This is a genomic window from Flavobacterium frigidum (assembly GCF_048286795.2).
Genome location: NZ_JBLVPT020000010.1, coordinates 57,672 through 115,342, shown reverse-complemented (window position 1 = coordinate 115,342; position 57,671 = coordinate 57,672). Strand labels below are relative to the sequence as shown.

General features: G+C 33.2%; 54 protein-coding genes and 1 riboswitch (2 of these 55 cut by a window edge). Of the genes, 16 read left to right on the top strand and 38 right to left on the bottom strand.

Features of this window, described 5'->3' with window-relative positions:
- Positions 1–838 carry the 3' portion of a mechanosensitive ion channel family protein gene (locus ACNQGB_RS11290; protein ID WP_417943838.1) on the top strand. Its footprint begins 419 nt before the window's first position, so the window shows 838 of its 1,257 coding nt (coding positions 420–1,257); the start codon falls outside the window, past its left edge; it ends in the stop codon at positions 836–838.
- A gap of 202 nt (positions 839–1,040) precedes the next feature.
- The gene (locus ACNQGB_RS11285; protein WP_417943839.1) at positions 1,041–1,442 is read left to right on the top strand and encodes a glyoxalase; all 402 of its coding nucleotides are present in this window, start codon (positions 1,041–1,043) and stop codon (positions 1,440–1,442) included.
- A 58-nt stretch (positions 1,443–1,500) separates the two neighbouring features.
- Here the strand turns inward: ACNQGB_RS11285 and ACNQGB_RS11280 are convergent, their stop codons facing one another.
- The 16 genes from ACNQGB_RS11280 to ACNQGB_RS11205 all read right to left on the bottom strand — a co-directional run bounded on the left by ACNQGB_RS11280 (position 1,501) and on the right by ACNQGB_RS11205 (position 21,496).
- On the bottom strand, positions 1,501–3,156 hold the full coding sequence (locus ACNQGB_RS11280) for a M1 family metallopeptidase (RefSeq protein ID WP_417943840.1): 1,656 nt from the start codon (positions 3,154–3,156) through the stop codon (positions 1,501–1,503).
- A gap of 251 nt (positions 3,157–3,407) precedes the next feature.
- Entirely contained in the window at positions 3,408–4,007 is a 600-nt protein-coding gene (hisIE, locus tag ACNQGB_RS11275; protein ID WP_417943841.1) for a bifunctional phosphoribosyl-AMP cyclohydrolase/phosphoribosyl-ATP diphosphatase HisIE, read from the bottom strand.
- Positions 4,008–4,149: 142 nt separating this feature from the next.
- Positions 4,150–4,905 carry an imidazole glycerol phosphate synthase subunit HisF gene (gene hisF, locus ACNQGB_RS11270; RefSeq protein WP_086453301.1) on the bottom strand — a complete coding sequence of 252 codons (756 nt, stop codon included), beginning with the start codon at positions 4,903–4,905 and terminating at the stop codon, positions 4,150–4,152.
- A gap of 86 nt (positions 4,906–4,991) precedes the next feature.
- Complete coding sequence (locus ACNQGB_RS11265; protein ID WP_417943842.1) at positions 4,992–5,297, bottom strand: four helix bundle protein; 306 nt, start codon at positions 5,295–5,297, stop codon at positions 4,992–4,994.
- Between the two features lie 9 nt (positions 5,298–5,306).
- Positions 5,307–6,038 (bottom strand): 1-(5-phosphoribosyl)-5-[(5-phosphoribosylamino)methylideneamino]imidazole-4-carboxamide isomerase, encoded by a 732-nt coding sequence (gene hisA, locus ACNQGB_RS11260; protein WP_417943843.1) that lies wholly within the window; start codon positions 6,036–6,038, stop codon positions 5,307–5,309.
- A 47-nt stretch (positions 6,039–6,085) separates the two neighbouring features.
- A complete protein-coding gene (gene hisH / locus ACNQGB_RS11255; RefSeq protein ID WP_417943844.1) occupies positions 6,086–6,667 on the bottom strand; it encodes an imidazole glycerol phosphate synthase subunit HisH in 582 nt (193 codons plus the stop codon).
- Between the two features lie 97 nt (positions 6,668–6,764).
- Positions 6,765–7,901: a bifunctional histidinol-phosphatase/imidazoleglycerol-phosphate dehydratase HisB gene (gene hisB, locus ACNQGB_RS11250; RefSeq protein WP_417943845.1), complete on the bottom strand. Its 1,137-nt coding sequence runs from the start codon at positions 7,899–7,901 to the stop codon at positions 6,765–6,767.
- A gap of 24 nt (positions 7,902–7,925) precedes the next feature.
- The gene (hisC, locus tag ACNQGB_RS11245; RefSeq protein ID WP_417943846.1) at positions 7,926–8,975 is read right to left on the bottom strand and encodes a histidinol-phosphate transaminase; all 1,050 of its coding nucleotides are present in this window, start codon (positions 8,973–8,975) and stop codon (positions 7,926–7,928) included.
- On the bottom strand, positions 8,965–10,257 hold the full coding sequence (hisD, locus tag ACNQGB_RS11240) for a histidinol dehydrogenase (protein ID WP_417943847.1): 1,293 nt from the start codon (positions 10,255–10,257) through the stop codon (positions 8,965–8,967). The genes hisC and hisD overlap by 11 nt, the downstream gene beginning before the upstream one ends.
- A gap of 86 nt (positions 10,258–10,343) precedes the next feature.
- The gene (hisG, locus tag ACNQGB_RS11235) at positions 10,344–11,201 is read right to left on the bottom strand and encodes an ATP phosphoribosyltransferase (protein WP_417943848.1); all 858 of its coding nucleotides are present in this window, start codon (positions 11,199–11,201) and stop codon (positions 10,344–10,346) included.
- A gap of 259 nt (positions 11,202–11,460) precedes the next feature.
- Positions 11,461–11,973, bottom strand: coding sequence for a hypothetical protein (locus tag ACNQGB_RS11230; RefSeq protein ID WP_417943850.1), 513 nt, complete (start codon positions 11,971–11,973; stop codon positions 11,461–11,463).
- A gap of 50 nt (positions 11,974–12,023) precedes the next feature.
- Complete coding sequence (locus ACNQGB_RS11225; RefSeq protein ID WP_417943851.1) at positions 12,024–13,142, bottom strand: VIT1/CCC1 transporter family protein; 1,119 nt, start codon at positions 13,140–13,142, stop codon at positions 12,024–12,026.
- Between the two features lie 119 nt (positions 13,143–13,261).
- On the bottom strand, positions 13,262–14,401 hold the full coding sequence (locus tag ACNQGB_RS11220) for an efflux RND transporter periplasmic adaptor subunit (RefSeq protein ID WP_417943852.1): 1,140 nt from the start codon (positions 14,399–14,401) through the stop codon (positions 13,262–13,264).
- Positions 14,402–18,745, bottom strand: a complete 4,344-nt coding sequence (locus tag ACNQGB_RS11215) for a CusA/CzcA family heavy metal efflux RND transporter (RefSeq protein ID WP_417943853.1) — start codon at positions 18,743–18,745, stop codon at positions 14,402–14,404.
- 687 nt (positions 18,746–19,432) lie between these two features.
- Positions 19,433–20,827: a sensor histidine kinase gene (locus ACNQGB_RS11210; protein WP_417943854.1), complete on the bottom strand. Its 1,395-nt coding sequence runs from the start codon at positions 20,825–20,827 to the stop codon at positions 19,433–19,435.
- A gap of 6 nt (positions 20,828–20,833) precedes the next feature.
- A complete protein-coding gene (locus tag ACNQGB_RS11205) occupies positions 20,834–21,496 on the bottom strand; it encodes a response regulator transcription factor (protein ID WP_417943855.1) in 663 nt (220 codons plus the stop codon).
- 362 nt (positions 21,497–21,858) lie between these two features.
- Here ACNQGB_RS11205 and ACNQGB_RS11200 point away from each other — a divergent pair, with 362 nt between their 5' ends.
- Positions 21,859–23,958, top strand: a complete 2,100-nt coding sequence (locus tag ACNQGB_RS11200) for an LTA synthase family protein (RefSeq protein WP_417943856.1) — start codon at positions 21,859–21,861, stop codon at positions 23,956–23,958.
- Positions 23,959–24,017: 59 nt separating this feature from the next.
- On the opposite strand, the gene ACNQGB_RS11195 is transcribed toward ACNQGB_RS11200, so the two are convergent.
- Complete coding sequence (locus tag ACNQGB_RS11195) at positions 24,018–25,016, bottom strand: zinc dependent phospholipase C family protein (protein ID WP_417943857.1); 999 nt, start codon at positions 25,014–25,016, stop codon at positions 24,018–24,020.
- 98 nt (positions 25,017–25,114) lie between these two features.
- Here ACNQGB_RS11195 and ACNQGB_RS11190 point away from each other — a divergent pair, with 98 nt between their 5' ends.
- Entirely contained in the window at positions 25,115–25,861 is a 747-nt protein-coding gene (locus ACNQGB_RS11190) for a YoaK family protein (protein ID WP_417943858.1), read from the top strand.
- On the opposite strand, the gene ACNQGB_RS11185 is transcribed toward ACNQGB_RS11190, so the two are convergent.
- From ACNQGB_RS11185 to chrA, 15 genes are all read right to left on the bottom strand, one after another.
- Positions 25,849–26,787 (bottom strand): YeiH family protein, encoded by a 939-nt coding sequence (locus ACNQGB_RS11185; protein WP_417943923.1) that lies wholly within the window; start codon positions 26,785–26,787, stop codon positions 25,849–25,851. The two genes, ACNQGB_RS11190 and ACNQGB_RS11185, sit on opposite strands and share 13 nt — an antisense overlap.
- A gap of 114 nt (positions 26,788–26,901) precedes the next feature.
- A complete protein-coding gene (locus tag ACNQGB_RS11180) occupies positions 26,902–27,798 on the bottom strand; it encodes a LysR substrate-binding domain-containing protein (protein ID WP_417943859.1) in 897 nt (298 codons plus the stop codon).
- A gap of 11 nt (positions 27,799–27,809) precedes the next feature.
- Positions 27,810–29,837: a hypothetical protein gene (locus ACNQGB_RS11175; protein WP_417943860.1), complete on the bottom strand. Its 2,028-nt coding sequence runs from the start codon at positions 29,835–29,837 to the stop codon at positions 27,810–27,812.
- Between the two features lie 80 nt (positions 29,838–29,917).
- On the bottom strand, positions 29,918–30,664 hold the full coding sequence (fabG, locus tag ACNQGB_RS11170; RefSeq protein ID WP_417943861.1) for a 3-oxoacyl-[acyl-carrier-protein] reductase: 747 nt from the start codon (positions 30,662–30,664) through the stop codon (positions 29,918–29,920).
- Positions 30,665–30,847: 183 nt separating this feature from the next.
- Entirely contained in the window at positions 30,848–32,170 is a 1,323-nt protein-coding gene (locus tag ACNQGB_RS11165) for a Na+/H+ antiporter NhaC family protein (RefSeq protein WP_417943862.1), read from the bottom strand.
- Between the two features lie 56 nt (positions 32,171–32,226).
- Positions 32,227–32,323, bottom strand: a riboswitch (SAM-I-IV-variant riboswitch).
- A 125-nt stretch (positions 32,324–32,448) separates the two neighbouring features.
- Positions 32,449–32,871: a hypothetical protein gene (locus ACNQGB_RS11160; protein WP_417943863.1), complete on the bottom strand. Its 423-nt coding sequence runs from the start codon at positions 32,869–32,871 to the stop codon at positions 32,449–32,451.
- 216 nt (positions 32,872–33,087) lie between these two features.
- Complete coding sequence (gene sucD / locus ACNQGB_RS11155; RefSeq protein ID WP_309759920.1) at positions 33,088–33,960, bottom strand: succinate--CoA ligase subunit alpha; 873 nt, start codon at positions 33,958–33,960, stop codon at positions 33,088–33,090.
- Positions 33,961–34,054: 94 nt separating this feature from the next.
- Positions 34,055–34,417 carry a nuclear transport factor 2 family protein gene (locus tag ACNQGB_RS11150; protein ID WP_417943864.1) on the bottom strand — a complete coding sequence of 121 codons (363 nt, stop codon included), beginning with the start codon at positions 34,415–34,417 and terminating at the stop codon, positions 34,055–34,057.
- 1 nt (position 34,418) lies between these two features.
- Positions 34,419–35,348: a UDP-3-O-(3-hydroxymyristoyl)glucosamine N-acyltransferase gene (locus tag ACNQGB_RS11145; protein WP_417943865.1), complete on the bottom strand. Its 930-nt coding sequence runs from the start codon at positions 35,346–35,348 to the stop codon at positions 34,419–34,421.
- Positions 35,349–35,432: 84 nt separating this feature from the next.
- Positions 35,433–35,999 (bottom strand): elongation factor P, encoded by a 567-nt coding sequence (gene efp / locus ACNQGB_RS11140; RefSeq protein WP_309759913.1) that lies wholly within the window; start codon positions 35,997–35,999, stop codon positions 35,433–35,435.
- Positions 36,000–36,173: 174 nt separating this feature from the next.
- The gene (gene lpxA, locus ACNQGB_RS11135) at positions 36,174–36,959 is read right to left on the bottom strand and encodes an acyl-ACP--UDP-N-acetylglucosamine O-acyltransferase (RefSeq protein ID WP_309759912.1); all 786 of its coding nucleotides are present in this window, start codon (positions 36,957–36,959) and stop codon (positions 36,174–36,176) included.
- A 70-nt stretch (positions 36,960–37,029) separates the two neighbouring features.
- Positions 37,030–38,418: a bifunctional UDP-3-O-[3-hydroxymyristoyl] N-acetylglucosamine deacetylase/3-hydroxyacyl-ACP dehydratase gene (locus ACNQGB_RS11130; RefSeq protein ID WP_417943924.1), complete on the bottom strand. Its 1,389-nt coding sequence runs from the start codon at positions 38,416–38,418 to the stop codon at positions 37,030–37,032.
- The gene (lpxD, locus tag ACNQGB_RS11125) at positions 38,411–39,454 is read right to left on the bottom strand and encodes a UDP-3-O-(3-hydroxymyristoyl)glucosamine N-acyltransferase (protein WP_417943866.1); all 1,044 of its coding nucleotides are present in this window, start codon (positions 39,452–39,454) and stop codon (positions 38,411–38,413) included. The genes ACNQGB_RS11130 and lpxD overlap by 8 nt, the downstream gene beginning before the upstream one ends.
- A gap of 39 nt (positions 39,455–39,493) precedes the next feature.
- Positions 39,494–40,723 carry an HD domain-containing protein gene (locus ACNQGB_RS11120; protein WP_417943867.1) on the bottom strand — a complete coding sequence of 410 codons (1,230 nt, stop codon included), beginning with the start codon at positions 40,721–40,723 and terminating at the stop codon, positions 39,494–39,496.
- 80 nt (positions 40,724–40,803) lie between these two features.
- Positions 40,804–41,934 (bottom strand): chromate efflux transporter, encoded by a 1,131-nt coding sequence (chrA, locus tag ACNQGB_RS11115; protein ID WP_417943868.1) that lies wholly within the window; start codon positions 41,932–41,934, stop codon positions 40,804–40,806.
- A 456-nt stretch (positions 41,935–42,390) separates the two neighbouring features.
- Between chrA and porX the strand changes: the two genes are divergently transcribed.
- From porX to ACNQGB_RS11090, 5 genes are all read left to right on the top strand, one after another.
- The gene (gene porX / locus ACNQGB_RS11110) at positions 42,391–43,944 is read left to right on the top strand and encodes a T9SS response regulator signal transducer PorX (RefSeq protein ID WP_417943869.1); all 1,554 of its coding nucleotides are present in this window, start codon (positions 42,391–42,393) and stop codon (positions 43,942–43,944) included.
- Positions 43,945–44,003: 59 nt separating this feature from the next.
- Positions 44,004–44,411 carry a tRNA (adenosine(37)-N6)-threonylcarbamoyltransferase complex ATPase subunit type 1 TsaE gene (gene tsaE / locus ACNQGB_RS11105; RefSeq protein WP_417943870.1) on the top strand — a complete coding sequence of 136 codons (408 nt, stop codon included), beginning with the start codon at positions 44,004–44,006 and terminating at the stop codon, positions 44,409–44,411.
- A 10-nt stretch (positions 44,412–44,421) separates the two neighbouring features.
- The gene (locus ACNQGB_RS11100) at positions 44,422–44,895 is read left to right on the top strand and encodes a GNAT family N-acetyltransferase (protein ID WP_417943871.1); all 474 of its coding nucleotides are present in this window, start codon (positions 44,422–44,424) and stop codon (positions 44,893–44,895) included.
- A gap of 93 nt (positions 44,896–44,988) precedes the next feature.
- A complete protein-coding gene (locus ACNQGB_RS11095) occupies positions 44,989–46,188 on the top strand; it encodes an alanine dehydrogenase (protein WP_417943872.1) in 1,200 nt (399 codons plus the stop codon).
- A 36-nt stretch (positions 46,189–46,224) separates the two neighbouring features.
- Positions 46,225–46,599, top strand: a complete 375-nt coding sequence (locus tag ACNQGB_RS11090; protein WP_417943873.1) for a DUF4258 domain-containing protein — start codon at positions 46,225–46,227, stop codon at positions 46,597–46,599.
- 192 nt (positions 46,600–46,791) lie between these two features.
- Here the strand turns inward: ACNQGB_RS11090 and ung are convergent, their stop codons facing one another.
- Positions 46,792–47,472 carry a uracil-DNA glycosylase gene (gene ung, locus ACNQGB_RS11085; protein WP_417943874.1) on the bottom strand — a complete coding sequence of 227 codons (681 nt, stop codon included), beginning with the start codon at positions 47,470–47,472 and terminating at the stop codon, positions 46,792–46,794.
- A gap of 146 nt (positions 47,473–47,618) precedes the next feature.
- On the opposite strand from ung, the gene ACNQGB_RS11080 reads away from it, so the two are divergent.
- The 4 genes from ACNQGB_RS11080 (at position 47,619) to ACNQGB_RS11065 (ending at position 50,941) form a co-directional block, all read left to right on the top strand.
- Positions 47,619–49,784, top strand: coding sequence for an endonuclease MutS2 (locus ACNQGB_RS11080; RefSeq protein ID WP_417943875.1), 2,166 nt, complete (start codon positions 47,619–47,621; stop codon positions 49,782–49,784).
- A gap of 108 nt (positions 49,785–49,892) precedes the next feature.
- Positions 49,893–50,198 (top strand): GIY-YIG nuclease family protein, encoded by a 306-nt coding sequence (locus ACNQGB_RS11075; protein ID WP_417943876.1) that lies wholly within the window; start codon positions 49,893–49,895, stop codon positions 50,196–50,198.
- Between the two features lie 120 nt (positions 50,199–50,318).
- A complete protein-coding gene (locus ACNQGB_RS11070; RefSeq protein ID WP_417943877.1) occupies positions 50,319–50,735 on the top strand; it encodes a thiol-disulfide oxidoreductase DCC family protein in 417 nt (138 codons plus the stop codon).
- 74 nt (positions 50,736–50,809) lie between these two features.
- Positions 50,810–50,941, top strand: a complete 132-nt coding sequence (locus tag ACNQGB_RS11065) for a hypothetical protein (RefSeq protein WP_417943878.1) — start codon at positions 50,810–50,812, stop codon at positions 50,939–50,941.
- 60 nt (positions 50,942–51,001) lie between these two features.
- Here ACNQGB_RS11065 and ettA read toward each other — a convergent pair whose 3' ends face one another.
- From ettA to holA, 3 genes are read right to left on the bottom strand one after another with little or no spacing between them, the layout of a single operon-like run.
- Positions 51,002–52,696, bottom strand: coding sequence for an energy-dependent translational throttle protein EttA (gene ettA, locus ACNQGB_RS11060; protein WP_417943879.1), 1,695 nt, complete (start codon positions 52,694–52,696; stop codon positions 51,002–51,004).
- A 36-nt stretch (positions 52,697–52,732) separates the two neighbouring features.
- Complete coding sequence (locus tag ACNQGB_RS11055; RefSeq protein ID WP_196851371.1) at positions 52,733–52,915, bottom strand: CAL67264 family membrane protein; 183 nt, start codon at positions 52,913–52,915, stop codon at positions 52,733–52,735.
- A gap of 53 nt (positions 52,916–52,968) precedes the next feature.
- Positions 52,969–53,973, bottom strand: a complete 1,005-nt coding sequence (gene holA, locus ACNQGB_RS11050) for a DNA polymerase III subunit delta (protein ID WP_417943880.1) — start codon at positions 53,971–53,973, stop codon at positions 52,969–52,971.
- Positions 53,974–54,072: 99 nt separating this feature from the next.
- On the opposite strand from holA, the gene ACNQGB_RS11045 reads away from it, so the two are divergent.
- From ACNQGB_RS11045 to ACNQGB_RS11035, 3 genes are read left to right on the top strand one after another with little or no spacing between them, the layout of a single operon-like run.
- The gene (locus tag ACNQGB_RS11045; protein WP_417943881.1) at positions 54,073–54,522 is read left to right on the top strand and encodes a type I restriction enzyme HsdR N-terminal domain-containing protein; all 450 of its coding nucleotides are present in this window, start codon (positions 54,073–54,075) and stop codon (positions 54,520–54,522) included.
- 12 nt (positions 54,523–54,534) lie between these two features.
- Positions 54,535–55,536: a glycosyltransferase family 2 protein gene (locus ACNQGB_RS11040; RefSeq protein ID WP_417943882.1), complete on the top strand. Its 1,002-nt coding sequence runs from the start codon at positions 54,535–54,537 to the stop codon at positions 55,534–55,536.
- A 50-nt stretch (positions 55,537–55,586) separates the two neighbouring features.
- Entirely contained in the window at positions 55,587–56,420 is an 834-nt protein-coding gene (locus ACNQGB_RS11035) for an OmpA/MotB family protein (protein WP_417943883.1), read from the top strand.
- 277 nt (positions 56,421–56,697) lie between these two features.
- On the opposite strand, the gene ACNQGB_RS11030 is transcribed toward ACNQGB_RS11035, so the two are convergent.
- Both ACNQGB_RS11030 and ACNQGB_RS11025 read right to left on the bottom strand, forming a co-directional pair.
- On the bottom strand, positions 56,698–57,318 hold the full coding sequence (locus ACNQGB_RS11030; protein ID WP_417943884.1) for an L-threonylcarbamoyladenylate synthase: 621 nt from the start codon (positions 57,316–57,318) through the stop codon (positions 56,698–56,700).
- Between the two features lie 112 nt (positions 57,319–57,430).
- Positions 57,431–57,671 carry the end of an ATP-dependent helicase gene (locus ACNQGB_RS11025; protein WP_417943885.1) on the bottom strand. 2,096 nt of this gene lie beyond the right edge of the window, so only the last 241 of its 2,337 coding nucleotides appear in the window; the start codon falls outside the window, past its right edge; it ends in the stop codon at positions 57,431–57,433.

Below are 57,671 nucleotides of genomic sequence, written 5' to 3'. Positions count from 1 at the left end.
CTACAGCGATAAACCCATAGACAGTTTTATTCAGGTTATCATGATTGTGCTTTGGGCGGTTGGGGTTACGGTTATTATTTCGAAGTTGTTTGATATCAATCAAAAAGAACTTTTGACAATTCTGGGAGCAGTTTCGGCAGTTATTATCTTGATTTTTAGAGATACCATTTTGGGATTTGTGTCGAGCGTACAGGTGTCAATAAATGACATGGTTCGCATTGGGGATTGGATTACGATGGATAAATTTGGTGCCGATGGAGACGTTATCGAAATCAACTTAGCTACTGTAAAAGTTCGTAATTTTGACAATACCACCACTACAATTCCGACGTATAGTTTAAGTTCAGATTCGTTCCAAAACTGGCGTGGAATGCTGAATTCTGATGGGCGACGAATCAAAAGACATATTTTGATTAAAACCAGTAGCATTCGATTTTTAGAAGAAAATGAATTGAAAGATTTGAAAAACATTCACTTGATTTCGGATTATATTGATTCTCGAAAATTAGAAATAGACACATACAATACTACTCATAAAATTGATAAATCTATCGCTATTAATGGTCGGAATTTGACTAATCTAGGCTTGTTTAGAAAATACATTACCGAATATTTATTTCATTATCCCGAATTAAATAAAGACATGTTAATGCTTTGTCGGCAGTTGCAATCTACGGCTCACGGTGTTCCACTTGAAGTGTATGCGTTTTCACATGACAAACGATTTGAAAATTATGAATACATTATGTCTGATATTTTCGATCATATCATTGCTTCGGTCCGCTATTTTGATTTAGAGATTTTTGAATTGGGTATGGATACCGACTTAAAGCAATAAAATGTGTTGTTTTGGATTGCATTTTATTTATAAGTTTTATTCGAGCTATTGTTTTGCAATGTGTGATTTTCTATAGATAAAGCAAAATAAAAAGCATTGTAACGGTAAATTTTTGAAGGTTACAAAACAGCAAATTTTTTTAATCAAAAGAGACTAAATCCTAAGTTTTGATTTCTTTTTTTCTTACTTTTAATAAAAAATAATGAACACACGCGATACGTTTTTAAAAGATTTTCGAGGACAAGCAATTGGCTCCGTAACCCAGCAATCTTCCAGTGAAGAATCGTTTCAAAATGAGGTTTTAAGGCCTATTCTGAAATTACAAAATGATTTATTTCTTGCTGTATTCAGCCATTACATCACAAAAAGTAAGGTCGATTTTTACAACTTTACGATCGAAAAAAAATTAGCTTTTATAGAACATGCTATTCAAAAGGACAGCAAATTTAGAAGTGCTTTTAAGGGAATGGTACTCGCATTATTCACCATCGATGAGTATTTAGAATATATTAAAAATGCTTCTAATTTAAACAAACGAATGATGAGCATGTTGATAGAGCGTTTTAAAAGTCAGGTGCAATTGTTTGAAAAGTCAAACCAATAGTACAACCATAAAAAAAGGGATACATGTTGTGTCCCTTTTTTTATACCGTAATTTCAAATTATTCAGTTACTTTCAAACTATCTACATAAAAGTTAGGATCTACTATTAGTTTTAGATTGTCATTAGTTACTGGAATGGTTTTCCACGCTGTTTCTGGTTGTAGCAATTCTTCTTTACCATTTATAGTCACTTTTACTGGCATATTAAAACCTGTGACACTATTTGTCCAGCGAATACTTAATTGGTTATTCTTTACAGCATATTCTAATTTTGGTATTCTGGTATCTCTCAAATACTGATTAAAAACCATTGACAAATCAATTCCTGATTGCGTGCTTAAATAATCCTCAATTTGCTTGGTTGTTACCGTTTGATGGTAAAAAGTACTGTTTAAACCCCTCAATATTGTTCTCCATTTTTCATCATTATTCACAATTTGACGTATAGTATGCAACATGTTTGCACCTTTTGGGTACATATCTCCTGAACCTTCATTGTTTACATCGTATGTACCAATGATAGGTTTGTCATTATCAATTATATTTCTAAGACCTCTAACATAAGTATATCCAGCTTCTTTCCCATAATAATATTCTACAAAAAGACTTTCAGAATAATTAGTGAAACTCTCATGAATCCACATGTCGGCAATATCTTTGTACGTTATATTATTAGCAAACCACTCGTGTCCCGATTCATGAATAATGATAAAATCAAATTTCAATCCCCAACCGGTTCCGCTTAAATCGCGTCCTAAATAACCATTTTGAAATTTATTTCCGTAGGTAACACTACTTTGATGTTCCATTCCTAAATACGGTGCTTCCACTAGTTTGTAACTGTCCTCATAGAATGGATACGGTCCAAACCAATGTTCAAAAGCTTTCAGCATCCTTGGTACATCTTGAAAATGTTTTTTGGCTTTCGCCAAATTGTCTCTGAGAACATAATACGTACAATCTAAAGTGCCTTTTTCGCCTTTGTATTTTTCTGAAAACGAAACATAATCACCGATGTTGATGTTTACTCCATAATTATTGATGGGATTAGATACATACCAATTATAGGTTTTAGTGCCGTCTTTCAAGGTTTTTACACTTTGTAAGCGACCGTTAGATACATTGGTTAAGTCACCAGGAACATTCACACTTATTTTCATGTTTTCAACTTCGTCATACATGTGATCCTTATTGGGCCACCATACACTTGCCCCCAATCCTTGACAGGAAGAAGCAATAAAAAGTTTTCCGTTTGCGTCTTTTTTCCACGTTATCCCTCCATCCCATGGCGGATTTACAGCTACTTTAGGTTTTCCATTATAAAAAATTTTAATATCTTTTATGGCGCCTACATCTTGTTTTGAAAGTAGTGTTATAAAAAATACATTGCCTTCTCTTTTGTATTTTAAAGCCACACCATCTTGCGTAACCTTGGTAATTGACATCGGGTTTTGCAAGTCAATTTGCATAACATTATACGGTTGTACTACTTTATATTGAATAGTGTTAGAGCCTGTTATTGTGCTGTCTGCAGGATTTACTTTTATATCAAGATAGTAACTTTTTACATCCCACCAAGCTCTTTCTTTTGTAATACTCCCTCTCAAAGAATCTTGACGCGTAAAATTACTTTCGGACTTGTTTAGAAGTCCTTGCGCTTGAATTCCATTAGAGATTAAAAATGCAATTAATAATGGTTTTAGATACTTTTTCATGTGCTGAAAATTATTGTTTTTTTATAAATCTCTTCTAATTCGCATATTGGTATTATGGTTTGTAAACTATGGTACGTAATCTTCATTTCATGGATTAGATAATTTTAACCAAAACTATGTACTTTTTTTATTTATTAGTACTAAAAAAAGCCCAACAGCAATTTATTTTGCTATTGGGCTTTAGTGTTTCATAAATTGTTTTATCGTTTAAAATTTCAGTTTTTTGCTGAGAATCAAAACACAAAAGTTTTTTATTTCTGACGACTTTTCAATACATCCACTACATCATTCATTTTGAATCCTTTGGCTTGTAATAAAATTAAATAGTGAAACAATAAATCAGCACTTTCACTCAAAAACAAATCATCGTTATCATCTTTGGCTTCAATTACTACTTCTATTGCTTCTTCACCTACTTTTTGGGCTATTTTATTAATTCCTAATTGAAATAAAGAAGCAACATAACTCTTTTCAGAATCAGCTTTTTCTCTCCGGGTTTCGATAGTTTGCTCTAAATGTGAAATAAACCCATAATCCGCTTTATTTTCTGTTTGCCAGCAAGTATCAGCACCGGTATGGCATGTTGGTCCAACTGGTTTTGCTAGTATCAATAAAGTGTCACCATCACAGTCATTTTTTATATCAACCAAGTTTAAAAAGTTACCGCTTTCCTCCCCTTTTGTCCAAAGTCTTTGCTTAGAACGGCTAAAAAAAGTTACTTTTTGTGTTTCAACAGTTTTAAGATATGCTTCTTCGTTCATGTACCCCAACATCAAAACGACTTTGGTCTCGCTGTCTTGTATAATGGCTGGAATTAAGCCGTCTGTATTTTTTGAGAAATTTATGTTCATGTTTTTTTTAAGTATTAAGTTGTAAGTATTAAATTTTAAGTTGTAAATCTTAATTATTAAGTATAATGTCAAAAGGTAAATAAGCAAATCAATACTTAATAACTCATAATTAATAATTCATACTTAAAACTTATGCCTTTATTTAAATGCGTACTTCAATATTGTTATTTTTAAGAGCTTCTTTTAATGTTTTGATTTCAATTTCTTTAAAATGAAATACACTAGCTGCTAAGGCTGCATCGGCTTTTCCATCAATAAATGAATCTACAAAATGCTGAATGTTTCCCGCACCACCCGAAGCAATAATTGGAATATTAACTAGTTCCGAAAGTTTGGCCAAAGCCTCATTAGCAAAACCATTTTTAGTTCCGTCATTATCCATCGAGGTGAATAGTATTTCACCTGCACCACGTTGCTCCACTTCTTTTGCCCAATCAAATAAATTCAGTTCGGTAGGTACTTTTCCGCCCACTAAATGAACAATCCACTGACCGTCAATTTGCTTAGCATCGATAGCGACTACAACACATTGGCTTCCAAATTTTTGTGCCAAATCATTAATCAACTGCGGATTTTTAACAGCCGATGAATTAATCGAAACCTTATCAGCTCCATTTTGCAATAAAACATCAACGTCTTTGACAGAGGAAATTCCGCCACCAACTGTAAATGGAATATTAATAGTTGCAGCTACTTTTCGAACCAAATCAATTAAGGTTTTCCTGCGTTCTTCGGTGGCCGAAATGTCTAGAAAAACCAATTCATCAGCTCCTTCATCCGAATATATTTTCGCCAATTCAACCGGATCGCCTGCATCACGTAAATCTACAAAATTGACACCTTTTACGGTTCTTCCGTTTTTTATGTCTAAACAAGGGATTATTCTTTTTGTTAACATCTAAATTAAGTATAAAGTTGTAAGGATTAATTATTAAGTTTTTTTGATATTGTTTTTAGAAGTAATAATTATGCTTTTAATTAATTTCAAAACTTTACTCCGTCTTTGTTTAAACTTAAAAATTCTTCATTTGAAATATAGTTTGTTGCTTGTAAGAGTTCTAACCAATATAAAGTTTCATCTGCTTCTTTTTGAGAAATACCCATTTTATGAATAAAATCAGCTTTACTTTCTGCATTTTTAGCTTCTCTGATGTTTGCGCCTACAGAAGTACCTGAACGTAAAATTTGTTTACTCATTACATATTCGCTTCTGCTGATTAAGGTTTTGTATAAATTAACAATTCTAATAGCAAAAGAAAAACTTTTTATTCTTATTACGTCCTCACTCATAATTAATACTTAATAATTCATACTTAATATATAATTTTCCAATTGTTTCAATGAAATTCGTCCTTCGTAAATGGCTTTGCCAATGATTGTTCCTTCGCAACCCAATTCTGCTAGTCTTGGTAATTCATCAAAAGTAGAAATTCCTCCTGAAGCAATAAGTTTTATTCCTTTGGCTTCTGCCAAAATTTTAGCGTACAAATCAAACGATGGTCCTTCAAGCATGCCGTCTTTGGCAATATCGGTACAAATTACATATTGAATTCCTTTGTTTTGATAGTCTTGAATAAAAGGAATCAAATCTTCATTCGAATCTTCTAACCATCCAGAAACAGCTACTTTTTCATTATTCGCATCTGCTCCTAAAATAATTTTATCCGCACCATACTCCGCAATCCATTTTCCGAATAATTCTCTATTTTTCACCGCAATACTTCCTCCAGTGATTTGATTAGCACCACTTTCAAACGCAATTTTTAAATCGGAATCAGCTTTTAAACCGCCGCCAAAATCAATTTTTAGACTTGTTTGTGTTGCTATTTGTTCCAATATTTTATAATTCACAATTTGGCTTGATTTTGCTCCGTCTAGATCAACCAAATGTAAATATTCAATTCCGTGCGCTTCAAATGATTTCGCCACTTCCAGTGGATTTTCATTGTATATAATTTTGGTGTTGTAATCTCCTTTGGACAAACGGACACATTTCCCGTCGATGATATCTATTGCTGGTATTATTTTCATTATAATTAGTCTTAAAGTTTGAAAGTCGAAAGTCTAAAAGTCTCAACTTAAAGTTTTAAAAAATTTGCTAAAATTTGTTCGCCAACATCACCGCTTTTCTCAGGGTGAAATTGTGTTCCGTAAAAATTATTTTTCTTTAATGCTGAGGCATATTCTACTTCATAATTTGTGGTTGCAATTGCATCGGGGCAATTTGAAGCATAAAAACTATGTACCAAATACATGTACTCTTTTTCAGAAATTCCTTTGAACAAATCTGATTTCAAATTATAGATTTGATTCCAACCCATTTGCGGCACCTTCACTTTTGGAGTAAATTTAACCACATCTACATCAAAAATTTCCAAACCAGCAGTATTTCCTTCTTCTGATTTGTTACACATCAATTGCATACCCAAACAAATTCCTAAAACAGGTTGTTTCAAAGTAGGAATTAATACATCAAGACCACTATCGATAAGCATTTTCATTGCAGAACTTGCTTCACCAACGCCCGGAAAAATCACTTTATCTGCTGCTTTGATTTCCTTCCAATCGTCACTAAGCACTGCTGTGAAACCCAAACGCTCTATGGCAAACATGATGCTTTGAATATTTCCGGCTCCGTAGTTTATAATTACTATTTTCATTTTTTTAGTCTTAAAGTCGAAAGTCGAAAGTCCTAAAGTCATTTGCAAAACCCTTTTAAGGGACTTTTGACTTTAAGACCTTTGACTTTATGACTTATTAAAGCATACCTTTTGTACTTGGTAAAATCATTTTCTCTGTATCTCGTTTCAAGGCTACTTTTATCGCTTTTGCAAAAGCTTTAAAGATTGCTTCAATCTTGTGATGTTCATTGGTACCTTCAGCTTTTATGTTGATATTGGCTTTGGCTCCATCTGAAAACGATTTAAAGAAGTGAAAAAACATTTCGGTTGGCATTTTACCTACCATTTCTCGTTTGAATTCGGTTTCCCAAACCAGCCAATTTCTGCCTCCAAAATCGATAGCCACTTGAGCTAAACAATCGTCCATTGGTAAACAAAAACCATATCGTTCTATCCCCAATTTATTTCCTAATGCTTTCGCAAAAACTTCTCCAAGTGCAATCGCTGTATCTTCAATCGTGTGGTGTTCATCTACTTCTAAATCACCTTTTACAAGGATTTCCAAGTCCATTTGTCCATGACGTGCAATTTGGTCTAGCATGTGATCAAAAAACGCAATACCTGTTTCTATTTTACTTTTCCCAGTTCCATCAAGATTTAAATTGATGTAAATATCAGTTTCATTTGTCTTTCTCGAAATGGTTGCTGAACGTTCTTTTAATTTTAAAAACTCGTAAATCGTTTTCCAATCTGTAGTTTGTAGCGCTATAACCGAGTCCAATTCTTCTCTTTTTGAAGCTATTTCATCACCACCTAATGCTTCATCAGTATTGATAAAAATCCCTTTTGCACCAAGGTTTTTTGCTAATTCCACATCTGTAATGCGGTCTCCAATTACGAATGAATTTTGCAAATCGTATGCTGGATTATCAATGTATTTAGTCAGTAATCCTGTTGCTGGCTTGCGCGTAGGAGCATTTTCATGTGGGAACGTTTTATCAATTAAAACTTCACTAAAAACAACGCCTTCATTTTCAAAAGCTTTGATCACCAAGTTATGTACGGGCCAAAAATTCTCTTCGGGATGCGAAGCCGTTCCTAAACCATCTTGATTGGTTACCATAACCAATTCAAAATCCAATTCTTTTGCAATTTTACCTAAATATTGAAAAGCATTTGGATAAAATTCTAATTTCTCAAAACTATCCAATTGGTAGTCATGCGGTTCCAAAACCATCGTTCCATCACGGTCTATAAAAAGTATTTTTTTCATTAAAAAAGGTTTAAAGTTTAAGGTTTAAAGTTGTTTTAATACCTCAATTAATTTTTTATTTTCTTGTTCTGTTCCTACTGTAAAGCGCAAAGTATTTTCGCAAAGTGCTTGTGTAGTTCTATTCCGAATTACAATTCCTTTTGCAATTAATTCAGCGTATCTTTTATTAGCATCATCCACTTTTACTAAGATAAAATTAGCTTCTGTAGGATATATTTTTTGAACAAATTTTATATCAAGTAATACTTGAAGTAATTCTTCTCTTTGCTCTATTATTGATTCTATTTCAGATTTTATTTTGTCTTTATTATCTAATCGTTCTAAAGCTCTTTTTTGCGTGAGTTCGTTTACATTGTATGGTGGTTTTATTTTATTTAAAACCGAAATTACTGTTGCAGAACCGTAACAAACTCCCAAGCGGATTCCAGCTAAACCGTATGCTTTTGAAAGCGTTTGCGTAATAATCAAATTAGGATATTCATCTAATTCATTGATCCAACTGTCTTTTTTAGAAAAATCAATATAAGCTTCATCAATAACCACCAACCCTTTAAAGTTTTGCAAAAGATAGGCTACACTCTCATCTGAAAACGAATTTCCAGTTGGGTTATTTGGCGAACATAAAAAAATCATTTTGGTATTGATGTCAACCGCTTCCATGATTTTCTCAATCTCCGGCTGAAAATCTTTAGTTAAAAGTACTTCTCTATTTTCTACTGCGTTCAAATTGGCCAAAACACCATACATTCCGTACGTTGGTGGCAATGTAATTACATTATCTATTTTTGGTTCGCAAAATGCTCTAAAAAGCAAATCTAGTACTTCGTCGCTTCCGTTACCTAATAAAATCTGATTTGATTTGACAAATTTTTGCTTTGCCAAAACCGCTTTTACATTTATTTGCTGTGGATCTGGATATCTATTTACGCCATTTTCAAACGGATTTTCATTGGCATCCAAAAATATCATTTCGGCTGTGTCAAAATCCTCAAATTCGTCTCTAGCAGAAGAATAGGGTTTCATGTTTTTTACATTATCCCGAATCAAATTATTTATATCAAAACTATTTTCCATCTTCAATTGCTTTTAATCGTAATGTAACTGCATTTTTGTGTGCTTGTAAACCTTCGGCTTCAGCCATAATTTCTATAGCTTTACCAATATTTAGAATCCCTTTCTCAGAAATTTTTTGGAACGTCATTGCTTTTGTAAAACTATCCAGATTAACACCGCTATAATTTTTAGCATAACCATTGGTTGGTAAGGTATGATTGGTACCCGAAGCATAATCACCTGCGCTCTCCGGTGTATAATTTCCTATAAAAATAGAACCTGCATTTTCAATTTCGTCAATATAAAAATCATCGTTGGCAGTGCATACGATAAAGTGTTCCGGTCCGTATTCGTTTATTAAATCCAAAGCGATGGTATCATTTTCTACAAAAATTAATTTCGAGTTAGCGATAGCTTTTTCAGCAATTTCTTTACGTGGTAATAGCTCTATTTGAAGTTGAATTTCCTCTTCAACGGCGTCAATCAGTTTTTTAGAGGTTGAAACTAAAATAACCTGACTGTCTGCTCCGTGTTCTGCTTGCGATAGTAAATCCGACGCTACAAAAGCGGGAACCGCAGTATCATCAGCCACAATCAATAATTCTGACGGGCCTGCTGGCATATCGATTGCCACGCCAAATTGTGTAGCCAATTGTTTGGCTACAGTTACAAATTGATTTCCTGGACCAAATATTTTATATACTTTAGGAATCGTTTCTGTACCAAATGTTAATCCTGCAATAGCTTGGATGCCTCCTACCTTTAAGATCTTTGTAACTCCGCATAAATTTGCTGCAAACAAGATAGCAGGATTTATGTTTCCGTTTTTATCTGGTGGAGAGCATAAAACAATCTCTTTACAACCTGCAATTTTAGCAGGAACTGCAAGCATCAGTACCGTTGAAAACAAGGGCGCTGTTCCTCCGGGAATGTATAAACCTACTTTTTGAATCGGTCTTTTCTCTTGCCAGCAATTTACGCCTTCGATCGTTTCAACAGCAACGCGTTCTGTTTTTTGAGCCGTGTGAAATTTGGTTATATTTTCTTTTGCTAATGCAATCGCTGCTTTTAATTCATCTGAAACAATTGCAATAGCAGCATCAATCTCCTCTTTTGAAACTTCGATTGTGTCAACTGCAACTCCATCAAAAAGCGACGTATATTTGGCGACAGCCTCATCCCCTTTTTTTTGAACTTCCTTGAAAATTTCTTTTACAGTAGCTTCAATATCGTCTACCGTTTTGGTAGGTCTTTCTAAAATACTGAACCACGTTTCTGGTTTTGGTTTGTATATTTTGTTCATTGTATTGTTTTTAACCGCAAAGTTCACAAAGGTTTTCGCAAAGTTCGCAATGAATTTTTACTAAAATAAGTTATACTCTAAAGTTCTTACAGTACCATTTTCTCAATTGGGCATACTAAAATTCCCTCGGCTCCAGCCTCTTTTAATTGATCGATAACGTCCCAAAAAGTATCTTTATCAATTACAGAGTGAACACTGCTCCAACCTTTTTGTGCCAATGGCAACACAGTTAAACTTCTTAAAACAGGTAAAATTTTACCAACTGCTTCAATCTTATCATTAGGAACGTTCATCAAAATGTATTTTGATTTTCTAGCTCTTAAAACCGACTCGATTCTGAATTTTAAAGTGTCGATAATTTTTTGAGATTCGGGACTTACTTTTGGCGAAACAGCCAAAACTGCTTCACTTTTAAAAATAACTTCCACTTCTTTTAAATTATTTTTAAACAAGGTACTTCCGCTAGATACAATATCTACAATAGCATCAGCAAGCCCAATGTTTGGGGCAATTTCTACCGAACCTGAAATTTGGTGAATGTCAACCGTAACACCTTTTGAATTAAAGAAATCCAATACTGTTTTAGGATAGGATGTAGCTATGCGCATTCCGTCAAGATCTTTTACAGAGTTGTACTCAAATGCTTTCGGTACAGCAACAGATACTTTGCATTTTGAAAAACCTAATTTTTGAATAACCTCAATATTTCCGCCTTTTTCAACCAATAAATTATCACCAACGATGGCAATATCTACTACGCCGTCCATTAAATATTGTGGAATATCTGAATTTCTTAAATAGAGAACTTCAAGTGGAAAGTTAGATGCTTCGGCTTTTAATTGGTCTATTCCGTTATCAATTGAGATACCAGCATCTTTTAGAATTTGAATGCTATCTTCGTTTAAACGACCTGATTTTTGAATTGCAATTTTTAATGTACTCATTTTTTTGTTTTTTTTAGAATGATAATGTTTGAGTACAATTTGAGGTAATAAAAAACCCGTTTGATGTACTCAAACGGGTTTTTAAATATGATGATTTACATGCATACCATTAACACATCGCTTGAGAGCAATAATGAAAATGATGATGATGTAATTGTATTGTAAACATTTTATACTTTTTGAATTTGATGCAAAGATAAAGGATTAATTATTTATAATCCAATTCTAAATATAACTTATTTCTTAAAAATTGTGAATTTTAATTGTTTTCACTTTTAATTTCAGAATTTCTTGGAGATGTTTCCTCTGCACTACCCGTCGTCTTTAAATAATTTTCTCTAATTTCTGTATGGCGAATTTCTCCTCCTGAAGTTCCTACCAATATGGACACATAAACTGCTGGAATTGCAATAATAACTGCTACCACAGAAATAAATTTAGCCTTGGCATGATTTTTTATATTTAGAATTATTCCTAAAACAGAAATTGCGCCTAGTAAATACAATACTATTGCTAATTTCTCTGCTAATTCCTCATGTTCGTGAATAATTGCTTTTCCTATTCCAGGGAAATCTTCCACCATTTCCTCCGCTCCTTCGCCGGTAAACATACTAAAAAAGCCAAAAATAGCTGCAATTACAAATAAAACATAAGCTGTATTTTGTACGGATTTGTTCTTGAGAACTAAGCTAGCGATTAAAATTCCGAGTCCAAGGATTGTTCCACAAATAGGGAAATGGTTTACAAATAGGTGTACGTGTGCGTCATTCATTATTTTAAAATTTTAGTTATTATTTAGTATTGATTTAAATTTGAAAAATATTATCCTGCCAAAGAAACGCCTATCCAAGAGCCAATTCCATACGTAATTCCGGCGGCGACCAATCCAAAAGAAACCTGTCTAAATCCAGAAAATAAAATACTTTTTCCTGTTAGTAAAGTGATAGCGGCTCCTATCCCAAAAAGCCCCACAACACTGCTTCCGACACTTAGTAAAACAGCATCTTTTCCTTCTAAAAACATAAAAGGATATAATGGAATAATCGCTCCAATGGCAAAAAGTACAAACGATGCTGCTGCTGCTTCCCATGCTGATCCGCCTAATTCTTCTTTGTCAATACCTAATTCCTCAGTGATAATGGCATCAATCGCAGTTTGCGGATTTTCAAAAGCTTTATCTGCCAATTTTTGTGCTTCGACCGCATTCATTCCTTTGGCTTGATACAATAAAACCAGTTCTTTTTTCTCTTCTTCGGGAGAAGCTTCCAATTCTTCTGTTTCTAAATCAATTTGGCGTTGGTTTAATTCTCGAGAACTTTGCACCGAAAGCCATTCACCTAATGCCATTGATATAGCACCTGCCAAAAGTCCTGCAATTCCGGTCAACAATATTGTATCATTAGAAACGGCTGCTCCTGCAACTCCCATGACCAAACTCATATTAGAAACCAATCCATCATTAGAACCCAAAACTGCCGCTCGCAAAGCATTTCCGCCTACGGATTTATGCCTGCTTTCAAATTTAGACAACAGCCCACCTGAAACATTTAGAGCAGTATTATTATTTACAGCTTCAATAATATTTAGGTGATTGTGTTCAAAACCGGTTGGTTTTTCACCCGTTTTAATTTTGTTTCGAACCGTGTTTTCGGCAAACTGTTTTTCTATTGAAGATAAGGAACTAATTATAGAGCTGTATCCAAAAATTTTACCCAACTTCAATTGAAATTTTGCTCTACTAGAGGGCAAAGGCATATTAAACTTCGGTTCCATTGTATGAACTTTATCTAACATGTGTTTCGCATGTCCCTTCTCGATTTCACCCAAACTTTGTAATACTCTCGAAAGATTTTCATCAGATTGAATGGCAGCAATACTATCATACAAAAAGGCGGTATCAACCTCTGTTTGCAACTGATCTTTAAGTTTATTCAAGTCCATTTTGTCTTATTTACTTTTTCAAATTAATAATTTTACATATCACTATTTTTGCATGATTCATTGTACTAATGTAAAGATTTTCATTTAAAATTATTCCATTTAGATTATAAATATAACAGTTATTCCTCTAAATTTTTCATTTTCATCAAAAGTGAATAAGACCCTTTTACAACAATATTTAAGTCATTTAAATCTTGATTCGAATCAAGTACCACATATCCATTTTCTGATGTTCCGGTTGTAACTTCTTTCATTTCAAAGAGCTTGTTTCCCCTGTCAATAAAGATATAATTCTTGTTTTCATAATTTACAATAGCTTCTGAAGGCAACACATTTGATTGCTGGCTGTTTAATTCAATTTCGGCATTCATATACATTCCAGGCAATAGTGTTTTATCGTATTTAGTAAAATGGCAATGCATTTCTGTGCTTTTGTTTTCTGAAAAATCTTTTCCGATAAGAATGATTTTGCCATAATGTTTTTTCTCCGGATCAGTGTTCGTGTAAGCAACTACGGATAGACCGATAACCATTTTATTAATATCTTTTTCGAATACAGTTAGTGCCAAATGAATATCGGAGGGATTTACAATTTCAAACAAGATATCACTTGGAGTTACATATTTTCCAATATTTACGTTTACTTTAGACACGTAACCGCTTATTGGTGAATACACATTGATACTTTTTGAAATGGTTTTTGTCGATACTTTATTTGGATTTATCCCTGCGAATTTTAATTTCTCTCCATAAGATTGCACCATTACCGATAGTGAATTGTATTCTGATTGTGCAAGTTGATATACTTTATCGCTGCTGGCCTTGCTCCTATTGAGTTCTTTTTGTCTTTCGAATTCAGATTTAGCATACCCAATTTTTGCTTTTGCCAAAAGGTAATCTTCCTGCAATTGAATGTATTGTTGGTCTTCAACAACGCATAAAACTTGTCCTTTGGTCACATACATTCCCTCTAAAAGTTTAGTGTATTTTAAATATCCTCCCATTGGAACACTTATAGACACTAAATTTTGAGGTGGAACATCTATTTTCCCATTTAATTTTAATAGTGATGAAATCTGTTTTTGCTCGATTTTCCCTGTTTCAATACCAGCATTTTTTATTTGTGCATCAGTAAGTGTTGTTGTGTTTTCAGTAGCAGGAGTAGCTTCTCCCGAAGCTTCGGGATCGTTTTCTGTTTTTTTATTACCACACGAGTACAGAAAAAACAACCCTATTAAAGTAATGACTGTATTTTTCATTTATTTTGATATTAAATTTTCTAATTTAAGAATTGTTTCATTGAATTTTCTAACTGTTTCAATATAGTTACTTTGAATTTCTGTATTTTGATTGATCAGCATTACCCATTCTAAATAATTGATGTCACCATTGATGAATTTATCATTAGCGGCTTTAGTTACCAAATCTACATTCTTTAACGCCTTACTTTCGAAATAAGAAATAGTTTCTTCGTGTTTTTTCGCTTCTTGAATGAATTCGTTATACTGACTTTGTAACTTTATTTTTTCATTAGTCAAATTATTTTCTGCAATTTGACTGTTGATTTCTAATGCTTTTTGTCTGTTTTTAATGTTTGAATTGAAAAGCGGTAGCGCCACTCCAAATTGTCCGTATACACCATTATAGCCGTCTTGAAAAGACGTTTGTGTTTTGAATGTCTGCCAGTAAACACCGCCTATTAATTCGGGTAATTTTTTTGATTTTTCAAGTAAAATTTGCGCTTTGTTACTATTTACTTCTTGCTCAAATAATTTTACACTGGGTTGATTGTCGGTAGCATTTTTTTCTAAATTTTCATCAAAATCCATTTTGAATGTATCTGAAACCGGGATAAAGTCTTTATCGGTGTTCAGGACATATTTGAAATGCAATTGTTTCATTTTATAATCACTTTGTAATTCTAGAAGTTGCATTTTTATTTGCCCTGATTGATTTTCGGCAGTTGCTTTTTCTAATATATTGCTTTCTCCTTTCTCAAAACGCAGCGTTGATTTTCTTAAAAATTCAACATAAATACTATCACTTTTCAGCAATAATTTTTCTTTTTCTTTGAGATAAATCATTTCATAAAACAGTGTATTTACTTGTCTGCTTAATTCTTTTTTCTGTAATGCTTCGTTCCATTTGCCAGTTTTTGCTTCTTCAATTAGCAGTTGTTTCTGCTTTTTGTAAATTGTTGGGAACTTAATTGTTTGCGAAACACCAATTTTTATATCATTAACATTACTGTTAAACTGACCGTACTCGCCAATAATTCCTGTATTGAAAATATCGTAGCCTGTCTTAGTCATCTGTTGCAAATATTCAGAATTTAGTTTTGCGTTTTTAATTTTTATATTGTTTGAAATAGCAGTTTCAATGGCTTTCTCAATTGAAATTTTTTCCTGAGCATCTGCGTTTTGAAAAGAAAAAAACAGTCCCAATACAAGTATTGTTGTAATTGATTTCATCTTTTTCGGTTTTAATTGAATTCCTTTTTCAAACATGATATATAAAATTGGTAAAACAAATAAGGTTAAGAAGGTGGCCACCAATAATCCTCCAATCACAACAGTCGCCAATGGTTTTTGTACTTCGGCTCCGGAACCGTTGCTTAATGCCATGGGCAAAAATCCTAATGAGGCTACAAATGCGGTCATTAAAACTGGGCGTAAACGTATTTTAGTTCCTTGTAAAACAATCGCTTTTAAATCGGTTTCGCCTGATTTTCGAATACTATTAAATTCTGCAATTAATACCAAGCCATTCAGAACTGCTACACCAAATAAGGCTATAAAACCGACTCCTGCACTGATGCTAAACGGCATTCCACGCAACGCTAAAAAGAAAATACCTCCAATTGCAGAAAGTGGAATCGCGGAATAAATCAATAATCCTTGTCTAACGGAATTGAATGCAAAATAGAGCAAAATAAATATTAGTAATAGTGAAACAGGAACAGCAATCATCAAACGGTTTTTGGCTTCGTTTAAGTTTTCAAAAGCACCACCATAAGTTGGATAGTAGCCCGCAGGAAATTTAATCTTAGCCTCTACTTTTCCTTGTAGTTCTTTTACGATGCTTTGTACATCTCGGCCACGAACATTAAAACCAACCACAATTCTACGTTTGGCGTCTTCTCTTTGTATTTGATTCGGACCTTCGGTAATTTCAACTTTTGCCAATTGGGATAGCGGAATTTGCAAACCATTTGCTGTTGGAATTAATAAATTTTGAACATCAGCCAAATCCTGACGTTTTTCGCCCTCTAAACGAACCACTAAATCAAATCGTTTTTCGCCTTCGTATACGACACCGGTGCTTTGTCCTGCAAAAGCGGTATTTACTATTCGATTGATATCCTGAATATTCAATCCGTATTGCGCAATAGCCGCTCGATTGTAGTCAATTACTACTTGAGGCATTCCAGTAACAGTTTCAATATAAAGGTCAGATGTACCCTCGACTGTATTTACAATTTTACCTACTTTATTGGCATATAAAGCCAGTGTATCTAAGTTTTCTCCAAATATTTTACACACAACATCTTGCCTTGCGCCAGTCATTAACTCATTAAAACGCATTTGTACCGGATATTGAAAACCGTAGGAAACACCGGGAACGGCTTCTAGTTCTTTTGCCATTTTTTCAGATAATTCATCAAAAGTTTTGGCAGATGTCCATTCGCTTTTGTCCTTTAAAATGATCATCATATCGCTGGCATCTATAGGCATTGGATCTGTAGGTACTTCGCTGCTTCCTGTTTTGCCTACAATTTTCTCTACTTCGGGAAATTTTTCTAGTAGTATTTTTGCCCCTTGGGAAATGGCTGTCATTGAAGTTTGCAAATTACTTCCAGGTAAAACCCTTGTTTCAACTGCAAAATCGCCTTCTTCTAATGATGGCATAAATTCACCACCCATAAAAGAAAGTGTAATCAGTGCTAAAACAAATAATCCCAAAGTTGCAGCAATAATTGTTCGTGGAATTCCCAATGCTTTATTTAAAAGAGGTTGGTAGAAATTTTCTAATTTCTCCATCATTCTATCTGAAAAAGTTTTTTTATGCGTTATGTTTTTATTCAAAAATAAAGCAGTCATCATGGGAACATAAGTCAGTGACAATACAAAAGCACCAAATAATGCAAATGCAATGGTTTGTGCCATTGGCAAAAACATTTTTCCTTCAATACCTCGCAAAGTAAAAATTGGAATGTATACTATCAAGATAATCAACTCTCCAAATACGGATACATTACGCATTTTTATTGACGTTTCCAATACGGTATTATCCATTTCTTGCTGTGTAATTTGAGACGTTTTTCTGCTGTGTAAACTAAACAAACAAGCTTCTACAATAATAACGGCACCATCTACAATTAATCCAAAATCTAATGCTCCTAAACTCATTAAATTACCGCTAACACCAAACATATTCATCAATATGACTGCTATTAGCATAGCTAAAGGAATAACTGAGGCAACGATTAATCCGGCTCGCAGGTTCCCCAAAAAGGAGATTAAAACAAAAAGTACAATTAATGCTCCTTCCAATAAGTTTTTTTCTACTGTTGAAATAGAATTATTCACCATTTTTGTTCGGTCTAAAAATGGTTCAACAATAACACCTTCAGGTAAGGTTTTCTGGATTTGCTCAATACGTTCTTTAATTTTTTTGATAACCACATTACTGTTGGCGCCCTTTAACATCATCACTACAGCACCCGAAACTTCGCCAGATTGCACTCCTTTTTTATTAAAAGTCATTGCTCCGTAACGGATAGCATTCCCAATTCTAACATCAGCTACATCCCCAATAAATAAAGGACCTCCGCAACTGGTGTTCTTAACAGAAATGTCTTTTATATTTTCGATAGTATTAATCAATCCTTCGCTTCGGATGTATAACACTTTAGGACCTTTTTCGATATAAGCACCGCCCGTATTTTGATTGTTTTTTTCTAATGCTGTAAATACATCCGTAATTGAAATATTATACGATTGCAATTTATTAGGGTCAATGGCAATTTCAAATTGTTTCAATTTCCCACCGAAACTGCTAACCTCTGCAACACCTTCAACGCTTAATAATTGACGGCGAACAATCCAATCCTGAATGGTTCTCAATTCGGTTACATCGTATTTTTTCTCGTAACCTGGTTTGGTTCGAACAGCATACTGGTAAATTTCACCTAGTCCAGTAGTTACTGGTGCAAGAAATGGATCGCCAATACCTTTGGGGATTTGGTCTTTAACCGCACTTAATCGTTCTGTTACTTGTTGTCTTGCCCAATAGACATCAGTAGCATCATTAAAAACAATGGTAATCACTGATAAACCGAAACGAGAAAAACTTCGAATTTCTTTCAGTCCAGGAATATTACTGTTGGCTTGCTCTATTGGAAACGTAATCAGTCGTTCAATATCAGATGAACCAAGTGATGGTGCTGATGTGATAATTTGAACTTGATTATCCGTAATATCGGGAACGGCATCGATTGGTAATTTGGTAAATTGATAACTTCCGTATCCAATAAGGGCAATAATAAAAAGACCAATGATGAGTTTATTTTTTATTGAAAACTCAATGATTTTATTCAACATAATTTATATATATTAATTATTTTTCAAAGAATATGCTGTAATACGAATACTCATCAAAGTATGTACGAAGATGAATTGTAATGAAGCAATAAATAATTAACACTGTTTTGGTGGTTTCCAAATAGATAGTAAAACTCTTGAAGAAAAATAATATTGTAAAAAAGCTATTTTTTGTGGTTCTTTAAAATAATAATTCGGAATAAATTTGAATAGTTTTATTTCTATGTTTATTGCTAAATTTTGATTAAATGAAAAGTCCGAATGACTATGAAAAGGTAAATCTTGATGGTCGTCGTGTTTCTCATCATGATGTTTGTCTAAATAATGATCCGCCAAGAAATGGATGAGAGTAATATCTTTTTGATTATAAGTGTGCTTAATAAAATGTGAAATCAAAATAGGAAATCGTAAGCTATCCTCAACAACAAAAGGAATCGTTAGTTGTAGGCAAATAATTAAAGTTACTATGTTTTTTATAAATTTCACAAAACAAATATAAGTCCTTTTTTGATTTTATTTTAAATGATGTACTATCCTAAACCTAGACGCATTCGGTTCCTTTTTTTAAAGAAAATTAAATAATCTGGTTGGTTTTTGTAAAATAGTAAATGCATAATTTCAGAATTAAGCAGATGCAATTAATTAGAGTCCAAAAGTAAGGTTTTAAGATAGATATTGCCTTAAGAACTACGTAAGGTGTGCTTCAAATAATCTTAAAATAATGGTTGTTCCTTTGTTTTCTTGACTGGTAATAGCAATATCAATGTTGAGTAAAGTACAGAATCTTTTTACAATAGAAAGTCCTAATCCGGTGCCCTTAATTTCAGGATGACTATTCGATTGGGATCGGTAAAATTGATTAAAGATTTTGTCAATATCTTCGGCTGCAATCCCGATGCCCGTATCACTAATATGACATTCAATTATTGAATCAATTTCTTTCAATACGATTACTAAGTTTCCGTATTGATTAGAATATTTTAAAGCGTTCGATATTAAATTATTAATTATTATCGAAAATAAATACCCGTCTGTTTCTATGTAATGTTCCGCCGAAAAACTGGTGCTAACATTAATTTTCTTGCTTTGAATGATTGCTGAAAACCGAGAAATAGTATCTAAAAATAAGGCATTTAAATATACTTTTTCTGTTTTTAGCGTTTGTTTTTGATTTTCAAAACGAGCTAATAATAACAATTGATCCACTAAATTGTTTAAACGATTAACTTCATTGACACAAAAGTTTATTTTCTCTACATATTCGGCATGCTCTCTGGGCTTTCTAATCAATACTTCAAGCGTACCTTTAATTACAGTTAAAGGAGTTCTTAATTCGTGCGATGCATCTGAAGTGAATTGTTTTTCGCGTTCCACCGTGGTTTCAATACGATCTAATAAATGATTTATTGTTTGAGACAAAACGTACAATTCATCCTGCTGTGGAGGTAGCGCAATGCGCGAAGTAAGGTTGTCTTTTGTAATATCATTGGATGTTTTTATAATTGAAGAAATGGGCTTTATAAAACGACCTGCAATAAAACGAGCTAGAAAAAAGAGTACAATTAAAATTATGGGATAGCTAATAATCAATACTTCAGATATATTATCAAGAACCATTGTAGAGTCTTCAAGTGACATAGCAACGATCAGATAACCAATAACTTTAGATTTATTGTAAATGGGAACTTGCATTTGCCTGATGGCACTATTGGCTAGAACATCGTCATAAAGTACATTTGAAACATGCTTAGGATCATAAGATAAAGTCTTATTTTTAAGATTTGGTGACTTTTCGATAAGTTTTCCATTTTGATCAATAAACTGAATAAAAACGGGATTCACATCAAGTGTGTTGTGTTCGCGTTCCTTCCATTCCTCTTTGTGAATCAAATGAAATGTATTGCCAACGATTTCGATTTCGGTTAAATGCTTGTCTGCCTCGCTTTTGATATCCGTATTGACATGAGTGTTCACACTAAATTTCACAATAGAATATATAATACAAAAAACTGCTACAATCAATAAAGCTGTGGTGACAATATAATTGAGAGCAATTCTGTTTTTAAATGAAAGTTGTTGCATTTTTATTTAATCATTAGCAATATAGCCTACTCCTCGGACAGTTTTTATATTGTCTTGTTCATTTTTTAAATTCAATTTTTTACGAATAGCATTCATAAAAACATCAATAACGCCCGTATCGTACTCAAAATGAATGTCCCAAACATCCTCAATAATTTGTGTTCTGGTGCAAACTTTACCTTTATTTTTAATTAAGTAGGTCAAAAGCTCAAATTCGCGTTGTGTAAAAGCTACTTCAGTTTCATTCACCAAGACGCGATGTTTTGCAATATCAATTGTAACACTCCCCAGCGTAAGGTTTGTAGCTTCACCTTGATTCCTAAAATGAACTTTAATACGTTCTAATAATTCATCAAAACTAAAAGGTTTTTTTATATAATCATTGGCTCCTGCTTTTAATCCTTCAATGGTTTCTTGAACCGTATCTCTAGCAGTCAAAAAAATAATTGGGGTAGTATTGTTTTTTAATCGTATGGCTTTACAAAGTTCTAAACCTGTCATTTTGGGCAACATCCAATCTAATAAAACAAGGTCAAAGTTTTGCTTTTGGATTTTCTCAAAAGCAATACTCCCATCAGCAGCGCTGCTCACGGTGTAGCCCTCTTCTTCTAAGCCTTGTTTCAAAAACTGAATAATCCCAGCCTCATCCTCTACAATTAATACGTGCACTTCTATTTTTTTGTAAAATTAAGCTTTATTACTCAATGCATTTAAATGCAACCTTTGCAATGTCAGTAGGAAGCATATTAAACAGTATCTATGAATCAATGCTACCAAAAACGACAGATTTCAACCGTCTTAAGTGAAATAACTTAAAAAAATACCTGCGTCCTTTCATGAAAAGGAATAAAAACTTGCTGTGTTTTTCTGTTTATCTCGCCTTTAAATTCTTTGTAAAATTATTTATTTTACTGGTTACTAGTTTGTCCAACAGCCATTCTTAAGTTAATATTAATCTTATTGCTAACATTAAGCAAATCTTAAAATAATAATACATTAATAAAAGTTACTTTTACGATAAAAAATAAAATATGAAGCTTTATAAGATAACGTCGCCTTTCAATTATTTACTATTGTTATTTGTCAGTATTAGTTTTATTGTTCGGTTCATTTTATTTTTTCATCCCATTACGCAAACCTCCTTTACTGCTTTCGAGACTTTTTCAGTATTCATTTTTGGATTCCTTTCGGATGTTTTAATTTTTGTGCTCTTGAGTTTATTTTTATGGCTTTACCTTCTATTTATATCAAATGCTAAATACTATTCCCCATATGGATATGTAATTCTGGGGCTCTTTGTGGCACTTCTTTGTTACGTAGCTTTCGGCAATACGATCTTGAACGAATATGGTAGCGCATTACCAAAAATTGCAATTGGTTTTCTGTCTATCAAAACAATCCTTTTTGGCCTTTTACTTTTTCTACCGAAATACCGAAATGCTATTCGGTTTTGGTTGTTTTCTTTTGTTATACTTTTATATGTTTTACTCATTTTGCAAAATGGAATCAGTGAATACTTCTTCTGGAATGAATTTGGTGTACGTTACAATTTTATTGCAGTCAATTATTTAATTTATACTAATGAGGTAATTGGAAATATAATGGAATCTTATCCCGTTATTCCATTGTTTTCGGCTTTGTTTGCATTAGCGGGATTCATTACGTATTTCATTGTCCAAAAATCAAAAAACTATATTGAAAACATTCTTTCTTATATACAAAAAATTAAAATATCAGGAATCTATCTCTTGCTTTTTGGCCTTGCATTGCTTGCCTTACCTTATTTATCAACGAAAGAAAACTCGCGAAATGTATTTGCGAATGAGTTACAAGCCAACGGAATTTATAAATTCTATTTTGCGTTCGTGCACAGCGAATTGGACTACTTCAAGTTTTACAAAACGATACCAGCTCAAGAAGCATTTTCTCAGTTAAAGCAACAAATTCCCAATATTACAGAGAATAGCTCTTTGCGAGACATCCAAAATGTAGCTGCTGAACAACATAAAAATGTAGTTTTAATCACGATTGAAAGTTACAGTGCTGAATTCATGAAAATGTATGGTAATCAAAATGCTATTACTCCCTTTTTAGATAGTTTGGCTTCCAAAAGTTTGGTTTTCACCAATCTTTACGCAGCAGGAAATAGAACCGTGCGAGGTCTTGAAGCCGTAACATTATGCTTTCCTCCTACTGCAGGCGAAAGTGTTGTAAAGCGCGAAGACAATAAAAATAAATTTTCAACAGCGAGCATTTTCAAGCAAAAGGGATATGCTGTTAAATTCATGTACGGAGGCGATGCTTTTTTTGACAATATGGAAGATTTTTTCACAGGCAATGGCTATGATATTGTAGATAAAAAAACATTTGAACCTAAAGAAATTACTTTTTCAAATATTTGGGGTGTTTGTGACGAAGATATGTATCACAAGGCTATTAAAATTATGAATCAAGAAGCAAAAACAGGTCAACCGTTTTTCAATCACATCATGACAGTAAGTAATCACAGACCTTTTACCTACCCGAACGGTAAAATTGACATTCCTGGCGATGCTAAATCTCGTGATGGTGGAGTGAAGTATACGGATTATGCCATGCGTAAATTTTTTGCAATGGCACAAAAAGAGCCTTGGTTTGCTAACACCATTTTTGTAATTCTAGCTGATCATTGCGCATCAAGTGCAGGAAAAACAGAATTACCGGTTGATAAATATCGTATTCCAGCCATGATTTACAGTCCTGGTTTTATTGCACCAGCGCAATACACTAACTTAATGTCACAAATTGATTTTATGCCTACGGTATTTGGTCTTTTAAATTTTGATTACCAAAGTAAATTTTATGGACAAGACGTTCTTAAAGCAGACTATAAACCAAGAGCTTTGATTGCTACCTATCAAGATTTAGGGTTAATAAAAGATAATGTTTTAACCATTATTTCACCAAAACAGAGAGTTAAACAATTTGAGTTGCGTTTAAAAACAGATCAAAAAGTGGCTCCAATTTTTCAAATTTATTACGATCAACTTCCACTAAAAAAAGAAAGAGCTGATCTAGTGAAAGAAACAATTTCCTACTACCAATCGGCATCAGATATGCTTAAGAATAAAAAATACCAAAAAATAAATTAGCATAAAAAAAGCGGGTGAAACATTAGTCTCGCCCGCTTTTTTTAAATAATACTATAGCTTTATTCTTTATCGCTTGTTAGTCCAAAAAGATTTCCTTTAGAGTACGTCTTCATGTCTTTTTTTAACAATTTAATGTTTCTCTTAGTTAATTCAGGAGTATCTAAACCACTCAAATCAGGTTTACCAGCATTTACCCAAGCCGTGTACCAAAAACTTGCGGTGACTGTTATGGCTTTTCGCATTTGCTTTTCAACCATACCATTCATATCTGCATGCAATTGTTTAGCATATTCATCGGAATAAAGGGTTCCTCCGTATTTATTTTTCACAATTTCACCAGCAGCATCGGTAACAAATATTTTGTTTTCAGGTGTCGCGGTTCTTAATTTTTTATCAATAGCAAGTAAGGGCTCTACTAAGCTGTGTGTATAAAAAATCAGATCCCAAGTAGCTTTCTCCACATTTTCTAAATAAACACCTTGTGGAACGTTAAACTTGTAATCCTTTGCAAACAACTCTGGCAAACGACTTTCCCACAAAGAGTGAATTCCTTTTTGATTGGTGTTTTGACCATCATGATTGTCAGAAGTATGCAAAGGCATGTGACCATCTGCAATATAATGACCTAAATCACCCGCAATAAATAGTATTTCGTTTTTTCTTTTGTCTTTGAAAGCTTTAGTTAATTTCGCCATCAAATCTTGAATATGCCACGGCAAGATTCCATTTTTAGTTAAAAACTTTTCGTCATATTTTGCTTTAGCTTCTTCCATTGTTTTAGGAAAAGTTTCTACTGCACCATAATTTTCCATGTCAAAATAATGACGTGGTGGTTCCGCTTTATCATTGATTACATTTCTTCTCAAATCAGGAACGGTAGATTCTTGCGTGATGAAATCGATGTGATTGTAAAAAAAAGTCTGCAAAGGTTTTGGCAATGCCATAACAGCTGCTCTGTTGATACGTTCATGTCCTATTATCCCCCAAGAAACAAGAAAAAAGGTAATGCAAATTGCAGATAATGCAATAAATGTAGGCTTAACTCTAAAATTTTTCATTAAATTTATTTTTTTGAGCCACAAATATATTTCATTAAATCGTGATACGAAAAATTTAGCTTTAAGATTCTGTTAATTAAAAATGAAAACTTATAAATATGTTTAGACATCAAGGAAAAAACAGAACTTTTATACACAATCTTCGTTTAGCCACTTTATTATCTTTTGTAGCTGGTATTGTAAATGTTACGGGAGTTTTATCGGTACAAACATTAACAACAAATATTACTGGACATTTTGCCTATTTTGCCGAAGAAATCATGAAGCGAGATTATGCAGCCGCAATACCCTTTTTTGTATTCACTGTCTTCTTTTTGTTTGGTGCTTTTACATCTAATTTTTTGGCAGAATTAATTTCGAGAAAACATCCTAATTTATCTCATGTGATTCCTATTGCACTAGAAATAATTGTTTTAATTGGGGTTGGGATTTTCGGAGTACAATCATCATTGTCTAGTTCAGAGGGAAAATGGATTACTTTTGCGATGCTTTTTGCGATGGGAATACAAAACTCTTTGGTAACAAAAATTTCTCAATCTACCGTCCGTACAACCCATTTAACAGGACTTTTTACTGATTTAGGAATAGAACTGTCGCAATTGTTCTTTTATAAAAAATCCGAAGAAAACAAAAAACTAAAAACCAATATTTACCTCCGATTATCGATTATTATTTTCTTTTTTATTGGTTGTATTTCGGGTGGTTTTCTTTTTAATTTATTGCAAATGAAAACACTTTTTGTCGCTGCAACCTTTTTGTTGTTTGCCCTTTTGTATGATTATATCCGAGTGCAATTTTATGTGATCAAAAGAAAAACCTTTCGTCAAAAAGACTATTTTAAATAAATAATCGAAATCAAAGTTGCAATTGCAATGAATGTCCAAAGCAAAATGCCCTGTGCAAGCGGTTTTAATCCTACTGACTTCAATACATTTCTATTTAGTCCAGCACCAATCAAAAACAAAGTTATTGTCAAACCTATCTTAGAAGCAGAAGCCAAGTGTGGGCCTAAAATCTCCATTTCTGGCCAATAAGTATTAGCAATCATCGCCAAAATAAACCATCCAATAAAGTATGGAATTTTTAGCTTCCCAGATTTATTCTTAAAAATAAATGCCGTAATCAATGCTACAGGAATAATCCATAAGGCACGGGCTAATTTTACGGTTGTGGCTATTTGCAAGGCTTCGGTGCCAAATTTACTCGCTGCTCCAACCACAGAACTCGTGTCATGAATAGCAATGGCACACCATAGTCCGAACTCTCTTTGAGATAAATCCAAATAATTACCCACTGCCGGAAATAAAAACAGCGCTACCAAATTCAGAATAAATATAACTCCTAAAGCTACAGAGGTTTGTTTTTCATTCGATTTGATTACCGGAGCAATAGCTGCGATTGCACTTCCCCCACAAATGGCAGTTCCACAAGAAATCAAGTGAGAAGTTTTCTTTTCAATGTTCAACCATTTGCCAATAAAAGTTCCAAAAATTATAGTACTCAAAATAGAACCAATTGTAAACAAAAAACCATCTTTTCCGGCAGCTAAAGCACTATTTACATTCATTCCAAAACCCAATCCAACAACTGATATTTGCAATAAAACATTCGTTGCCTTATGATTGAGATGCAAATAAGGATGCCCAAAAAGATTGGCAACAAGCAAACCTAAAACTAAAGCAATGGGTGGAGTCACAAAAGATGATGCACATAAAAAAAGCAAAACACCAAAAATGAATTGCTGTAATTTGGTGTTTACTCTAAAAAAAATAAAAGATTCTTCTTGAATTGCTTTTTGATGCTTTTCCAATGTAACGTTGTTGAATTAGTACCGAACAAAGGTCATCAGAAAAATCTATTTAAGCCAATCGCAAATTATAATCCGTTATAACTTTAAGTTATAATAATTAGAAATGTTTTGGATAAATAAATCTGACAATGAATCTGTTTTACCTTGCAAAGTTATGATATAGAAAAAACGTTCGATTGTCAAATCTGTAATGTCTAATATTGCTAATTCATTGTTTTGAAGTTCTTTTTGTATGGCATGAATCGATATAAAAGCCACACATTCAGAATTCATTAAATAGGATTTTATACTTTCGGTGCTGCCTAATTGCATTTCAATCTGTATTTCAGATACTTTAATATTAAATGGTTTTAATGCAAATTCAATAACTTCAAGTGTTCCAGAGCCTTGTTCTCGCATTAAAAAACGCATCTTTTTAAGCGCTTCTTGGGTAATCTCGTTTAGATTTACTAAAGGGTTGGAACTCTTACATACTAAAACTAATTCGTCTTTTAAAAATTCGGTATATTTAATAGATTTATTTTTAGATTGCCCTTCGACAATTCCTATTTCAATTTCTTGTTGTAGTAAAGCATTTTCTATTTGTTCCGTATTTCCATTTAGTAAACTCACTTTTATGTCTTGTAGTTTTTGATGAAAACGGGCTAAAAGTGGCGGAATTATATACTGAGAGATTGTCGTACTAGCACCTATTCGCAACAACCCAGAACGTTGATTGATTAAGGTATTCATATCAAAATCGATGTCACGATAGACTTCAAAAATATTTTTGGCGTGTTTCAATAATACGTCTCCAGCAACTGTCAATGTAATTTTAGAACCGTTTCTATTAAACAACTTGATTTTATAGTATTCTTCTAATTCCTGAATGTGCTTTGAAACTGCGGGCTGTGTTATAAATAATTCGTTAGACGCCTTTGTAAAGCTCAATCGATTGGCAACAGTATAAAATACTTTTAGTCTAAAATCCATTTTGTATTTTATTAAAGTAAACCGTTGTATTTTCGAACAAACCACTCGGTTGCCAGAACAATCAAAATTAGAATCAATAACCAAATCCAATCTATCAAAGGCGTTTTGGTTATTACATTCTTCTGAATAGCTTTGTAGTCCTCATTTTCTAAAAGTGATTTTATTAGCGCATCAACCTGATTTGGAAAATAAATTTTCCCTTGTGTTTGCGCAGCTAATTGAGTCAATTTCTCTACATCTGGATTAACGAATTGCTTTTCGATATCAAAAGCTAGGATTTCAAAACTACTGGAATAAGTAGTTTTCGAATTTAATTCTTTTACTGTAAACGCATAGGAACCTGCTTTAAGTCCTTCTAGATTAACTTTATAAGCATTATTTCCTTTTAATAAATCGTAATTTTTAGTTTGCTTGGTTTTAGTATTGGTTACAGCAATATTCAAACGGGCTTTTTCATCAAACTCATAATTTTTATTAAAATATTGCGCTGTAATTTCAATAGCTTCCCCTGAATTGTAAAAGCTTTCGTGTTCTACCACTAGCGATTTTTTAGTAGCATTCGAAGCTAGAAACTGAATAATCTTATCCATGAAAGCATCATATTTTTCAAAAGATTGATTATTTATGTGAGTTTGCAATCTCCATTTCCAACTGTTTTCCCCAAAAAGATATGCGTTTCGCTTACCTTGATTTTCTGCAAAAGCCAATAATGGCGCATTCGTATCGATATTTCTAATTTTAGACGAAAGCAAAATTGAAACAGAACCTTTTGTTGTAATCGTTCCAAAAGCATTTTGTAAAGGGGGTAAATTTTCAAACCCAATATTATCAATTGCAAACAAATTAAACTGTCCATTAAATACAGACAAATAATCTTCTTTTTGGCCACTCATTTTAAAGCTTAAATCATTTTGCTGTTGGTTCAAAAAATTAAAATCAGTATTGTTTCCAGTAATAATAAATGTATTGATTCCAGCGCTTTTATTTGAATCAAAAATAGTTTTAAATTCAGTTGTTGGCTGGTATAAAATTAAAACATTATAATCTTGTAATGATTTGATTTCATCTGGTTTAAAAATAGTTACTTTACGCTGTACATTAGATTCAATAGCTCTTTTTAGTGCTCCTAAATCAGGATGATTTATAGTAGATATAATAGCAATATTTGTCTTTTGGTCAAGTATTTCAACAGCGAAATTTTTGGTGTTATTATAGGTGTTTTTTTCTTTTACTGTGGATGAAATAGTAGCTTTAAAAACCTGTACTCCTATTTTATCAGCCGGTAAAACTACCTGTACAGTTGCCGTTTTTTTTGATGGTGAAAAGGCAAATGATTGTTTGCTTAAAACGGAATTCCCCTGAGATATTATAAAATCAGCCGTTGTGTTTTTAGTTCCCGAATAGTGTAAAAAGGCTTCTACCGGGAATTTATTCTTGTAAAAAGCGTATTTGTTTACATTGAGCTGATTGATTTTTAAATCAAAAAAAGTTGTTGTATCGCCTACAATTAAGGGATATACTTTATTTATTGCATCAAAACTGTATACATAATCATTTCCCGAAGTTTGATTCCCATCTGAAATTAAAACTATCGGATAACTCGTATTCTTGTAGATACTTTTTAAATTTTTGGCAACAAGATCTATATTGGTTTGAGTTCCCTTAAAATCAAAATTTTCTGCGGGTTCAAAATCATCGGAGAATTGATACGTTTGTACGTCAAATTTATCTTGTAAATCTAAATTTGATTCTATTTTTTCATGTAATTCCAGTACATTTTCATTGGCTTTGAGAAACGCAATAGAACTTGAATTGTCTACAATTATAGGCAAAGGTGTTTTTACAGTTTCTAGTGTGTTTTTGGTCAGTATTGGATTTATTAACAACAATAAAATACCAAAAATGGATAAAAAACGTAAAAAAGCCAAAAACCAACCGATTTTCGATTTGTTTTTGGCCTTATAAATGTATTGAAAATACGACAAACTGCCTGCTATTAATACAGAAATAAATAATAATAGTAAAGTGTTTGTTGTCATTCTTATTTTATTTTAAATGATGAATTTTAAATTTTAAATTGTCATCATTTATAATTCATCATTTATAATTTATAATTATTTTAAGTAAGCATTCCACCACACACATTCATCACTTGTCCGGTTACATACGCACTCATATCCGATGCAAAAAACAAACAAGCATTAGCAACATCTTCGGTGGTTCCACCGCGTTTTAATGGAATTCCCTCTCTCCATCCTTTTACCACATCTTCGTTTAATTTAGCCGTCATTTCCGTTTCTATAAATCCTGGTGCAATTACATTACAACGAATATTACGAGATCCTAATTCTAAAGCCACTGATTTTGAAAAACCAATAACGCCCGCTTTTGAAGCAGCATAATTCGTTTGTCCAGCATTTCCTTTTACTCCTACAACAGAACTCATATTAATAATAGAACCCGAACGTTGCTTTAAAAACGTGCGCTGAATGGCTTTAGTCATATTAAAAACCGATTTTAGATTTACATCCATGACGTTGTCAAAATCTTCTTCAGACATGCGCATCAACAAGTTATCTTTAGTAATTCCGGCGTTATTGATAAGTATATCAACAGTTCCAAATTCAGCTAAAACGGCATCTACAAAAGTTTGTGCTTCATTAAAATCAGCAGCATTAGATTGATATCCTTTGGCTTTAATACCTAAAGCATTCAATTCTTTTTCTAAAGCTTCCGCAGATTCTACTGATGAACTGTATGTAAAAGCAACATTTGCACCATGTTGAGCAAAAACTTCTGCAATTCCTTTTCCTATTCCACGACTTGCACCAGTAATAATGGCAACCTTTCCTTCTAGTAATTTCATATTCAAAAATTAGTTTATTTTTTATTTGAAGCTATTCCTGCTATCCATTACAATCTTTTCTATTTTTAAAGAAAAAATAGAAAAGGATTTTCATTGCTATCAGGGCTATAAGCGACTTGCCAAATATATACTATTTCCTTTTTTAAAAAAAATTTCACTTTCATTAAGCGTCATAAAATTACTTTATACATGAAAATAACGCCCTACTAGCTTATCCCAAAACGAACTGTAAATGGCAATCAGGGTAAAAACAAACAAAAATAAATGATACCAAGCATTACCAATCAAGTCAAAGAAATTCAATTTACCATTAGCGTAACTTAATATCAGTAATACTTGCGCTCCATAAGGTAGAACGCCTTGTATAACGCAAGAAAAAATATCTAAAATTGTGGCTGTTTTTCTTGGGTTAAGGTCATATTCATCATTAATTTCTTTGGCAATTGGTCCTGTGATTACAATAGAAACCGTATTATTAGCAATAGCTAAATTAGCAAAACCCACTAAGGTACCAATTCCTAGTTGAGCTGATTTTTTACTTTTGATTAATTTTTTAATTTGTACCAGTAAATACGTGATTCCTCCCGCCTTTTCTACTAATGCGGCTAAACCACCTGTAAGCATAGAAAGTAAAAAAATATCAGTCATGCTTGTAAATCCCTCATAACACTTTTGAGTAAATTCCATTATAGTAAATAAACCGCCCAGATAACCAATTATCCCTGCTAAAAGTGTTCCTATAATTAAAGTATAAAAAACGTTGATACCCACCACCGCTAGAACGATTACAACAATATAGGGCACAATTGCAATCCATGAAAAATCAGTTCTTGCAATAGCTACAGCAACAATATCAGAATTTAATCCTAAATAGAAAAATACTAAAATAGTTAATAGTGCCGCTGGAAAAGCAATAAACAAATTGATCTTAAATTTATCTTTCAAATCACATCCCAGCGATTGTGTGGCTTCAATCGTCGTATCTGAAATCATCGATAAATTATCCCCTAGCATAGACCCGCCTAATAAAGCTCCTGAAATTAAGGGCAAAGAGGCTCCGCTTTTATCTGCAAGCGAAACTGCGATAGGTCCAATAGCAACAATGGCTCCAACTGATGTTCCCGTAGCAGTAGATAAAAAGGAAGCGATCAAGAAAATCCCCAACGGAAAGTAAGCAACATCGATTGTATTGATGCCAAGATTCACTACCGCATCAACACCGCCCATTGCTTTACTTACCACTGCAAATGAACCAGCTAATAAATAAATCAAACACATAGTTATGATTTTACTATCACCACAACCAGCAATTAGAGTATCAATTTTTTCGTTTGTAGATGATTTATACAATAAAAATGCAGCTATTATTCCAATTAGAACTGCTACGGGCGAAGGAAAAGCATAAAAATCATTCAAAATGATTCCAGCTCCTAAAAACGTAAAAATAAAAACAAATAGCGGAATCAATGCAAAAGGATTCCCAGATTCTTTAGTAAATTTTGTCATAAAAATAATTTTAAATTAAGTGTTATAACGAAAAACAAACCTGTAGATGGTAATGTAAAAACAACATTTTTTCCAAAAGATATGGCTTATCGTTTTAGCACCTTGCTTGTTGTTGCAGGTTGCTATCCTATTGAAGGATTCGTGATAACGGGTGCAAAATTAATTAATTATTTACGAATAAATCAAATAATTATATTAAAAATAAGAATAACTAAAAAAAACGCTATCAAAACTGATAGCGTTAATATATAAAATATTGAAAAACAGTAACTAACTACTTAGAAAGCTACATTCCACCTTGGTAATCTTCCATTTTCATCAAGGAAGTTTTGTAAAACTTGTCCTTCTACGAATGTTGGGATTACTTTAGTTTTATCATTGAATGTCTCATACCAAACTACTTCAAGGGTACTAATATCCTCTATTTTCATTTGTGCTGGCCAAGAATATTTTCTTCCCGTTTTCGCAAATTGGTGTCCTTCTACGATTTTATCCTTCAGTCCACCATTTTTAATTTTCAAAGTTCCATTATTTTGAACAGTTCCAGTAGAACCAACCATAATTAGCTCTTTTTCATCACCTACTGAATACACTAAAAATACACCAGAACCTTCTGACGCGTTGCAAACTTCTGCTAAACTATCTTCTGTAGTAAATGAAAACTGATTGGTAACTTTGAATTTTTTTAACTCTTTGTACATATTATTTTATTTTTATTTGAATTGGCTGCCACAAAAAAATACCCCACAAAATCGTGAGGTTCATTAGAAACCATTCGTTTGTATTTGTTTTATTAGGATAACAACTAAAGAAAATGCTATATTTAATAAAGTGCAAAGGTATTTTTTTTAATTCTATTTATCATAAAAAAGCCTCACAAATTGTGAGGCTTTAATACTATTTAGAAAAAGCTTAGATTATCCTAAAACTTCTTTTACTTTTTTACCAATTTCAGCTGGAGAATCTACTACGTGAATCCCACAAGCTCTCATGATTTCTTTTTTAGCTTCGGCTGTGTCGTCAGATCCACCAACGATTGCACCTGCATGCCCCATGGTACGCCCCGGAGGAGCAGTAACTCCGGCGATGAAACCTACTACTGGCTTACGGTTTCCATCCGCTTTAATCCAATGAGCAGCATCAGCCTCTAATTGTCCACCAATTTCACCTATCATTACAATACATTCCGTTTCTGGATCATTCATTAACAATTCAACAGCTTCTTTTGTTGTTGTTCCAATAATTGGGTCTCCACCAATTCCAATTGCTGTAGTGATTCCTAAACCTTGTTTCACCACTTGGTCAGCTGCTTCGTACGTTAATGTTCCTGATTTAGAAACAATCCCTACAGTTCCTTTTTTGAAAACAAAACCTGGCATGATACCAACTTTAGCTTCACCTGGTGTAATGATTCCCGGACAGTTTGGACCTATTAAACGTGCATTTCTTTCTTTAACATAACTATTTGCTTTTATCATGTCAGCAACCGGAATTCCTTCAGTAATTGCAATAATTACTTTAATTCCAGCATCTGCAGCTTCCATAATGGCATCCGCAGCAAAAGCAGGTGGAACAAAAATGATAGTTGTATCAGCTCCGGCTTGTTCTACAGCATCTTTTACAGTGTTAAAAACGGGTCTATCTAAGTGAGTAGTTCCCCCTTTTCCTGGAGTTACACCACCAACAACGTTAGTTCCGTACTCAATCATTTGAGAAGCATGGAAAGTTCCTTCGCTTCCTGTAAAACCTTGAACAATTATTTTGGAATCTTTATTAACTAAAACACTCATGATATATTTTTTAGGTAGTTTTTAAAATTGTTTTGCAAAAGTATAAAATAGTAATCAGTAATCCGTATTCAGTATTCAGTTTTTTAATACTAAATTAGGATAATTGACTCATTTGATACCCTCGAAATAGTTTGTTGTCTTTTATTTCCCAAATCACCATAAAGTGAGCCAATAACATTTCTTCTCGCGGATTCTCAATCGTTTTTACAAAATGAGAATATCGTACCGAAATACGATCATTTTCACTAACAATATGACTTATTCTAACTTTAGAACGCACGTACGCTTTGCTCAAATCATTAGAAAGATTTAATAAAGAATCATAATTCAATTGAATCAATCCTTTACTACTATTCCATTCCACGACTACTTCAGGATGCAAAAAATCCTTAATGATTTCACTATCAATTAGAGCATCTGATTTGTAAAATTTCTGAACGATTTCTTTAGCAGACATATTACTTTAATTTGTTTAAAATTTCTGGTATTTTCTTGATATTTGCCAGTTGTTTCAGTTTTTCTCTAGATTCTTCAATTGGAGTTCCGAAATAAGATTTTCCACCCTCTACTGATTTTGTAACTCCCGTTTGACCTAGAATAACTGCCTTTGCTCCTATCGTTATTCCACTTGTGGTTCCTACTTGTCCCCAAATGGTTACTTCGTCTTCGATAATGACACAACCTGCAATTCCGGTTTGTGAAGCTATCAAACATTTTTTTCCAATAACTGTATCGTGACCTACATGTACTTGATTGTCAATTTTAGTACCTTCACCAATCGTGGTGTCACCAGTTACACCTTTGTCAATTGTACAAAGGGCTCCTATCCCCACATTATCTTTGATAATAACTCTTCCACCAGAAAGTAATTGGTCATATCCTTCAGCGCGTTTTTTATAGTAAAAGGCATCTGCACCTAAAATTGTTCCAGCATGAATAATCACATTATCACCAATAATGGTATGATCATAAATGGAAACATTAGAATGAATCAAACAATTTTTACCAATCACCACATGATTTCCAATAAAAGTATTTGGCTGTATTACAGTTCCTTCACCTATTGAAGCTGAAGTAGCTATTGAAACATTCGAGAATTGAAATGGCTTGAAATAATTTGTCAATTTATTAAAATCTCTAAAAGGATCCTCAGAAATCAATAATGCTTTCCCTTCGGGACAAGCTACATTTTTATTGATTAAAACAATAGTTGCTGCTGAGTTTAATGCTTTGTCATAATACTTGGGATGATCAACAAAAACAATATCGCCAGATTCAACAACATGTATCTCATTCATTCCCGTAATAGGAAAATCAGTATCACCAACATATTCACAGTTGATAATAGTAGCAATTTGTTTTAAAGTATACGCTTTTGGGAATTTCATAAATATAACTAGAAAAATAAGAAATGTATAAATAAAAAATGTGATAATGATTTAAATTAACACATTTTCTATTTATTAAATAATTTACTCCTTAACACGCTCCATATAGGAACCTGATGCAGTATCAATTTTAATTTTATCACCTTCGTTAATAAATAAAGGCACATTTACAGTTGCTCCAGTTTCAACAGTTGCCGATTTAGTTGCGTTTGTAGCTGTATTCCCTTTGATACCAGGCTCTGCATAAGTCACTTCAAGAATAACAGATGCTGGCATATCCACAGAAAGTGGTAAATCAGTCTCTGTATTGATACTGACCATTACATTTTCTCCTTCTTTTAATAAATCTGGTGAATCCAAGATGTTTTTGTTCAAAGTTATTTGTTCGAAAGTCTCAGTATTCATAAAATGAAACTCATTTCCTTCTGGATATAAAAACTGAAATTTATGATTTTCTACTCTAACTTCTTCGATTTTATGCCCTGCAGAAAAAGTGTTGTCCAATACTTTTCCGTTAGTCAAACTTCTAAGTTTTGTTCTAACAAAAGCAGGACCTTTCCCTGGTTTAACGTGAAGAAATTCAATGATTTTGTAAATATCGTTGTTGTATTTAATACACAATCCGTTTTTAATATCTGATGTAGATGCCATTATTATTTTTGTTTATTTTTTCCACCCCGACCCTCCCCGAAGGGGAGGGAGCTAAGACTGGAAATTAGTTACTTATTTATTTTTATTATATTTTACATTTTATACTACATTATATTTTTTTACAATATAGTCACGTTTACACTCCCTTCCCTTCGGGGAGGGCTGGGGTGGGGATTAATAGTTCCCAGAATATCCTTTCATCACTCCACGCGATGAATTTCTAATAAAATCGATGATTTCATCTCTTTCGGGTGTCGCTTCCATTTCAGCTTCGATGATTCCTAAAGCTTGAGTGGTATTGTAATTTTTTTGATATAATATTCTATAGATATCCTGAATCTCTCTAATTTTTTCAGTTGTGAAACCGCGTCTTCTTAAACCAACAGAATTTATTCCAACATAGGACAAAGGCTCTTTTGCTGCTTTTGTAAATGGTGGAACATCTTTTCGTACCAAAGATCCACCAGAAATCATCGCGTGATCGCCAATATGAATAAATTGATGAATGGCTGCTAAACCGCCAATAACTGCATATTTACCCACAGTAACATGTCCTGCGAGCGCTACTCCATTCACAATTATTGCATTATCACCAATGTGGCAATCGTGAGCAATATGTGCGGTTGCCATTACCAAGCAATTTTTACCCAAAGTTGTTTGGCCAGAGGCAATTGTTCCCCTATTGATGGTCACGCACTCACGTATTGTACAATTGTCACCAATTATTGCTAAAGAATCTTCTCCACCAAATTTTAAATCCTGAGGAACTGCCGAAATAACAGCACCAGGGAATATATTACAATTTTTTCCTATTCTTGCGCCTTCCATTATGGTTACATTTGAACCAATCCAAGTTCCATCACCAATGATAACATTGTTATGAATAGTTGTAAAAGGCTCAATGACAACATTTTTAGCAATTTTGGCACCTGGATGCACATAGGCTAGTGGTTGATTCATATAATTTATTTAATCGTTTAACTGTATCATCGATTAACCGAATGAACGATTAATCAAATCAACAAAAAAATTATTGTTTTTTTGCAATTTGTGCCATTAATTCTGCCTCAGCAACTAGTTTTCCATTGGCGTAAGCATTGGCTTGCATGTGACAAATTCCTCGTCTAATTGGTGTAATTAAATCACACTTAAATATTAAGGTATCTCCTGGTAAAACTTTATGTTTGAACTTAACATTATCTATTTTCATAAAATAAGTTAAATAATTTTCTGGATCTGGAACTGTACTTAATACCAGAATTCCACCTGTTTGTGCCATTGCTTCAACAATTAAGACCCCTGGCATTACTGGAGCTTCAGGAAAATGTCCGACAAAGAAATTCTCATTCATGGTAACATTTTTCATTCCAACGACATGACTTTCTGACATTTCAATGATTCTATCAATCAATAAAAACGGTGGTCTGTGCGGAAGAACGGCCATGATTTTATGAATATCCATCAACGGTTCTAAATGCAAATCGTAAACAGGAACATAATTTCGTTGTTCTATTTTGATGATTTTAGCCATTTTCTTTGCAAACTGTGTATTTACAAAATGTCCTGGCTTATTAGCAATTACTTTTCCTTGAATTCTTGTTCCAATTAAAGCTAGATCACCTACAACATCCAATAATTTATGTCTTGCTGCTTCGTTTGGATAATGTAAAGTAAGGTTGTCTAAAATCCCGTTTGGTTTTACGGTAATTTCATCTTTTCCAAAAGCTACTTTTAAACTCTCCATTGTAGCAGCAGAAATCTCTTTATCAACATATACTATAGCATTGTTTAAATCACCACCTTTTATCAAACCATTTTCTAATAATGATTCTAATTCATGTAAAAAACTGAAGGTTCTAGACTCTGATATTTCGGTTTTAAAATCAGCAATACTTTTCATCGTTGCATTTTGCGTACCTAGTATTTTAGTTCCAAAATCTACCATTGCAGTTACTGAATAATGATCGTTTGGCATGACTAAGATCTCACTTCCTGAAGCTTCATCTGTGAATGAAATAACTTCTTTCACCACATAAATATTTCTTTTGGCATTTTGCTCTTCGATTTCAGCTTTTTCAAGAGCTTCAACAAAATATTTGGATGAACCATCCATAATAGGAAGTTCAGAAGCATTCAATTCTATGATTACATTATCTAAATCACAACCAATAAGTGCTGCCAAAACATGTTCTGGAGTTTGAATTTTCACTCCTAGTTTTTCTAGATTGGTCCCTCTTTGCGTATTAACCACATAATTAGCATCTGCTTCAATAATAGGTTGTCCTTCAAGATCAACTCGAACAAAAGTAAAACCATTATTTACTGGAGCAGGTTTAAAAGTCATTTTTACTTCTTTCCCCGTGTGCAATCCAACCCCAGTAAGTGAAATTTCTTTTCTGATGGTCTTCTGTTTAACCATTGTTTCCATTTTTTTGGTTTAATATTTGTTTTTTTAATTCTTCTATTTCTGCAACAATTTTAGGCAAATTCTTAAAATGAACGTATGATTTGCTAAAATCATTGTATCCAAATGTAGGGCTCCCCTGCACTATTTCATTATCTTTTATATTTCGTCCCACACCAGATTGTGCCTGAATTCGAACATTATTCCCGATGGTTAAATGTCCCGAAATTCCAACTTGCCCACCAATTAAGCCGTTTTTACCAATTTTAGTTGAACCTGCAACTCCAGTTTGAGCTGCAATAACTGTGTTTTCTCCAATTTCGACATTATGAGCAATCTGGATTTGGTTGTCAAGCTTTACTCCTTTTCTGATAATTGTAGAACCCATTGTTGCTCTATCAATCGTCGTACAAGAACCGATATCTACATTATCTTCAATAATTACATTCCCAATTTGAGGTATTTTAGTGTACGTTCCATCAGGATTTGGTGCAAAACCAAAGCCATCTGAACCGATAATAGCCCCAGAATGAATCGTGCAATTGTTACCTATAATAGTTTCTGAGTAAATTTTTGCTCCAGCAAACAACAATGCATTGTCGCCAATGACTACATTATCTCCAATAAAACAATTAGGGTATATTTTTACATTGTCACCCAAGATAACGTTATTACCTACATAGCTAAAACTCCCAAGGTATAAATTATCTCCATATTTTGCACTTAGCGAAAGAAAAGAAGGTTGCTCTATTCCGCTTTTATTTAATTTTACTTGATTGTAAAACTCCAATAATTTTGAGAATGCCGTATAAGCATCTTGTACTTTTATCAAAGTAGTCGTCAAAGGCAATTCAGGTTCAAAAGTCTCATTTACAATGGTTACTGAAGCTTTTGTTGAATAAATATAATTTAAGTATTTAGGGTTTGATAAAAAAGTAAGTGAGCCATCTGTACCTTCTTCAATTTTTGACAATCTAAAAACTTCTGCCATGGGATTCCCAATAACTTCACCTTCTAAAATCCCTGCTATTTGTTCTGCTGTAAATTTCATTGTGACAAAAATATAAAAAATAGATTTTAAATGGTGTTTTTATAACAGTTGTTTTGGGAAACAGATGTAATACTTGGTCACCAATTTGGATAATGATTTTAAATTCAGCTGATCAGAGGATTCTATTACATCTTCTATCGTGCAGTCTTTTTTCAAAATCCGTATGGGTTCCGCCTCTTTGCTGTAGGCTTGATTTTTTATTTTTCCTTTAAATATAAAATAATTAGTTTCTAGTAAGGAAATATTATTTTCTAATGCGAAACGCTCTTTCAAGGGCTGTAATTCCTCTATTGCTACTTTTTCACTGGTAAGCTTTATTTTTAATAAATCGCGATTGACAATCATTTTACTTAATGATGACAAAATAAAATCATCCTGTTTTTGCCATGATTTTAATGCTCCAATGATATCAAAATCATCTAATTGAGCAAATAAATCTAGAGTTTCAGCATCAAAAGTATCGATGGTAACTTTGTTTTGCAAGAAAAACAATAAAGGTTCACTGCAAGGAAGTGGAACTCCTTTTAATGTTAATTCTTTGGCGCGTTTTAAGATTTTCATCAAAATTAACTCTGCCACTAAACTCGTTTTGTGTAAATAGGCTTGCCAATACATCAAGCGTCGAGACATTAAGAATTTTTCTACGGAGTAAATTCCTTTTTCTTCAATGACCAGATAGTCATCAACCACATTCATCATTTGAATCAGTCGCTCTGAATTTACATTACCTTCTGCTACGCCCGAGTAAAAACTATCCCGTTTCAAATAATCCATTCGATCCATATCCAATTGACTTGAAATCAACTGCAACATGAACTTTCTGTTGTATTCTCCTTTAAAAACCTGAATCGCTAAACTTAACTTTCCGTCAAATTCAACATTCAATTGGTTCATAAACAACAATGAAATTTCTTCATGATGCACATCTTCAACAATGCTTTTTTCCATGGCATGTGAAAAAGGTCCATGCCCGATATCGTGCAATAAAATAGCAATGTATAAAGCGTTTTCTTCTTCTGTAGACAATAAAACTCCTTTAAAACGCAATACGTCAACTGCTTTTTGCATCAAATGCATGCACCCTAAAGCGTGATGAAAACGAGTATGATTGGCACCTGGATACACTAAATAGGACAACCCCATTTGAGAAATTCTGCGCAAACGTTGAAAGTACGGGTGCTGAATCAAATCGTAGATTAATGCATTAGGAATGGTAATAAACCCGTAGATAGGATCATTAAATATTTTAAGCTTATTAATTTGACTCACAATACGTTATTTTTTTAAGGTCAACAAATATAAGTAAATTCCATTTCAAAAATAGAAACGTACCAAATTGCCTTAATTTACTATCCAATAAAAGTTAACAAATAGCCCATTAATGAGCCACCCAATACTAGAATAGCACTGTTTATTTTTGTATAATAAAAAGCTACCGTAAAACTGATCAAAGCAATTAAAATGGTTCGCCAATCTGCTATTACAGCGTAACTCATCTGAAAACAGATCGCAATAATTAACGCTACCGAAGCTACATTTACTGCATCAAGAAAAGTAGAAAACGGAATTGAATTCCTCATTTTTTTTACCAACGGATTTAATAAGGCAACAAATAAAAATGAAGGCAAAAATATTCCAATTGTAGAAACAAGTGCTCCCAAAACCCCGTTTAATTGATATCCAATAAAAGTGACTGATGAAAAAACAGGTCCTGGCGTAAACTGCCCTACCGCAATCGCATCTATTAAAGTAGCTCTAGATAATAAGCCTTTTGCAACAAGTTCTGCATCTAAGAAGGCAAATAATACATAACCACTTCCGTATAGTATGGCGCCAATCTTCAAAAACACCAAAAACAAATTCAAATTGGTAACCGTGGCAACCGTTGTTTTAGAAAATTGAAATAACAAAAGTGGCAAAACAGCGAAACCATAGACATTATTTTTTCTAGTAGTTGCAGTTAGTACAGCAAAAATACCTGCGCCAAATAAAATATAAATTTGATTGAAATTTAAAAGTGCCAAAATTAGTGCTACCAATCCCAAGATCCTTAATTCAACTGTTTTTAGGGACTTCGTAGCTAGCGGTAAAATGGCCATGATTATTATAGCAATAATTGCGGGCTGAATGCCATACAAAAGAGGTTTAATTTCTGGAAGTTGCCCGTATTCTTTGTACAACCAAGCAAAACATCCAGTTATTAAAACCGCAGGCAAAATAAAACACATGCCAGCCACAATTAATCCTTTCCATCCTGCTCTTTCCTGACCAATATGAATCGCCATTTCAGTACTATTTGGTCCAGGAATTAAATTAGTAGCACCCACTAAATCTAAAAAATGCTGTTCGCTCATCCATTTTTTCCTAACGACGACTTCCTTCTGCATCATCGCAATATGTACTGCAGGACCACCAAAACCTATTATTCCTAGTTTTAAAAATAATTTAGCAAGCTCTTTCAAAGTATTTTTTTCATTCATTCTAGTTTATTTTGTTCAGTTATTATAAAATCATCAAACAACTACATATAACCTATTAATTACAGCGTTAAAAATAATAAATAGTTTCTAGATCTAAGTTCCTTGCTAAACAGTCAAATTTATTAAAAAATAAAGCTAATACTATAAATTACAAACTCTCGTGCAAACTACTTATTTCAGTGAAGTCATATTAAAACGATCCTTTTACAGTATATTTCTAAGTATTTTCAAAAAAAATACCACCGTTTTATTTGATTTTAAAAATTCAATTTTTCAAATGAACTACGATTTAAAAAAGTCTTAGAATTATAAAAAAAATAATAAAATAGAACTTGAGTTCAGTGTTAGTGTCCTGTATTTTGTCAAAAATTATCAAAATATTAGCAGAATACAGTTGCAAAAAAATGTAATTTGGCACTTTAATATCGTTCAACTGAACACTTGTAAATGCATCTTATGAATAAAATAAAAATACTTTGGGTAGATGATGAAATCGACCTTTTGAAACCACATATATTATTTCTAGAAAAGAAAAATTACGAGGTAACCACTTGTAATAATGGACTTGATGCCATCACAATATTTGAAGAAAATAATTTTGATATTGTTTTTTTAGATGAAAACATGCCTGGAATGAGTGGTTTGGAAACACTTTCAGACATGAAAGAAAAAAAATCTACGGTTCCTATGATTATGATCACCAAAAGTGAGGAAGAATATATTATGGAGGAAGCCATAGGTTCTAAAATTGCAGATTATTTAATCAAACCTGTGAATCCGAATCAAATTTTATTGAGTTTGAAAAAAAACTTGGATCATTCCCGATTGATTTCTCAAAAAACAACGCTGGATTATCAAAAGGAATTTAGAAAAATCACCATGGAAATGGCAATGGTAAATTCCTATGAAGACTGGATAGAATTGTATAAAAAACTGATTTTTTGGGAATTGGAATTAGAGAATATTGACGATCAAGGTATGGTTGAAATTTTAGAATCTCAAAAAACAGAAGCCAATTCACAATTTGGAAAATTCATCGAACGCAATTATGAGGATTGGTATGCTCCAAAAGCGGATAAACCAGTTCAATCGCACACGTTGTTCAAAGAATTAGTGCTTCCAGAACTCAAGAAAAAAGACAAGCCTATTTTATTTGTTGTAATTGATAATCTTCGCTATGACCAATGGAAAACTTTTGAAAGTGTAGTAGGAAATTACTATAAATTAGAGAAAGAAGTGCCCTACTATTCTATTCTTCCTACGGCGACACAATATGCGCGAAACGCTATCTTCTCGGGTTTAACGCCCTTGGAAATGGAAAAACAGTTCCCTCAGTATTGGAAAAACGATCCCGAAGAAGGAGGTAAAAACCTTTTTGAAGCAGAATTTTTGACCGCTCAATTGAAACGGTTGGGATTAGATCTTAAGGAGGACTATTTTAAAATAACAAGTCTTGCTGGTGGTAAAAAATTAGCCGAAAGCTTCAAAGCCTTAAAAGATAATGACTTAGTAACTGTTGTGTATAACTTTGTTGATATGCTCTCTCACGCTAAAACTGAAATGGATGTAGTGAAAGAGTTAGCCTCCGATGACAAGGCATATCGCTCGTTAACGTTAAGTTGGTTCAAGAATTCACCTTTATTAGAAATTATACAGCAAGCTCAAAAAATGGGTTTCAAATTGATTTTGACCACTGATCACGGAACCATCAATGTAAAAAATCCATCGAAAGTTGTGGGTGATAAAAACACAAGCTTAAATTTACGGTACAAAACAGGTCGCAGTTTAACGTATGAACACAAAGATGTCTATGCTGTAAAAGAACCAAAAAATATTGGCTTGCCTACCATTAATATGAGTAGTTCTTATATTTTTGCAAAAAATGATTTGTTTTTAGCCTACGTGAACAACTACAATCATTATGTGAGTTATTATAAAAATACATACCAGCACGGTGGAATATCATTAGAAGAAATGATTATTCCGTTTTTAGTTTTTAATCCAAAGTAAAAAAAGTAGTCAGTATCAGTTTTTAGTGTATGTCAAGAACATTAAACAATTTTATCAGAATGAATATCACTTTTTCTATTGACCAACTCGAAGAAGTTGCGCAAAAAATCATAGCCGAAAAGCCTAATAAAATAATTCTTTTTCATGGAGAAATGGGCGTGGGTAAAACCACATTAATCAAGCAATTGTGCCTAACACTGGGGGTAACTGGCGCCACAAGCAGTCCGACTTTTTCTTTGGTCAACGAATATGAGGCGGATAATAATACATTAGTATATCATTTTGATTTTTACAGATTAAACAAAGAAGAAGAGGCTTTAGATATGGGTGTTGATGATTATTTGTATTCTGGAAATTGGTGTTTTATAGAATGGGCAGAGAAAATTCCCAATTTAATTCCTGAAGTTCATTCGGTTATTACGATCTCATTACTTCCGGACGGAACACGTTCTTTAACACTAAAATAAAAATTTAATCATGAACGCAGATCTTACTGTAGAAATCATTCCTTTTTCAGATGAATTAGTAGCTCCTATAAAAATCTTAAACTTAGAATGGCTTACCAAATATTTCAAAGTAGAACCCAAAGATGAAATTGTGCTTTCGGATCCACAAGGGCAAATTATTGACAAAGGGGGATTTATTTTTTATGCCAAACATAATAATGCCATTATTGGTACAGTTTCTCTTATAAAAATGGACGATTCGACCTTTGAATTAAGTAAAATGGCTGTTACTGATGGTGTGCAAGGATTAGGAATTGGAACAAAAATGCTAAACCATTGTATATCATTTGCCCAAGAAAAAAAATGGGACAAACTGATTTTATATTCCAACAGAAAGTTGGTATCCGCAATACATTTGTATGAAAAATTTGGTTTTGTTGAAATTCCCTTGGAAGAGGGTATATATGAAAGAGCTGATATCAAAATGGAGCGAACCATCCGGTGAAATACACTAAACTTGAAATCAATTCAACAAAATTAAAGTTGCAAAATTTTTAAAACTTTTTGCGTAAATTGTACCCTTAATTTATCAACAGCAATGTCAATTACTATAACGCCATTTACCAAACAACAGCTTTTACCTCAAGAAGAAAAACTGGAAGTTGCAAGACAAAAAAGTGAACTTTTCATTGGTATTCCAAAAGAAACTAGTTACCAAGAACGCCGTATTTGCCTGACGCCAGATGCTGTAAACTCGCTGACCTACCACGGTCATCGGGTAATGATTGAAGCTGGAGCTGGTCTCAATTCTAGTTATACTGATAAGGAATATTGTGATGCAGGTGCTGAAGTGACCAGTGATACTAAAAAAGTATTCAGTTGTCCGATGATTCTAAAAGTTGAGCCACCAACTTTAGCCGAAATTGAGTTGATGAACCCGCAAACCATTGTTGTGTCTGCTATACAATTAAAAACCAGAAAAAAAACCTATTTTGAAGCGTTGACCAAAAAGAAAATTACCGCTCTTGCTTTCGAATACATCAAAGATGAAGGTGGAACCTATCCTGCAGTAAAATCCTTATCTGAAATTGCGGGAACTGCGTCCATACTTATTGCAGCTGAGTTAATGATTACGAATGAATTTGGTAAAGGACTTTTATTTGGTAACATAACAGGAGTGCCTCCTACTGATGTTGTTATAATTGGGGCAGGAACAGTAGGCGAATTTGCCGCTAAAACTGCCATAGGTTTAGGTGCAAATGTCAAGGTATTCGATAATTCCATCACAAAATTACGCCGATTACAAAATAATTTGAACCAACGAATTTTTACTTCCACAATACAACCAAAAGCCTTGTTAAAAGCCTTGAGACGATGTGATGTGGCAATTGGAGCCATGCGAGGAAAAGACCGTTGCCCTGTTGTTGTTACTGAAACTATGGTCGAAAACATGAAAAACGGTGCCGTAATTGTAGATGTAAGCATCGATACTGGTGGTTGTTTTGAAACTTCAGAAGTAACGTCTCACGAAAAACCTACGTTTATAAAAAGTAATGTTTTACACTATTGTGTACCCAATATTCCCTCTCGTTATTCTAAAACTGCCTCCTTGTCCATCAGCAATATCATAACGCCTTATTTGTTGCAAATAGCTGCAGATGGTGGTATCGAAAGTGCGATTCGTTGCGACAAAGGATTAAAAAATGGGGTCTACATGTACCACGGAATCTTGACCAATAGCGCCATAGGTGATTGGTTCGACTTGCCTAACAACGACATTAATTTAATTGTTTTTTAAGAAAACTTTCAGCTACCTTTGCAAAAAATTTAATTCATGAAATTCATACATCGTTTTGCCTATTATTTGGTAGGTTTGGTTATCGGTTTGTTTTTTGTAGCCTTAGTTTTCAGCGGTAAAGATACCCGCTGCAACTATTTTCCCAATGCAAGAGTTTTAAATGATTTAAGAAACAAACCCTTCTATTACTCCGATAAAGCTTCCATAATCTTGGCTGAAAAATGGATTGATACTGCTGATATAAAAAATACCCTTCAATTTGGTGATGTAGATTTTGACAACAGTAATATCGAATTAAAAAAAGGTAAATTATACATCATTGAGGGTAAAACAATCAAAAACCAAGAGGTAACTTTAAAAGTTATTAATTATTCCGATAAAGCCGTTTTAGAGGAAATTATTAAAAAATAAATATTCTAATTCGAATAGTATTAGAATATAATTCACTTTTTTTAATGCACATTTGGGCGTGCACCTCCGCAAAAGCTTCAGGCCCTGCTGTGTTCGTTCCCGCTTTTTATTCGAGGCCAAAAAGGCCTTTCATAAAAGAGCTCCACTGCCATCAGTCACGCAAAGTAGTATAGGATTAGGAAATTACTTTTGCTAGATTTTTTCAATCCAGTCTATCGTTTTCTTTTTATGGTGTGCTAAATACGCGTTGGTCTGACTAAAATGTTTATTGCCAAACCACTTTCCTTGATTGGCGCTTAATGGCGAAGGATGTCCCGATTCTAAAACCAAATGTTTGTTTCGGTCAATTTTAAGTCCCTTTTTATGGGCAAAACCTCCCCACAGCAAAAACACAACATGCTCCTTCTCCTCTGATATTTTCTGAATCACAGCATCCGTAAAAAGATTCCACTTTAAGTGTTTGTGGCTGTTAGCAGTATCTTCTATTACCGTCAAGGAAGCATTTAACAATAAAACGCCCTGCTTAGCCCAAGCCTCTATATTTCCAGAAGTAGGCATTAGAATAGCACCTAAATCATCGCTCATCTCCCGGAAAATATTTCGCAAAGATGGCGGAATTCGAATTCCGTCATTCACAGAGAAACACAAACCATTTGCTTCTCCTTTGCCATGATAGGGATCTTGACCAATAATAACAACCTTTATATCTTTGAAACTGCAAAAGTTCAACGCATTAAAAATCAATTCTTTCGGAGGATAACACGTATGGTTTTTATATTCCTCATCAACGGATTCCATCAATTCCTGAAAATAGGTTTTTTTGATTTCATCCAATAAAATAGTTTGCCAAGTGGGAATGAGATTGATTTGCATAAATACGTTTTGTTATGCAAATATACGTTTCAAATCAATTTTTATATCGTACAAACGACAATAAACATTATTTAAAACTTTGTGAAGAACTGTTAAATAGTCGTAGCTATTAACTATTTTTGTTTTAAAATGAATTCTACACCTAGATGATATCCATTACCGAAAAAACATTACAAGATTTACAATTTCCAACTGTACTCGAAACCATATCAACCATCTGTAATACAGACATTGGAAAGGAAAAAGCTTTAGAAATAACTCCTTTCAAAGATAAAGATTCCTTGATGCGCGCTTTGTTGCAAACCTCAGAATATGTTTCGTCTTTCCAAAATAATAATGCCATTCCCAATCACGGTTTTGATGCCATTACGCATGAGATAAAATTCCTTGCCATTGAAGACAGTTTTCTGGAAGTAAACAGTTTCAGAAAAATAGCTACAATCTCTTCCACTGTAAATTTTCTATTAACTTTTTTAAGAAAATTTGAAGATTACTATCCTAATTTAAACTTGAGGGCAAACCAAGTTGAGCTTACTAAGGACATAATTATCATGGTCGACGATGTGGTGGATAAATACGGTGAAATAAAAGACAATGCATCTCCAGATTTATTAAACATTCGAAGAGGAATGAACGCTATTCGTGGCAAGGTAAATCAGAGCTTTGGAACCGCATTGACACATTACAATTCTTTAGGATATCTAGATGATATTAGAGAAAGTTTTGTACAAAACAGAAGAGTTTTGGCAGTTTTAGCCATGTACCGTCGCAAAGTCAAAGGTTCTATAATGGGTAGCTCAAAAACCGGAAGTATTGCCTACATCGAACCCGAAGCCACTTTGCAATATTCTAGAGAATTAAGCAATTTAGAGTATGAGGAAAAAGAGGAAATCAATCGGATATTGAAATTATTATCAAATCAAATTCGGCCCTATTTAAATTTACTAATTCAATATCAGGATTTCTTGAGTGATATTGATGTTATTGCTGCCAAGGCAAAATATGCTAATAGAATCAATGGTATTTTACCAACAATAACTGAGGAACGCAGACTTTATTTTAGAGAAGCGTACCATCCTATTTTGTATTTGAACAACAAACAAAAAAACGAAATTACACATCCGCAGACTATTGAGCTAGATCAAGAAAACAGAATCATAGTTATTTCTGGTCCTAACGCGGGTGGTAAAACAATTTCACTTAAAACGGTGGGTTTACTACAATTAATGTTACAATCCGGGATGTTAATTCCCGTTCATGAGCGCAGTGAAACATTTCTTTTTGATAGAATTCTAACAGATATTGGTGACAATCAATCTATTGAAAATCACTTAAGTACATACAGTTACCGATTAAAGAACATGAACTATTTCTTGAAAAAGTGCAATAGTAAAACTATGTTTTTAATTGATGAATTTGGTACAGGTTCTGATCCTGAATTAGGAGGTGCACTAGCTGAAATTTTTCTGGAAGAATTCTACCATCGAGAAGCTTTTGGAATCATTACCACACATTATTCTAATCTAAAAATTCTGGCTAACGAATTGCCTTTTGCGACTAATGCCAATATGCTTTTTGATGAAAAAACATTAGAACCCATGTACAAATTGGCCTTGGGTCAAGCAGGAAGTTCCTTCACCTTTGAGGTGGCTTTAAAAAACGGAATCCCCTTTAGCTTAATCAACAGAGCAAAAAAGAAAATTGAAGTCGGTAAAGTACGTTTTGATAAAACAATTGCTACGCTCCAAAAAGAACGTTCAAAAATGGAAAAAACGTCCCAAACACTTAAAGAGGAAGAGACCAAAGCACGTGAAGAAGGCAAGAAACTGGAAACTATTAATGTAAAAATCAAGCAAAAACTAGAGAGTTATCAAGAATTGTACGATAGCAATCAGAAAACAATTTACATAGGTCAAAAAATTGAAGACATTTCAGAGAAATATTTCAATAATAAAAATAAAAAAGAACTGCTTGGCGAATTTATGAGAATTATTGAAATCGAAAATTCAAAACGCAAAAAAGCTTCGACCAAAGAAACCAAAGCACTTATTGAAAAGAAAAAAGAGGTTATTCAAGAGGTAACTGTACAGGTGGAGGAAATTAGACAGGAAAAGAAAGAGAAAAAGTTAAAAGTTGTTGTTGAAAAACCTAAGCCAGTTTTAAAAATTGGTGACCGTGTGCGCATGTTTGATGGAAAAGCGGTAGGAACAATTGACAGTATCGAAAAAAATAAAGCAACCGTAAATTATGGTGTATTCACTTCAAAAGTAAGTCTGGAAGCATTAGAATTCGTGGAAGCCGGGAAAAAATAGGCTAATGTCATTGCGAGGAACGAAGCAATCGTACTATTTTAGGATACAAGTTGATCAACTTAATGCGATTGCTTCGTTCCTCGTAATGACAAATTCAAATAAAAAAACATGAAACCTGGATTTATCTATATCATCACTAATAAATACCAAACCGTAGTTTATACAGGCGTCACTTCTAATCTACCTCAAAGAATTTTGGAGCACAAAGAAAAAAGACATCCTACTTCATTTTCTGCCCGTTATAATGTGAATGTATTAGTTTATTATGAGCAATTTCAATGGATTGGTGATGCTATAGCTAGAGAGAAACAAATAAAAGCAGGTTCAAGAGAAACAAAAAATACTTTAATTCGTTCTATAAACCCAACTTGGAAAGATTTATTTGAAGAAATTAAAGATATAATGACGGAATAACTCTCCTATAGACTAACATAAGTCATTGCTAGGAACGAAGCAATCGCACTAGCAGGAAACAAGTTGAGCAACCTAATACGATGGCGTACGATTCTCATAATGATAAACTAAACAAGAAAAATGCGCAATATTCCTAAAGACAAAAAAATTATCCTCTTTGATGGTGTTTGCAATCTGTGTGATTCCGCAGTTCAATTCATCATTAAACACGATACCAATGATATTTTTAGATTCGTAGCCATACAATCTGATTTAGGTCAAGAAATTATCAAACATTTAGGAATAGACACTCAAAAAACGGATAGTATAATCCTCTTTGAACCAGGTTTGGCTTACTATTATAAATCAGAAGCGGCCTTTGAAATCGCAAAAAAACTAGGAGGCTTTTTTTATTTGGCTTCCATTTTTTCGGTATTACCAACTTCAATTAGCAATTTTGTATATGACTATATTGCAAAAAATCGCTACAAATGGTTTGGCAAAAGGGAAAGTTGTATGATCCCAACAAAGGAATTAAATGCAAAGTTCTTAGAATAATTCATACATGATAATTATCATACCTTTTCATGTATAAGGATAGTATTTTTGTTCAAACTTAAAACAAATATATCATGAAAGACACTACACTTTTCTTCTGGGACAATGGAACCTTTATAATGCTTGTGGTATTCGGTTTAGTAATCATTGGCTTGATTATTTCGGTTTTAATCATGATGAATTCCGATAAAAAAGCAAAAAAATAACTAAAAAAAAGGATGTCCAAATTGGACATCCTCTAATTATTAAAAAATAATCTGGCAGAATTAACTTCTGATTAATTTTCTGTATTTCAATCGTTTTGGTGTTAAATCTCCACCCAAACGTTTTTTCTTATTTTCCTCGTATTCAGAGAATCCACCTTCAAAACAATACACTTCAGAGTTACCTTCAAAAGCAAGAATGTGCGTGCAAATTCGGTCCAAAAACCACCTGTCGTGAGAAATAACTACCGCACAACCTGCAAAACTTTCTAAACCTTCCTCTAAGGCACGAAGTGTGTTGATATCTAAATCATTCGTAGGCTCATCCAGCAAAAGTACGTTTCCTTCTTCTTTCAAAGTCATTGCTAGGTGCAAACGGTTGCGTTCTCCACCGGAAAGCATGGAAACTTTCTTGTTTTGTTCTCCGCCACCAAAATTAAATCGAGACAAATACGCTCTAGAATTTACTTGTTTTCCTCCCATCATTATTAATTCCTGACCGTCAGCAAAGTTTTCCCAGATGGACTTGTCTGGATTAATATTAGAATGCGCTTGATCAACATAAGCGATTTTTACAGTATCACCAATGGAGAATTCACCTGAATCTGGTTTTTGCTCGCCCATTATCATTTTGAAAATTGTTGATTTACCAGCACCATTTGGCCCAATAATCCCAACAATTCCAGCTTGCGGTAAGGTGAAATTCAAATTATCATACAGTAACTTATCCCCAAATGCTTTAGCAACATTTTTGGCTTCAATAACATTAGTTCCTAAACGCGGACCATTTGGAATATAGATTTCTAAGTTTTCATCCAGTTGTTTTTGGTCTTCATTCAATAATTTATCGTAGTTCTGCAAACGTGCTTTTTGCTTCGTCTGACGTCCTTTGGCCCCTTGGCGAACCCAATCCAACTCTCGTTCTAAGTTTTTTCTACGTTTCGAAGCTACTTTTTCTTCCAGTGCCATACGGCTTGATTTTTGATCCAACCAAGACGAATAATTCCCTTTCCAAGGAATACCTTCTCCTCTATCTAGTTCTAAAATCCAACCTGCCACATTATCCAAAAAGTACCTATCATGCGTTACTGCAATTACAGTTCCAGCATATTGTGCTAAATGTTGTTCTAACCACAATACACTTTCGGCATCCAAGTGGTTGGTAGGCTCATCTAACAACAGTACATCTGGTTGTTGCAATAACAAACGACATAATGCTACACGACGACGTTCCCCACCAGATAAATTCTTAATTGGAGTGTCGCCTTCTGGAGTTCGCAAAGCATCCATGGCAATTTCTAGTTTAGTGTCGATTTCCCAAGCACCCAATGCATCAATTTTATCTTGTAAAAGCGCTTGACGATCCATCAATTGCTCCATCTTATCTGCATTTTCATAAACTTCAGGTAAACCAAAACTATCGTTGATTTTATTGAATTCGTCTAAAACTGCCATAGTTTCTGCAACTCCTTCTCTTACAATTTCAATAACCGTTTTACTATCATCAAGAATCGGTTCTTGTTCTAAATATCCAACACTATAACCTGGAGCAAAAACTACATCTCCTTGATAATTTTTATCAACTCCCGCGATAATCTTCAATAAAGAAGATTTTCCAGAACCATTTAGACCCAAAATACCAATTTTTGCTCCATAAAAGAAGCTCAAATAAATATTTTTCAGCACTGGTTTATCTGCTCCCTGATAGGTTTTACTCAATTTTGACATTGAGAATATAACTTTCTTATCGTCTGCCATCTTCTTTTTTAATTTAAAATTTATTTAAAATAACTATTAAAGTCTTCCTTTAAGTGAACTAAATACCCAAGCATTCGCTAAAAATCCAACACCTACAGCGGCAAATCCCCATCCTGAAACATCACTGTAACGGAAAGCTCCTAAACCTATTAATAGTAATCCCATAAGAATCATTATTAAAGTTGCCCAACCTAAAATAGTGTTTTTATTCATTCCCATAATTGAGGTATTTTTGTTTTTTAAGAAATGCAAATATCGGGATTTTTTACGCTTTAATTAAATATTTTATAAAGCATTTCTTTTAATAAATCTGAATGAGATAAGGCATTGGCTCCAACACCTTTACTTTTTACATCAATATCTCGTAAGGCTCCCACTATTTGGCTTACTTTTTTCATGGGATAATTCTTTAGAGCTACGTCATATTCCTTCATAAAAAACGGATTTATACCTAAAACTGAGGCTACATTTTTTGGGTTTTTATCCTTTAAACCATGGTATTTCAACAATTGGATAAAGAAACTAAAGACTAAACCCGTGGTCACAACCATTGGATTGTCTTTTGGATTTTGAGCAAAGTTATCCGCAATGGTATAGGCCTTCAGCTGGTTGCGTTCGCCTAATGCTTTTCGCAATTCAAATACGTTAAAATCTTTGCTGAAACCAATATTTTCTTCAATATGTTTGGGAGTTATAGTACTTCCTACTGGCAAAATAATTTGTAGCTTTTCTAGTTCATTATTTATTTTACTCAAATCGGTTCCCAGAAATTCAACTAACATTGCATTAGCCTTGGGTTCAATCTCATATTTCTTGCCTGCCAAAACGCGCTTAATCCAGTCGCCAACTTGATTGTCATATAATTTTTTACTTTCGAAAACTACGCCATTTTTCGCTAGTAATTTAGTTATTTTTTTACGTTTATCAAGCGTTTTGTATTTATAGCAAAATACCAAAACCGTAGTTGCCATAGGGTTTTCGGCATAGCTTTCTAATTTGTCGATTGTTCGGATTAAATCTTGTGCCTCCTTAACAATGACCACTTGACGTTCTGCCATCATCGGGTAGCGTTTGGCTGTCGAAATAATATCTTCTATAGAAACGTCTCGGCCGTATAAAACAGTTTGATTAAAACCTTTTTCTTCTTCGGTCAAAACTTTTTCTTCAATAAAATAAGATAATTTATCGATATAATACGGTTCTTCGCCCATCAAAAAATAAATTGGTTTGATGTTCCCGTTTTTAATGTCATTTACAATTTTTAAAACCTCGTCCATTTTTAAAATGTTCAGTATTTAGTTGCAGTACTCCGTCTCTATGTTGTAAAACTTGAAACTTTAAACCTGAAACTTCAAACTATTTTATATTTTTGCTTTATGCAGCAATTAAATTTTTCTACCTATACTTTTCGATTCAAAAATAGCGAAAATAAAGTCTCTATTTTTGATGAAATCAGGAAAAAATTTATCATTCTTACTCCCGAAGAATGGGTTCGTCAACATGTTGTACGATTTTTATTGGAAGAAAAAAAATATCCAAAATCATTGATTAACTTAGAGAAAGTTTTAAAAGTCAATGGCTTACGCAAAAGGTACGATGTCGTCGTTTTCAATTCTGATGGTTCCATTTTTATTCTAATCGAATGCAAAGCGCCCGAAGTAAAAATTGCACAAGCTACTTTTGACCAAATTGCTCGTTATAATATGACGATGAATGCTCAATATTTGATGGTAACCAATGGTTTGAATCACTACTTTTGCCAAATGGATTTTGAAAATGAAAAATATCAATTCCTACATGAATTGCCAACGTATAAAATAGAATAATCAAAAATTGTTATGAAAATAGCTGTAGTTATACTGAATTGGAATGGAGTTTTATTGCTAGAACAATTTTTACCCTCTGTTGTAAAAAATTCACCAGATGCAGTTATTTATGTTGCGGATAATGCCTCAACAGATACTTCTATTGCTTATGTTAAAGCACATTTCCCATCCGTTAGGATTATTGAAAACAAAGGCAATCTGGGCTTTGCCAGCGGTTACAACGAAGCATTAAAACAAGTCGATGCTGAACTCTATGCTTTGGTAAATTCTGATATTGAAGTGACAGAGAATTGGTTGCAACCCATACTTACAACTTTTTTAATCGAACACAATACGGCTATAATTCAGCCTAAAATATTGGATTTTAAAAACAAAGAATACTTTGAATATGCTGGTGCTGCGGGAGGTTTTATAGATAAATTTGGCTATCCTTATTGTCGTGGTCGCATATTTGACACTATCGAAAAGGACCTTGGCCAGTACAATGACAACATAGAGATTTTTTGGGCAAGTGGCGCATGTTTTTTTATTAGAAGTAGTGTTTTTAATGAATTAAAAGGCTTTGATGACGAATTTTTTGCACATCAGGAAGAAATTGATTTGTGTTGGCGCGCATTAAATAAAGGGCATAAAATAAAATACATTTCAGAATCAGTAGTGTATCATGTAGGCGGAGCAACTTTGCAGCAAGGAAATCCAAAAAAAACATTTTTGAATTTCAGAAACTCCTTATTGATGTTGACAAAAAATCTTCCTCAAAATAAATTATATCCAGTTCTTTTAGGCAGAATGGTTCTAGATGGAATTGCAGGAATGCAATTTCTTGCGACTGGAAAATTCAAACATTTTGTAGCAATATTAAAAGCTCATTTTTCGTTTTACAAACTTTTTTTAGTTCATTATAAAAAAAGAACTAAATTTCAAGAACAAAAATACTATTGGATAAAAAGTATCGTTTTCATCTATTTTATTAGGAAAGTCGTTGTTTTTAACGATTTATTTAGAACAAAATAAATATAAAAAAGTAAATTTGTTTTTAACATTTAATTAAATCAATACCATTTATGAAAAAAATAGTAATTGCCTTATCCGTTTTAGCGCTATTGTCTTCGTGTGTTTCTAAAAAGAAATATACTGAATTAGAAGCTAGAAATAAAGAAACTCAGGACTTATTAAACACTGCTACCGTAAAATTAAATGCTTGTTTAGAGGAAAAAGCAGCGCTTTCAGCAACAGCGTCTTTGTTAAAAGAACAAAACCAAGGATTGATTAGCACTTCTAAAGATATGACGATCTTATCTACAAAAGGAGCTGAAAATATTGAAAAAGCATTAGAATCTATCAAAGAGAAAGATTTAAAAATCAGCAGAATGCAGGATGCTTTAACTAAAAAAGATAGTGTAACACTTGCTGTAGTGACGAGTTTAAAAAGTGCTGTAGGAATTTCTGATCCAGATATCGAAATAAATGTAGAAAAGGGAGTTGTATTTATATCAATCGCTGATAAATTATTATTCAAAAGCGGAAGTTATGAAGTTACTGACAAAGCAAAAGGAGTTTTGGCTAAAGTAGCAAAAGTTGTTAATGACAAACCAGATTTTGAATGTATGGTTGAAGGCCACACTGATAATGTTCCATACATTGGTACTGGAATTTTATTAGACAACTGGGATTTAAGTGTAAAACGTTCTACCTCTATCATTCGTGTATTAACCAATCAATTAGGTGTTAAACCAGAACAATTAATTGCAGCAGGAAGAAGTTCGTACATTCCTTTAGTAGCTAATGATACCCCTGAAAATAAAGCTCGTAACAGAAGAACTCGTATTGTTGTTTTACCTAAAATCGATCAGTTTTATGACATGATTGAAAAAGAAATGAAAAAACAAAGACCATAATTTTTTCTTTATATACAAAATTAAACGCCTCAAAATTGAGGCGTTTTTTTATGCCTATTTCTTTTTAAAAGTAAACAACTAATTAAAATCGATCAATATATAAACAAAAAAAGCAGGTCGTAAAACCTGCTTTTATGTATCCTCAATTGTTCTTTAACAACCAATTAAATATAATTAAGAATAACATGCTATTATTTTAAAAATAATGCAATGTAAATTTTAAGTAAATATAAAAATTTATAGAATAGAAGCAAATATTTTGCCAAATATTTAAATTTTACAGAATATCCAAACTTCCTTTACCTTCTCTAACTACAATAGGCTCGTCACCAGATAAATCAATAATCGTAGAGCCCATATTATCACCATAACCACCATCAATAACCATATCGACAAGGTTTTGCCATTTCTCAAAAATAAGCTCCGGATCAGTGGTATATTCAATCACATCATCATCATCGTGAATAGAAGTAGAAACTATTGGATTCCCTAGCAACTTCACAATTGCTAATGCAATCTCATTCTCTGGAACCCTGATTCCCACCGTAGTTTTCTTTTTAAATTCTTTTGGTAAATTATTATTTCCAGGTAAAATAAAGGTGTACGGCCCAGGCAAAGCTCTTTTTAACAATTTAAAAGTTGGCGTATCAATCTGCCGAACATAATCTGACAAATTGCTTAAATCGTGACAAATAAAGGAAAAATTAGCTTTTTCCAGTTTTATCCCTTTAATCTTTGCAATGCGTTCCAACGCTTTGGTATTGGTAATGTCACAACCCAAACCATAAACTGTATCTGTAGGATAGATCACTAAACCGCCCTCTTTGAGCACCTTCACCACTTTTGCGATTGCGGCTTCGTTGGGTTTGTTTTCGTATATTTTTATAAATTGAGCCATCAGATTTAAGATTTTTAATTAACGATTTTTGATTTCCTGTTTTAAAACTTCAGTAATCTGATTTTAGTTTACTCAAACTGTCATTGAACACTAAGAAGCTGGCCACTAGGTACTATCCAATAATATCCAGCTTCGCAAAGCGTAACAATAGTTTTTTGATTCCACCAACTTCAAATTTGATTTCAGCTTTTTTATCTGCTCCCACTCCTTCAAGGTTTAAAACTTCGCCTTTTCCAAATCGTTCGTGCATTACAACATTCCCGGCAACCAATTTATTATCAAACAAATTCGCACTACCAGATGGTGCATTGCTACTGACAGGTTTTAATTTACGAATATTGATCTCAGTTTTA

Coding starts and splice junctions, on each gene's coding strand:
- ACNQGB_RS11165 (WP_417943862.1), bottom strand. CDS start 32,170: ATGACAAAATTTACTAAAGAATCTGGGAATCCTTTTGCATTGATTCCG.
- ACNQGB_RS11190 (WP_417943858.1), top strand. CDS start 25,115: ATGTTTAGACATCAAGGAAAAAACAGAACTTTTATACACAATCTTCGT.
- ACNQGB_RS11280 (WP_417943840.1), bottom strand. CDS start 3,156: ATGAAAAAGTATCTAAAACCATTATTAATTGCATTTTTAATCTCTAAT.
- ACNQGB_RS11095 (WP_417943872.1), top strand. CDS start 44,989: ATGTCAATTACTATAACGCCATTTACCAAACAACAGCTTTTACCTCAA.
- ACNQGB_RS11030 (WP_417943884.1), bottom strand. CDS start 57,318: ATGGCTCAATTTATAAAAATATACGAAAACAAACCCAACGAAGCCGCA.
- ACNQGB_RS11130 (WP_417943924.1), bottom strand. CDS start 38,418: ATGGTTAAACAGAAGACCATCAGAAAAGAAATTTCACTTACTGGGGTT.
- hisG (WP_417943848.1), bottom strand. CDS start 11,201: ATGAGTACATTAAAAATTGCAATTCAAAAATCAGGTCGTTTAAACGAA.
- efp (WP_309759913.1), bottom strand. CDS start 35,999: ATGGCATCTACATCAGATATTAAAAACGGATTGTGTATTAAATACAAC.
- hisC (WP_417943846.1), bottom strand. CDS start 8,975: ATGGAAAATAGTTTTGATATAAATAATTTGATTCGGGATAATGTAAAA.
- ACNQGB_RS11265 (WP_417943842.1), bottom strand. CDS start 5,297: ATGAGTGAGGACGTAATAAGAATAAAAAGTTTTTCTTTTGCTATTAGA.
- ACNQGB_RS11220 (WP_417943852.1), bottom strand. CDS start 14,401: ATGAAAAATACAGTCATTACTTTAATAGGGTTGTTTTTTCTGTACTCG.
- hisA (WP_417943843.1), bottom strand. CDS start 6,038: ATGAAAATAATACCAGCAATAGATATCATCGACGGGAAATGTGTCCGT.
- ACNQGB_RS11055 (WP_196851371.1), bottom strand. CDS start 52,915: ATGGGAATGAATAAAAACACTATTTTAGGTTGGGCAACTTTAATAATG.
- ACNQGB_RS11075 (WP_417943876.1), top strand. CDS start 49,893: ATGAAACCTGGATTTATCTATATCATCACTAATAAATACCAAACCGTA.
- ACNQGB_RS11215 (WP_417943853.1), bottom strand. CDS start 18,745: ATGTTGAATAAAATCATTGAGTTTTCAATAAAAAATAAACTCATCATT.
- ACNQGB_RS11285 (WP_417943839.1), top strand. CDS start 1,041: ATGAACACACGCGATACGTTTTTAAAAGATTTTCGAGGACAAGCAATT.
- holA (WP_417943880.1), bottom strand. CDS start 53,973: ATGGACGAGGTTTTAAAAATTGTAAATGACATTAAAAACGGGAACATC.
- ACNQGB_RS11230 (WP_417943850.1), bottom strand. CDS start 11,973: ATGAATGACGCACACGTACACCTATTTGTAAACCATTTCCCTATTTGT.
- ACNQGB_RS11180 (WP_417943859.1), bottom strand. CDS start 27,798: ATGGATTTTAGACTAAAAGTATTTTATACTGTTGCCAATCGATTGAGC.
- hisB (WP_417943845.1), bottom strand. CDS start 7,901: ATGAAAAAAATACTTTTTATAGACCGTGATGGAACGATGGTTTTGGAA.
- tsaE (WP_417943870.1), top strand. CDS start 44,004: ATGAATATCACTTTTTCTATTGACCAACTCGAAGAAGTTGCGCAAAAA.
- hisH (WP_417943844.1), bottom strand. CDS start 6,667: ATGAAAATAGTAATTATAAACTACGGAGCCGGAAATATTCAAAGCATC.
- lpxD (WP_417943866.1), bottom strand. CDS start 39,454: ATGAAATTTACAGCAGAACAAATAGCAGGGATTTTAGAAGGTGAAGTT.
- lpxA (WP_309759912.1), bottom strand. CDS start 36,959: ATGAATCAACCACTAGCCTATGTGCATCCAGGTGCCAAAATTGCTAAA.
- ACNQGB_RS11065 (WP_417943878.1), top strand. CDS start 50,810: ATGAAAGACACTACACTTTTCTTCTGGGACAATGGAACCTTTATAATG.
- ACNQGB_RS11090 (WP_417943873.1), top strand. CDS start 46,225: ATGAAATTCATACATCGTTTTGCCTATTATTTGGTAGGTTTGGTTATC.
- ung (WP_417943874.1), bottom strand. CDS start 47,472: ATGCAAATCAATCTCATTCCCACTTGGCAAACTATTTTATTGGATGAA.
- ACNQGB_RS11160 (WP_417943863.1), bottom strand. CDS start 32,871: ATGTACAAAGAGTTAAAAAAATTCAAAGTTACCAATCAGTTTTCATTT.
- ACNQGB_RS11080 (WP_417943875.1), top strand. CDS start 47,619: ATGATATCCATTACCGAAAAAACATTACAAGATTTACAATTTCCAACT.
- ACNQGB_RS11225 (WP_417943851.1), bottom strand. CDS start 13,142: ATGGACTTGAATAAACTTAAAGATCAGTTGCAAACAGAGGTTGATACC.
- ACNQGB_RS11070 (WP_417943877.1), top strand. CDS start 50,319: ATGCGCAATATTCCTAAAGACAAAAAAATTATCCTCTTTGATGGTGTT.
- chrA (WP_417943868.1), bottom strand. CDS start 41,934: ATGAATGAAAAAAATACTTTGAAAGAGCTTGCTAAATTATTTTTAAAA.
- ACNQGB_RS11045 (WP_417943881.1), top strand. CDS start 54,073: ATGCAGCAATTAAATTTTTCTACCTATACTTTTCGATTCAAAAATAGC.
- hisIE (WP_417943841.1), bottom strand. CDS start 4,007: ATGAACATAAATTTCTCAAAAAATACAGACGGCTTAATTCCAGCCATT.
- sucD (WP_309759920.1), bottom strand. CDS start 33,960: ATGAGTGTTTTAGTTAATAAAGATTCCAAAATAATTGTTCAAGGTTTT.
- ACNQGB_RS11210 (WP_417943854.1), bottom strand. CDS start 20,827: ATGCAACAACTTTCATTTAAAAACAGAATTGCTCTCAATTATATTGTC.
- ACNQGB_RS11150 (WP_417943864.1), bottom strand. CDS start 34,417: ATGTCTGCTAAAGAAATCGTTCAGAAATTTTACAAATCAGATGCTCTA.
- ACNQGB_RS11100 (WP_417943871.1), top strand. CDS start 44,422: ATGAACGCAGATCTTACTGTAGAAATCATTCCTTTTTCAGATGAATTA.
- hisD (WP_417943847.1), bottom strand. CDS start 10,257: ATGAACAAAATATACAAACCAAAACCAGAAACGTGGTTCAGTATTTTA.
- porX (WP_417943869.1), top strand. CDS start 42,391: ATGAATAAAATAAAAATACTTTGGGTAGATGATGAAATCGACCTTTTG.
- fabG (WP_417943861.1), bottom strand. CDS start 30,664: ATGAAATTACTAGAAGGAAAGGTTGCCATTATTACTGGTGCAAGTCGT.
- hisF (WP_086453301.1), bottom strand. CDS start 4,905: ATGTTAACAAAAAGAATAATCCCTTGTTTAGACATAAAAAACGGAAGA.
- ACNQGB_RS11175 (WP_417943860.1), bottom strand. CDS start 29,837: ATGACAACAAACACTTTACTATTATTATTTATTTCTGTATTAATAGCA.
- ettA (WP_417943879.1), bottom strand. CDS start 52,696: ATGGCAGACGATAAGAAAGTTATATTCTCAATGTCAAAATTGAGTAAA.
- ACNQGB_RS11040 (WP_417943882.1), top strand. CDS start 54,535: ATGAAAATAGCTGTAGTTATACTGAATTGGAATGGAGTTTTATTGCTA.
- ACNQGB_RS11035 (WP_417943883.1), top strand. CDS start 55,587: ATGAAAAAAATAGTAATTGCCTTATCCGTTTTAGCGCTATTGTCTTCG.
- ACNQGB_RS11145 (WP_417943865.1), bottom strand. CDS start 35,348: ATGAAATTCCCAAAAGCGTATACTTTAAAACAAATTGCTACTATTATC.
- ACNQGB_RS11195 (WP_417943857.1), bottom strand. CDS start 25,016: ATGAAAAATTTTAGAGTTAAGCCTACATTTATTGCATTATCTGCAATT.
- ACNQGB_RS11200 (WP_417943856.1), top strand. CDS start 21,859: ATGAAGCTTTATAAGATAACGTCGCCTTTCAATTATTTACTATTGTTA.